We start from the raw sequence: 56,589 nt of genomic DNA on the forward strand, positions 1-56,589 counted from the left end.
ACCTTCTCGGGCAGGTCGGCTGAGTCAATCCGGGCCCGGTAATCGGCATCCCCTTCCTGGCCGTCCGGACCCAACTCGCCCAGTTCCTTGCGGATCGCCGCCAATTGCTGACGCAGCAGGAACTCCTTCTGCGTCTTCTCCATGCCGCTGCGGACGTCGTCGGCGATCTTGTCGTTGACCTCGACCTCGGCCAGGTGTTCAGCGGTCCAGTCGATGAGGACCCGCAGCCGCTGAGCCACGTCCTCGGTCTCCAACAGCTGCCGCTTCTGCACGTCGGGCAGGTAGGACGCGTAGCCTGCGGTGTCGGCCAGCGCGGACGGGTCGGTGATCTTGTTGACCACGTCGACGATCTGCCACGCTTCGCGGCGCTGCAGCATCGCCAGCAGCAGCTTCTTGTACTCGGCGGCAAGCGCCTTGGTCTCGTCGGTCACCTCGGCGTCGGCCGCTTCGGTCACCTCGACCCACAGCGCCGCACCGGGCCCGGTGGTTCCTGAGCCGATGTGCGCACGCTTCTCGCCACGGACGACGGCGGCGGCTCCGCCACCGGGGATGCGTCCCACCTGCACGATCGAGGCGATCACGCCGTAAGTGGGGTAGCGGTCCTCCAGGCGCGGCGCGATGAGCAGCTTTCCGCTCTCGCTCGCCTGCGCGGCGTCGACCGCGGTCCTGGCGGCGTCGTCGAGTTCGACCGGAACGACCATCCCGGGCAGGACGATCGGCTCGCTCACGAAAAGAACGGGAACTGCAATGGCTTCAGTCATCAATCCTCCAAAGTTAAGCCTGACGCGCTCAACCCTGGGGGAGGGGCATTTGTTCCCGCCGCCTACGCCGCGGCCGTGGCGGCTTCGGCCGACGCCGCGGCCCGGCGGCCGACGACGATGGTCGCCAGCACCAGCAGTCCGATGACCGGAAGGGTGATTGCCGAGTTCACGGCGTTGGCGGCATCGACGGACAGGTTCGCGATCACCACCAGACGAATGACCACCTCGACGAGAAGGCCGATACCCCACATCGCCGAGAGCTGAACGTGCACCCGGCGCATGCGTCGGGCCTCGTCGCCGGTGGGCGTGCCGTCCGCGGGGGAGCGGAAGCGCTCGCCGACGACCTGTGTCAACGGCGTGCCGACCACGCAGCTGCCGAGGAAGAGCAGCCCGCCGATGCCGTTGACGAAGGTGTTGCCGACGAGGATCGACTTGGGGTCCGTGGTGGCCAGCCCGACGGCCAGACTCAAGCCGAACGTCAGCAGCAGGTAGATGGCGAACGGGTCGAGTCTGCGGCTCCTCACCACGCCGTAGATCACCCGTATGCCGGACACGACCGTTGCCGAGATGAGCGCCGCATACTCGGAGGCGCCCGCGGCCCGTAGCCCGTAGTACGCGACGAGAGGGGGCGCGACGTCGAGCAGGATGGTCTGGAACAGCGGGCGCATGGAGCGACGCTGCGCCAGGGCACGGTCGCTCACGACGGTTCATCCATGACCGTGACTGTATGAGCGCCGCCTGGTCACTCGCTGTGAGGGAATAGTCGTTTCGTCGATGCAGTCGTAGCTGACATGGCTTCCACTTCCAGGGCAGTGCAGTTCGACACCTACGGCGAGATCGACGTTCTGGAGGTGCGCGACGTACCACGTCCAGTGCCCCCGGCCGGCGAGGTGGTCGTCGCAGTCAAGGCCGCAGGCATCAATCCGGGTGAGTCGATGATCAGGCGCGGCCTGTTGCACGATCGTTGGCCCGCCACCTTTCCTGAGGGCGAGGGCAGTGACTTGGCGGGCGTCGTCGTCGAACTGGGTGACGGCGTCGGGACCTTCGCCGTCGGTGACGAGGTGCTCGGCTTCTCGCTGAGGCGCTCCAGCCACGCCGAGTTCACGGCGGTCCCGACGGAGCAGCTGGCGCCCAAACCCGCGGGCGTGTCGTGGGAGGTCGCAGGCGGGCTGTACACCGCAGGCGCCGCCGCGTACGGTGCGGTGCGATCGGTGACGCTGACGGCGGGAGACGTCGTCGCGGTGTCCGGCGCCTCCGGTGGCGTGGGTACCATCGCCGTCCAGCTCGCAAAGCGGTCCGGGGCAACGGTTCTCGGCATCGCAGGCCCCTCCAACGACGACTGGCTGTCCGCCAACGGCGTGATCCCCGTCAACTACGGCGACGACCTTGCCGCCCGCCTTCGTGCCGCGTCACCGAGTGGTCGCATCGATGCCTTCCTCGACCTGTTCGGCGGGGGCTACGTGCAACTCGCGGTGGAGGAACTGGGTGTCGCGCCGGAACGCGTCGACACGATCATCGACTTCGCGGCCGTCGAGACCTTCGGCGTCAAGGCCGAAGGTACTGCCGCGGCGTCGAGCATCGCGGTCGTCGCCGAACTCGCGGACTTGGTGGCATCTGGAGACCTGGACGTCCCGATCGCCAAGGTGTTCCCCCTCGACCGCGTGCGGGACGCCTATCGCGAGCTGGAGCAGCGACACACCAGGGGCAAGGTGATCCTCAGCCCCGCCTGACGGCGACCAAGTCCAGGTACCCCCCGAATGGCAAGCGCCGCAACGGAAAAGGAGCCTGCCGTCCGGGGGGTGACGGCAGGCTCCCTGGCCCATTTTCCTTGCGGGTCGTGCTACGAGCTCCGGGTCAGGCGACTGCCTGGGCTCCCAGCGTCCGCTGGACGTCGGGGATCATCTGCTGCAACTGCTGACCCCAGTAGCCCCAACTGTGGGTACCGGTGGCCGGGAAGTTGAACACACCGTTGGTGCCGCCTGCCGCGATGTAGTTGTCGCGGAAGGTCTGGTTGGTGCGCAACGTGAAACCCTCAAGGAACTGCGCGGACATCAGGTTGCCACCCGAGGCGCCCGTGTCGAGATCCGACGGGGTGCCGGTGCCGCAGTAGATCCAGATGCGGGTGTTGTTGGCGACCAGCTGGTTGATGTTGACCGTCGGGTCGTTGCGCTTCCACGCCGGGTCGCTCGACGGGCCCCACATGCTCTCGGCGTTGTAGCCACCGGCGTCGTTCATCGCCAGGCCGATGAGCATCGGCCACCAGCCCTCGGACGGGTTCAGGAAGCCGGACAGCGAGGCCGCGTAGATGAACTTCTGCGGGTAGTAGATCGAGTAGGTCAGCGCCGAGCCGCCCGCCATGGAGAGGCCGACGACGGCGTTGCCGTTCGGCGAGACACCGTAATTGGTCTCGAGGAAGGCGGGGAGTTCCTGAGTCAGGAAGGTCTCCCACTTGTAGGTGTAGTCCTGTCCGTTGCCCTGCGAGGGCTGGTACCAGTCGGTGTAGAAGCTCGACTGTCCACCGACTGGCATCACCGTCGACAGGCCGGAGCCGTAGGTCCACTCGAACGCCGGGGTGTTGATGTCCCAGCCGTTGTAGTCGTCCTGGGCCCGCAGACCGTCGAGGAGATAGACGGCATGGGGGCCGCCGCCCTGGAACTGCACCCGGATGTTGCGGTTCATCGATGGGGAGAACACGTCGAGGTACTCGACGGGCAGCCCCTCTCGGGAAAACGCTCCAGCAGTCGCCGAACCCCCGACGAAGCCGATCAACCCGGGCAGGGTGAGCGCTGCCATGGCGCTGACCGCCAGCCTGCGCAACCACGCACCACGAATCTTTCTGACGAACTTCATAACGGCAACCGACCGCCTTTCGTTTTGCATCTCTATGCCTTCAAGCAATCGCCATTGCTTTGCGAGCGTTAGTGAATCACGTCGATGTGGTTCGTTTCGGCTGTCAGCGCCGGGCAGCGACGTCGCGGTTGGCTAACGATTCCGACTCGGCGCAGAGACCTTGCCGCCGCCGAACCAGACTTTCAGGGGTGTGACCTGTGTGAATGGAGTGATTGAAGTGACCCCGAGCACGGCTCGACGCCGGCGGACCGGAAACCCCGCCAAACCGTCGACCGTAGCCTCCCAGCCGCGCCCTAACCCCTAGCGGAGCCGCGCTGACCTGCGTGAATTGACCGACCGGGGGGCACAGGCCACGGAGTGCTCTCATCGAGGTCACGATGCGGACTCGACGCGCCGGATGGCCTACTCGGCGATGGATCGTCGATTCCGCGACGCCACGACTGCGGCCGGTACCTCCGATTTCAGCAAATCAGGCACAGGGTGCCGAGGGTGCTTCGGCGGGTGGTGTCATGCGGACGCGTTGCCGACCTACACACGTTGCCGACCTACACACGTTGCCGACCTACTCACGTTGCCGACCCACTCAGGATGCCGACTAGTCGCGCGCGCTGGCCAGCGCCCGGGTCACGTCCTCTTGCCGCTCTTCGATGGTGCGACCGATCTCCTGCAGCAGCAACGGCTTTCGCAGGACCAGATCCTCGATGTCCGCGCGCTCGATCTGCACGACCGTGACCTCGTCGAGTGCGTAGGCACCGCCGGTGACGGGCTCGCGGGTCAGCGTCGTCGAGCCAAGGAAGTCGCCCGCCTCGAGCGTGCGCACCGGGATCATGGCGCCGTCCTCACCGACGGCGATCAGCCGGACCCGGCCGTTGACGATGAAGGTCATGCGCTTGGGCACCTGGCCGGGGATCTGAATCGCCTCGTCGACGCCGTAGCGGGCGAGCCGGATTCGAGGCATGAGGGCCTGCTGATCGGTGTCGGTCAAGCGGAGGGTCGGCCCGACGATGCGCATCGAACGCTCCAGTCGCTCCTCGGTAGCGAAGTCGTCGTCCACGTCGTCGAGGCGTAGCCCCGCGCGGCGGGCGGCATACCAGATCCAGCGCAGGAACACGGCCCGCGCGGCGGCGTCGTCGGCGGGCGAACGCAGCGGAATCGACGTCTCGAACTGGCCCGAGCCCACGGTGACCGTCGACGGCAACGCCTCGGTCCTGAGGCGGGGAAGCGCGGCGGCCACCCGCGTCAGCAGCGCGCAGACGTCGTCGGGGGGATCGTTGGGGTTGAACGCGGTGGTCACCGTGATCGCGTGCTCACCAGGTGGCCTGCTCAGGTTGGTGAACGATTCGGCGGCCAGCACCGAGTTCGGGATGATCTGAAGTCCGCTGCCGGTGTCGATGTGGGTTGCACGCCAATTGACCTCGACGACCCGTCCGCGGGCCGACGTGACGTTGACCCAGTCGCCCAGCCGAAACGGCTGCTCGAACAGCAACAGCAGCCCGGAGATGATCTGGCCCACCGAGTTCTGCAGGATGAGACCCAGCACGATCGACGAGACGCCCAGCGCCGTGAACAACCCGCCGACCTTCGCGTCCCAGATGTAGGAGAAGATCAGCGCGAGACCGACTGCGATCACGACGAACCGTGCCACGTCGAGGAAGATCGACGGAAGACGCTTGCGCCACGACCCCTCGGGGGCGCCCTGGAACAGCGTCGCGTTCAGTCCCGAGAGCACCAGGACCAGCAGCACGAACCCAAACACGGTGGCGACGATCCGTACCGGCGTGGCCTCGGCGGATACCTCGTTGGCCTTCGTCAGCAGCAGGAGCAGCGCGCCGAGGGGCAGGATGTAGTTGCGCAGCACGCCGACTGGCCGCACGAAGACGCTGTGGCGCCGAGCCAACGCCGAGCGAAGTTCGGTGAGGACCACCAGGCTCACCGGCAATCCGATCGCGACGCCGAGCGCCCAGAAGAACCACGGCGAGTCCAGAACGCTTCTCACGGCTGCCGTTCCTCGAGCCGCCACACCGGTTCTTCGGCACCGTCGACCGTGATGTCTCCTGCCGCGGTGAAGTGTCTGGTGTCGCGCATGGCGTCGTAGACGCGGGACGTCACGTACACGCCGGGCTGCGAGGAACCGCTCTGCACTTGATAGGCGAGATTCACTGCGGATCCCCACATGTCGTACGCCAGACTCGACCGGCCGACCAGACCGCTGCTGACGGTGCCGGTGTCGATGCCCGCCCGCAGCCGCAACTGGCTGCCCGCCTGACCGTTGTAACGGTCGACGATGCGGTGCATCTCGATCGCGAAGTCGACCGTGCGCCGCACGTTGTCGATTCGGGGGACGTTGAGGCCACAGCTGGCCAGATAGCCGTTGCGCAGGGTGCGCACCCGGTCGACGCCCAGATTCTCTGCCGCCGCGTCGAACTGACGCACCAGTTTGTTCACGATCGCCAAGGACTCGTCAGACGAGAGGTCCGCAGACAGCTCGTCGAGGCCGACGATGTCGGCGAAGATCACCGTCACGTCCTGGTGGTCCTGAGCGATGGTCTCCTCGCCGTCGCGATAGCGCTGCACGACGGTTTCTGGCATCAATGACAACAGCAGGCGGTCGTTCTCGCGGCGCTGCTCGTTGAGAAGGTCCTCCTTGACGGCGAGGTTTCGGCTCATGTCGTTGAATGCCACTGTCAGATCGCCGAATTCGTCCCGTGAGGTCACCGGCAGCGTGATGCCGTAGTCTCCCGAGCTGATCTGGAGCGCGCCGGTCTCCAGCCGGCGGATGGGTCGGACGAACAACCGTGCCAACAACATCGCGGCGATGCACACGACGAAGATGATCGCGGCGGTCGACAGCACCAGCGTCCTGGTGAACGCGGACACGGGGGCGAATGCCTCCGCCGTGTCGATCTTCGCGACCACCGCCCACCGAAGCCCAGGGATGTCCGCAGGCGCATAGGCCTGCAGCGTCTCGTGTCCCAGGTAGTCGTCGGCGACCAAGGTGCCCTTCTGGCCCTGTTGGGCCAACTTCGTCGCCTCCGTCGCGACGGGCTGCACCAGGGTGGTGCCGTGCTGTCGGATCGCATCCTCGGCGACGTCGGGCGGCGTGCCCCCTTCCACGGCGTCACGCTTGTAGGCTTCGGGGTCCTCGATGAAGAGCCGCGAGTCCGACCGCATCAGATCGTCGGGACCGACGATGAAGGTCTCACCCGTTTCTCCCATCCCCGATTCCTGCCACCGCCGGTCCATCGTCATGAGCCGATTGATCTTGGAGATCGGGAATTGCAGGGCGAGTACACCATCGACGCGGCCCTGCGGGCCGACCGGCGAGACGAACCATGCGGTCGGCTCGTCGGCAGGCTCGTAGGCACCGAAGTCGGTCAGCCCGACGTAGTCGATCGCGTTGGAGTCCAGCGCCTTTTGGTAGGCGTCGGTGAGATGGCTTCCCTTGTACGGTCCGGTGAGGATGTTCGTGCCGAGGTCGGCGCCCTTGTAGGCGGAGTAGACGACGTTCCCTCGGGTGTCGAGGAGCAGGGCGTCCTCGAACTCGAAGCGCGTGACGATCTCTCGGAAGAAGTCGTTGTACTGCGCATTGGCCGCCGACCACGCACTGCCGTCCCTGGCGTCGTCGAACGCGATCGCCGCATCCCAATCCGCGGAAGGCTGGGAGTAGTCGCCGAAGGGCACCGTGTAGTTGGCCTGCAGATACCGCTCCGCCGCCGAAGTCGGGAGCAGGGCGGCGATGTCGACGTTCTCGCCCGTCTGTTCGCCTTCATCCTTCGCGAACCGGTTGGCGTAGTAGTCGACGAGCGACTGTTGTTGGGCCGGGCTGATCGTCGACGTCGTCAACTCGTCGAACCCCGAGGTGAATGCGGCGATCGCCTGGGTTGCCGTCGAGCCGCGCGAGTAGACCACCAACGAGTTCATCAGATCAGCGACCTGGGCCTGCAGCTGCCTGCTCTGGGATTGCCGGATTTCGGTGAGTCGGTCGAACACCGAGGTCCGCAGAGAATTGCGGCCGGACTGATAGCCGATGAACCCGACCACCGCCGCCGAGAGGATGCTCGTCAGCAGGAGCATGACGAGCAGCTTGGACTGAATGCTCACCCGCGACAGCACCTGTCGCCTGCGTCTCGGCGCGGGCTGGGGCACGGAGCCCGCATCGGCCGTGAGCTCGCTGTCCGTGGTTGTCGTCATCGGTTGCAAAGACTAACCCGCGAACCGCGCGTTACGGCCTCAGACGGGTGAATGGCCAACGGCCGTCGACAAGTCGGGGGCAGGTCGGGCACCGTGGAGTCATGGCCGACCCGTTCCACCTTCAGCGATTCGTCGACGCCCAGAACCGGGGCGGAACCTACGAGGCCGCGGCGGCGGAATTGCGGGCCGGACGCAAGCGGTCGCACTGGATGTGGTTCGTCTTCCCACAGCTGCGCGGACTGGGCCGGACCGCGATGGCGCACCAGTACGGCATCGGTTCGCGCGAGGAGGCCATCGCCTACCTGGCGCACGACGTGCTGGGACCGCGTCTGCACCAGTGCGCGCAGCTCGTCACGCAGTCAGGTGCCGCCACCGCGGAGACGCTGCTCGGCGGCGTCGATGCGCTCAAGCTGCGGTCGTCGATGACGTTGTTCGCCGAAGTCGCCGACGGGGCGAGCGAAGCGAAGGGGGGCCGTCTCGACGGCCGCGACTTCGTCGCCGTGCTCGATGCGTACTACGCGGGCGAGCGGGACCCGCTGACCTTGCAATTGCTCGGGCCGTCCTGACCGGTTACGAGAGGGTCAGGACCGCCCAGCCGTGGGGCTCGACGTCGAGGCGTTCGATTTCGTCCTCGGCGGGCACCCCGGAACCGGCCACGACACGACCGCCGCCGATACCCAGCTCCGACAACGACATTCGCAGCGGCTCGTCGTCGACGTTGAGCGCCACCACCAAGGCGCCTTCGTCGGAACCGGTGCGGTAGACGTACTGACTGTTGGCCAGGTGCAGCGGCGTCGTGGTGGCCGCGTGCAGCCACGGATGGCGGCGCCGGACCCCGATCAGGTGCTGATGCAGTCGAAACGCGTCATGGCCGAGGTGTTCGGATTCCTCGGGGCGCGAGGGGAATTCCGGCCGGACTGCGTCGTCGCCGCCGAAACGCTCCTCCTTGACGCCGCGATATGCCCACTCGTCGCCCGCGTACACGCTCGGGACGCCCCCGATGGTCAGCATGACCACTAGCGCGTGCGCGGCGTGTCGGGGATCGTCCACCTGGCTGGCGATGCGGGTCACGTCGTGGTTGCCGACGAAGGTCATCGGCACGAATGCCTTCAGGAATTCGTCGTGCCTACCCAGAGCATGGTTGAGCTCGTGGAAGTTGGCGTCGTTCAGGCTGCTCCAGATGGCCTTCCACAATTCGTATTGCGTCACCGAGTCGAACGTCGACTCGGCCACGATGGCGGCGTAGTCGCCGTGGATGACCTCGCCGACGAACCACGCGTCGGGGAACTCGTCGCGCACCCGGGGCAGCACCTGGGCCCAGAACTGGTCGGGGACCGCGTAGGCGGCGTCGAGACGCCAGCCGTCGGCCCCGCGGCGCAGCCAGTGCAACATGACCTCGACGACGTAGTCGACGACCGCGGGGTTGCGGTGATTCAGGGTGATCAGGCCGTCGTGACCCTCAAAGGTGGCGAAACCGTTGCGCCCCTTGCGGAACCATGAGTCGTCGCCTCCGGCGGTGGCCTCCTGATACCTCGCGAAGTCGGTGCCGACGTGGTTGAACACCCCGTCGAGCAAGATCCGCAGCCCACGCTGCCGTGCCTCGGCGACGAGGTGGTCGAAGTCGGCGTCCGTACCGAGTCGGGGGTCGATGCGCAGATGATCGGTGGTGTCGTATCCGTGTGTGCGGGAAGCGAAGATGGGCCCCAGCGCGATACCCGACGCACCGAGTTCCAGCGCATGATCGAACCACGACGGGATGCGTTGCAGTCGGTGCTCGTCGGCTGTCGGAGGGTCGTCGGAGGGATGTGCGCCGACGAAGCCAAGGGGGTAGATCTGCCACCAGATCACGTGCTCGACCCACGCCGGTTCAGCCATTGCGAAACGCCGCCTCGTACATCGACTGCATCTCGTCGGCGAGCTCGGGAGCGGGGCCGTCGGTGTGCACGCCCGGCGCGACCGTCGGAATCGGCAGCGGGGCAACGGGGGAGGGCCCAACCCCCCACGCCTGCAGCCAGCTGCCCAACTGAGCCGTCGACGTGGCGTACACGATGCGCCCCAATCCGACCCAGGCATGGGCCGCCGAGCACATGGGGCAGTGCTCGCCCGAGGTGTACACCGTCGCGGTGGCGCGGTCTTCCTCGGCGAGGTTCGCCGCCGCCCAGCGGGCGATCTCGAATTCGGGGTGTCTCGTCGCGTCGCCACCGAAGGGGCCGCCCTTGGTGCGGTTGCGGTCCTCGAACCGGACGACGCCTGCGGCGTCGACCAGAATCGAACCGAACGGCTGGTCGCCCGCGGTGAGTGCCTCCCTGGCCAGCTCCACGCAGCGGCGCAGATGCCTCAAATCCTCATCGCTGATCGTCACAGCCGGAGTGTACGCAGGCGGCTTGGCGCGCCGACCGCGTGTCAGCGGATGGCACGCCAGGCCCAGCAGCAGGGCGCACAGATGGCCCAGCGACGTGAAGTTGGTCCGCAGCAACGGTGCGCTGCCGCCCGCTGGGTCCCGCAGGCCTCAGTGGCAGCAGTCGTCCCCGCTGGTATCCAGCCTGCACGCGCACGACGCCAGGATCGGCACGTCGGCCCGCGCCACGGCGAGCTCAAGCTGGTGACCGATGATGACCGCTTCGTCGTCGCGGCCCAACCGCCTCAGGCATTCGTGGTAACCGTGCAGGCTCCACACGTTTCCGGGGTGCTGGCACGGCCTGCTCAACGTCGGATCGAGGCCGAGGTCGGCGGCATAGACGGCGGCGGCGTCCTCGACGCGACCCTGCTCGAGCAGCAACGCGCCCAAGGCATGCCGGGTCGGCTGCATCCAGCCCCACGGCTCGTCGTAGGGCAGGGCGTCGTCGAGGGCGACAGCCGCCCGGAGCCGGGCGAAGGCATCGTCGAATCGCCCTTCGCGATAATCGATTTCGCCGTCGAGCATCGCCGCAGCGACCGCGAGGATGTCGCGGCTGGTGTTGTTGAACAGGTAGCGAGTCTCGGGGATCCGGTCATAGGCGGCCGAGAAGGCCTCCCGTTCGGCGCGCGCCTGATCCAGGTGGCCCTTGGCGGCATGGGCAACACCCCTGCCGTAGTGGATGGTGGCCGTCGTCGTGCTGTACAGCTCGGCGTCGTCGGGCACCGACAGCGCGATCAGGTCGTCCCACCGGCCGAACCGAATCAAGACGTGAACCTTCAAGGGCGCGAACGCCTCCAACCAGTCGGCCATCGGGGGCGATTCGATCGCCAGCAGTTCGGGGGTCAGCTGTGCCGCCAACTCCTCGGCGGCCTGCATCGCGTCGCCGTACCGGCCCTCGAACATCGCCGAGTAGACGACGAAGTGGAGGTCGTGCGCCCGGTAGAGCGAGTAGAAGTTCAGCGGACCGGCCCGTTCGACGAACTTGCGATCCGCCTGCACCGCAGCCACGTTCGCGACGATCGAACTGCGGTAATCGCCGCACAGCACGTCGATGTGACTCGGCATGTGCTGGAGGTGCCCGGCATCGGGAACCAACCCCCTCAGCAGATCCGCGGCGGGCAGGGCTTGCTCTGGATGAGCCGACATCTCCATCGCGTGCAGGTAGAGATGCAAGACGCCGGGATGCCGGCGACCCACCTCGGTGGCCAGCGCCTCGTCGAGGATTCGCTTCGCCTCGAGCACGCGCGAACCGGGCGCGGGCTCGCCCGTCGCGGTGTCCCACAGCGCCCATGCGGTGACGTTGACCAGGGCATCGGCGGTCAACGCCTGCACGTCGACGTCCAAGGGATGCGCCGCGCCCAGCGCCGCCATCGCGTCGGCGTAGGCCTGGTGCCCGGCCGTCAACGCCTCGGAGTCCTGCGGATCGTCGGTCGGGAAGCGGGCGGCCAGCGCGTCGATCAAGCCCCGCTCGACGGTCGACGCCCGCCCCGTGGCGGCCAGGCCGAGTTCCATCCTCGCCCTGGCCAGCGATGCGGCGAGGTCGACGGGGTCGAACGCCTCCCAGGCCTTGTTGTAGTTCGGGCCGATGGCGTACGCGACGCCCCACCGGGCGATGGCGAGCGCGGGGTCCAGCGCCAGCGCACGCTCGAAGCACCGAATGGCCTCTTCGTGGTTGAACGCGTAGGCCCACACCATGCCGCGGTCGAACCAGACCTGCGCCTGATCCGACGGGCTGTCAATCGACCGGTGATAGGACCCGAGGTCGTAGTACGGCTCGGTCTCGCTCGGTGCCTCGTTCGGCCCCGTGGACGCGGTACTGGTCATGACTGGCACGATAATTCGTCCAAGCCTTGGGAGCGAGCACTGCGATCACCGCGAGCGCGAGTCCCGTCGCGCCCCAAATGGCCAGAGTGACAATCGGTGTCACGGCGCCGTTGCCGCCGAAGTACTCGATGCCGCGCAGCAGCGCCACGCCCGAGCCCTGCGGGACGATCGCGTTGAACGTCGTATAGAAGCCGGTCAGGAGGGGCAGGCCGACGGGGCCTGCCGCTGCCGCGTTGCCGACGATGATCAGGAACAGCGTCAGCAGTCCCGAGGCGACCATGCCGAAGGCGGCCGCGACGCCGGTCACGGCGCCTGCGACGGCCATGGCGTAGAGCCACAGCGCCCCGAAGACCTGCCAGGCGTGGCCCGTCAACGCGCCAAGCACGGCGTCGGCGTAGATCGTCACGCCGCCAGCCAGCAGCGCGGCGTAGGCCGCCAGGCTGAGGGTGCGTAGCGCCAGCGTCGAGAGCCTGCGGACGCTGCCCATCATGAAGCCGAACACCGAGGCGCCCAGCGTCGCGCCGATCGACAGGAAGATGACGGCGTAGAACTCGACGGTGCCCTGGGGGTCGCCGGGCGAGGTCGGGGCGACGTCTTCGACGCTGGCCGTCAGGCCCGCCTTCGCGGCGACGGCGCGTCCGACGGTCTCCGAGGCGGCGGCGACGCTGTGCCCGCCGCCGCCCGCGACGTAGATCTTCAGCTGACCGGGCTGCCCGACGACGAAGGCCGCATCGGTCTTGCGCTCGTAGACCTGGGCGCGGGCGGCATCGGCATCGGCGACCTGGGTCACCGACAGGGTGTCCTGGGCCCGCATGCCGTCGACGAGCTGCTGCGGTCCCGCGACCGCGACGTTCAGGTGGTGCAGCGTCGGCTTGGCGAACGCACCCGAGTAGCTGGCGATCATGGCGACGACGAAGACCGTGAGGGCCGCCATCGCCAGGACCATCTTGCGGACGTCGGATCGCGAGACCCGCCGGTTGGCAATCGCAAGTTTCGGGTGGGCCAGTTTCGGGCCGTGGTGCTCGTGCGGAGCTTCGTGCTTACCCATCGTGGGTGTCCCTTCCTAACGGGGTTGGTGAGTGGCGGCGGTGAGGCCAAGGAGCGCATCGACGGTGTCGAGCGCGGCGGTCACCCGGCGGTGGAGGTCGGCGGCGGGATCGTCCTGGGAGGTGTCTTCCATCCAGGACCGGAGGACCTCCTGAAATCCACCGACGAGGAATCGGCTGACGGATTCGGGGGCGACGTCCGCGATCGGGCCGACGACCCGCATGCCCTGGGCGGCGATCTCCTCACAGGCAGGCAGGAGTTCGTCCCGGAACGCGGCGACGACGCGTTGGGTGACCGCGCTCGGGACGACGTTGCGGTACATCTCGCGATGCTCGGCGGCGAAGTCGAAGAGTGCGGTGATGCGCGTGCGGGCGTCGCCGTCGATGGCGGCCGCGGCCGCGGCGAAGGCCACCGCGAACGCCGTCGCGATCGCGTCGTCGCGGTCGGTGAAGTGGCGGTAGAAGACCTGGCGGCTGACGCCTGCCCGCGTGACGAGGTCCCCGACCGTGATCTCGTCGACGGGCCGTTCGTGCGCCAGCGCGAAGGCGGCCCCGCGCAGCAGTGCGCGGACCCGCTCGGCGCGGGGGTCGACGCTGTGCGTCCGTGCTGGCATGCCAAGAGTCTATGCCGCTTCGTGGACACATGACTACGAAATGTTAGGTTAACTAAGACACGTGCCCGCGGCGATGTGACGAGCGCCTCGCGGGCGTACTAGCGTGATCGCCATGATTCGCTGCGTCCGCCTATGGACGGGTCAAGAAGGCGGTTCGCACGTCGAGATCGGGCGGCTCGACATGCGATCCGGACGCAACGACGACCTGGTGTCGCCCGCGATGGCGTCGACCAGGGTGACGGTCGAGGAGACGGCGGGCGGCGGCACGCTGGCCTGGCATACCGCCCCCGTGCGTCAACTCGTCGTCACCCTCGCGGGAACGCTGCTGTTCTCCACCCGCGACGGCGAGGAGTTCACGCTGAATCCCGGCGACGTGCTGCTGGCCGAGGACACCGTCGGCTCCGGCCACCAGTGGCGGCTCGAAGGGGCCGATCCGTGGCGGCGGATGTACGTGGTGCTGGCCGACGCCACCGAGGTCCCGTTCGTCCGCGACTGAGCACCGGGGTCGCCCAGCCACGGCCCGCTGACGTGCTAGTGGCCTGCGACGACGTCGCTTTCGTCGATCTCGACCGGATCCTTCGCCCCGGGCAGGAACCAGTACAGCAGGCAAACCAGCCCGAAGAACAGATAGCCAAGTGCGACGGCGGGACTCGCCGCCCAGGCCACTTCGGGGGCGTGAATCAGCCCGATGAACGACAGCACCGCACCCACGGCCGACGCAATCGCGGCGTAGAGGAACTTCTTCTCCAGGATGTAGGTGACCATCGTGCCGAGGATGAGTCCGACCAGAACGGCACCCTCGCCGAGCGTCTTGAGGCCCTCGTACACGACGCCCGCCCCGTTGAGCGCGTCCATGCCCACCTCGGTGGCCGACGTCCCAGCGGCGTTGAGCGCGTTGTCGATCAACCCGTGCGCCCACTGCGCGAGGTTGGGCAGGATGGCGGCCACCACGGCGACGGCGTGCAGCCGCGGCACCGCCTGGAACGCCTGCGCGCCGATGAGCAACCCGATGTACAGCAGGATCGGCACGATCGCGGGGACGGGTAGCAGCGCGTCCAGGACACCGAACAGTCCGAGGAAGCACAGGATTCCGATGACGACGCCGCTGGCCAGCGAGTACCCGGCCCGGCCGCCGGCGTCCTTCCAGCCCGGGTGCCCGATGTAGACGGCGGGCGGGAACGGCGAACCGAAGGCCGAGCCGACGACGGCGCCCGCACCATCGGCGAGCAGCACGCTGCGCAGGTTGTAGTTGTCGCCGGCGGCCGCGGCACTCTCGACGTTGCTCATCGCCTCGGTGAAGTTGTAGACGCCCAACGGGATTGCGGTGCCGAGCAGCGGAGCCAGGTCGGACAACCCGTTGAACAACAGGTCGAGGCGCAGATCCGGAATGCCGACCGCGATGTCGGACACGGCCTGGCCGACGTCGGGGGCCGACATGTAGCCGCCGATCCAGCCGATCGCAGTGCCGACCAACAGCGCGGCCAGACCCACCGGGATGCCGAACGGCAGTTTCACGTCGGTGAAGAAGCCGATCAGGATGATCGCCAGGACGGGCAGTCCGATCCAGGCGACCTCCCACATCTGCGCGGCGGGACGCATGGAGATGAAGGTGATCGAGATGCCCGCAAGCGTGCCGAGCATCGCGGCGCGCGGGGTCAGCTTGCGAATGTACGGGCCGACGAACGCGCCGATCATCACGATGATGCCGATCATGAACGCCCACGCCAGACCGGCCTGCCACGCCTGAATCGGATCCTTCGTGTTCAGGTAGACGGGCAGCATGACGACGAACACCACGATGAACATGTGCGGAACGCTCGGTCCGTACGGCAATGCCGTGACGTCCGTGCGGCTTTCCCGACGGGCCAGCCGTCGGGCGAGGAACGTGTAGTACAGGTTGCCGAGGATCAGCGCGACGCCGAGAGCGGGCAGGACGGTGCCGAGCACGTCGCCGGCGGGCACGGCGACGACGCCGATCATCAAACCGGTCAGCGTCAGGACGTTGACCAGGATGTTGAAGCCCAACCCGAAGAAGGCGTTGGTGTCGCCACGGGTCCACCACGGAATCGACGGGGCCGTCTTCTTGGTTCGCTGATCGTCGGAGGATGGGTCGTTGGGGGTTTCGGTGACTTCGGTGCTCATGGTCGTGGTCCTCTCAGGCGGCGGTGGTGGCGAGTTGCTGCATTGCGGGGATGACTGCGGCGCTGTCGGCAACCCAGCCGAAGATGCCGCCCTGGGCCTTGATCATCTCGAGGCCGACTCGTTGGAACTCCGGGAAATACGAACCGACGCAGTCGGATACGACGAGGCACTCGTAGCCCCGGTCGTTGGCCTCCCTGGTCGTGGTGTGCACGCAGACCTCGGTGGTGACGCCGGTGACGAGCAGTTGAGTGATGCCCCCCGCGGTGAGGACGTCCTGCAACTCGGTGGCGTAGAAGGCGCCCTTGCCCGGCTTGTCGATGACCACCTCGCCGTCGACGGGTGCGAGCTCGTCGACGATGTCGTGGCCGTACTCGCCGCGGATCAAGATCCGTCCGTACTTGCCTGGGTCACCGATGCGCTTGCTCGGCGCTCCGCGATTCAGCTTGGCGGGTGGGCAGTCGGACAGATCGGCCCGATGGCCCTCGCGGGTGTGGATCACCATGATGCCCGCGTCCCTGGCAGCGGAGATCAGGGCGGCCAGCGGGGGCACCACCTTCAGTAGCTGGTCCACGTCGTTGCCGAGGCTCTCACCGAAGCCGCCAGGCAGGATGAAGTCCCGCTGCATGTCGATGACGATCAGGGCGGTCTTGTCGGCCGCTAGTGGGAACGGCGTCGGCTCGGCGGGGACGTCGACGAACTCGGTCATGTCTGCTCCTTGGTGGGGGATGGGGCGGTGGATGCGGTCGCGAACGTGGGGGACCAGGTGGTGCGCGGTTCGTCGAGAATCTGCGACGCCAGCTGCAGCACGGTGTCGTCACTGAGGGCGGCCCCGAGAAGCATTGCGCTGTAGGGTCTTCCGTCGGCGGTGACGCCAAGGGGGATGGCGATGCCGAGCAGGTCGAGCAGATTGCCGAAGTGGGTGTAGTGGCCGAGCATCGTGTTGCAGTCGATCGGCCTGGCCAGTACCTCGTCGACGGTGAAGGTGGTGCCGATGGTGGGCAGCACGATCACGTCGACTCCACTCCAGACCCGGCCGACCTCGGCCTTGAGCTCCTGGAGTCGCTGCAGTGCCGCGAACGCGTCGACGGCGGTGTACCTCTCCCCGCCGCGGAAGATCTCGCGGACGACGGGATGGATGGAGTCGGGGTGTTCGGCGAGGAAGTCACCGAACTCGACCAGCCGCTCGGCGACCCACGGGCCTTGGTACAGAAGGGCTCCCGCGGCGAGGAACGGCTCGAGGGAGACGTCGACGATCGTGGCGTGGCGGGCGAGGTGCTCGCGGAACCCGACGTGCGCGGTCTTCATCGCGTCGTCGCCGAAGAACTCCAGCTCGGCCACCGGCGGCAGCCCGACCCGGATGGTGCCTCCGGCATGGCGCGGGCCGCGATCGCGGGACCACGGGTCGGCGTCGTCGCGTCCGATCATCACGTCGATGACGCGGTCGACGTCGTCGACGGATCCCGCCATCACGCTGAGGCAATCCAGCGACTTGCACGCGGGTACCAGTCCGACGGTGCTGATCAGCCCGCGTGACGGCTTGAACCCGACGACGCCGTTGAGCGCCGCGGGCACCCGGCCGGAACCTGCCGTGTCGGTGGCGACGGCGAAGGGGACCTGGCCGAGGGCAACGGCAAGCGCGGAGCCAGAACTGGAGCCGCCCGAGATCATCTCGCCGCCGTACACGCTGCGCGGCACGGTGTACGGCGTGCGCGTGCCGTTGAGTCCGGTGGCGAACTGGTCGAGGTTGGTCTTGCCGACGTAGAGCGCGCCAGCGTCGAGTAGCCGCTGCACGGCAGGGGCGGTGGTCGATGCGACGTAGGCGTAGTCGGGGCAGGACAGCGTGGTGGGCACGCCCTGGACGTCGATGCTGTCCTTCACCCCGAACGGCACGCCGTAGAGCGGCAGTGTCCTGCCGCCGGGCCTGCTCTCGATTTCGGCGGCGGCGGCGAGCAGTTCGTCCCTCGGCACCGTCGAGAGCCAGGTCCCGTCGTCCCCCCGCGCGGCGATCGCGTCCGCGACGCGGGTGGCGGTCTTGGTGGGTGAACCGGTGCCACCGGCGTGGGAGTCGAGGATCTCCGCTACCGACGGTCCGATCGACGGGCCGTGAACTTCGTATGCCATAGATGTCGATTGTCGACAGAATGATGGCGATCTCGGTACGGCTGTGTGTCGATTGTGTTAGCGATGCGGCTCAAGGCCGAGATATTGCAGATGCCCGTGATCCCAGAGCGCCACGACCACGGCCCCCGGGTCATTGGTCTCCAAGGCCTCCAGGATCGCCTGATGACGTTTCAGCCCGTCGTCGGCATGGTGTTGACGGGCCTCTTCGCGCAGGTTCGTCGCCATCGGCAGCTGCAACTTGAGCAGAATCGGCGCCAGGGTGAAGTTCAACTGCCGGTTGTCGGCGAGTTCGACGACCGAGGCATGGAACCGGCGGTGCGCGTCGTCGCGAGCGAGGTCATCGGCGGCGATGCCCATGAGGTCCAGCGCCTCGCGCACGGGTGCCAGGGCCGTGTCCGGGTCGGGCAGGGGCAGAGCGCTCTCGATGGCGTGCCGCTCCAGGACGTGACGCAGCGCGAACAGCTGCAGGATGTCGGTGGGGGACCACTCGGTGACGCGGGACCCGCGGCGCGGGAGATGCTCGACGAGACCCTGCTGCGCGAGCTCTCGCAACGCCTCGCGCACCGGCGCGCGGCTGACGCCGAAGTCAGCGCACAGCTGCTCCTCGATGATCTTCTCGCCGGGCTTGAGCCCACCGCTCAGAATGGCGTCGCGAATGCGGCGCGCGGCCAGTTCGACCAGGCTCGTCGGTAGCTCGTATCCGTCGGATGCCATTGCTCGCCCGGATGCCATTGCTCGCCGCCTCCCTGGGTCCGTCCCCGTGCACCATGCCCGATTGTCGACAATCGTAGGAACCTTTCGGCCGATGCGCTTGGCCGTGGTCGGGTGGCGACCCTACCGACCCCCTTCGAGCAGGCCCGACGGCTGGAGGAACTGGCTGTGCTCAGGCGTGTCCCGGCACGCCGCGGCACCTCATCGCGGCGCCCGGGCATCGCGCCGGGATGGGGCCGATGCGCTGGACGGCCTCCCGTCGGCAGCGGAACCGGTCAGGTCGTCGGCACCAGCCAGCGAGTGAGCCACGCGCGCAACCGGTCCGCGTCGTTCGCGTGGCCTGCGGCGGCAAGGTAGCCGTCGGGCCTGACCAACAGCCACGCCGAACCCGACAACAGCTCATTGGGCGACACGACGCCACGGATCTGAATGACGTCGGCCCATGGGCCGGCCGCCTCGACGACCCGTTTCGCCCCACCGAGGATGGAGCCGGACACCAGCAGGGTCAACGTCGAGGTGTCGAGGAGGTCGTAGAGTCGGCCGTTCCCGTCGCCGGCCAGCGTGAGGTCGGGCACCCGGTCCCCGGCCCGCAGCTCGCCGATCCGGCCGCCGCCCTTGGCGATTGGGCACCCGCGGTACGTCGCGGCGATCTGCCCCAGCCGCGGCGCCGCCTTGCCCTGCACCTTGGCGCGGGACAGGGCGATCGGCGCCACCCTGGTGAGCGCTGCGTGCACCAGCGGACTGGTGGAGTTGAACACCTTGGTGGCGCGTTCGGTCATGCCCACCAACTGGCGGATGACGGGCAGTCGGTCGGACTCGTAGGTGTCGAGGAGTTCGGGCTTGGCGGTGCCGTCGAGCACCATCGCGAGCTTCCATGACAGGTTCACCATGTCCTGAATGCCCGCGTTCATGCCTTGCCCTCCCGCGGGGCTGTGCACGTGCGCGGTGTCTCCGCCGAAGAACACCCGACCGTGGCGGAGCGTCTCCATGTGCCTGCTGTTGATCCTGAAACGCGAGCTCCAGTCGAGGTCGTACAACCGCCCGGGAATGTGCACGGTGCGGTCGTAGAGGACTTGAATGTCGGCGAGCGTGGGTTCGTCGGCATCTCCCGTGAACCCGTCGGGATCGGTGGCCATGAAGCGAAAGCGCCCATCGCCCATGGGGAACACGGCCAGAAACCCGTTGGTGGCCAGGAAGATCGAGAGCTGGTCCTCGGCGAGGTCGCCCGCAACGTGGACGTCACCGAGCACGTAGTTCGTCGGCAGTGCCCGGCCAACGAATGGCAGGCCGAGACTCTTGCGCACGGGGCTGTGGGATCCGTCGGCGGCGATGACGTAACTCGCCTGGACCGCTTCGGACATACCGTCGGGTCCGGTCAGCATCACCTCGACATAGTCCGAACAATCTGTGAGATAGGAGAATTCGACGCTCCGCTCAACCTTGACGCCCTGGCGGGCCAGCTGCTCGGTCAGCAGTCGTTCGGTCTCGGACTGCGCGAGCATGAGGATGAAGTTGTATTCGCTCTTCATGGCGCCGAATTCGATGCCTGCGATCCGACGGCCGCCCGCATGCAGCGCGGTGCGGTGCGCTCGGTTGCCCAGTCGTAGCATCTCGTCGCCGACGCCGCGCGGGCGGAGGAGTTCCAGCGTGCGAGCCTGCACTCCGAGCGCGCGTGACGTCGTCGAGGGTTCGGCGGCCTTGTCGACGATCCGAACGTCGATCCCCATCCGCGACAGTTCGAGAGCGGCGGTCAGGCCGGTCGGGCCCGCGCCGATGACGAGGACGGGTAGGTGATGCGTGCCGTTCGACATGTCCGCTCCGATGCTCGGCCGTAAGTCAACAATTGGTGACTTAACCGTAAGCGTGCTCTCGCGTCATGTCAACGATTGGTGACTTACGGCTCGGCCATTAGACACCACCGCTAGAACGTGTTCTAGTTCAGAAGTGCTCGACTTTCCCGTGGAGAACCTCAGTGCTGAGGACGTCGAACGGCTGCGCGGCATCTACGAGCCCCTCACGCAGTCGGTTCGCGACTTGATCGACGCCACGATCCGCACCGAGGTCGACGGCGCTGCCGTGGCTGCCGCGAAGGCCGAGATCGACGCGGCAACGGCCCGGCTGCGGCGCAGGCAACTCGGAGGCCCCTTCGGCGTCCGATTCGGCGCGGAAGGGAGTCAGATGCCGTGGGGCAACGCCGTCATCGGCCTACGCAACCCGGTGGCGCCGCCTCTGGAGATCAAGCGCGGACCCGACGGCGGCCTCTTCGCCGACTTCCACCTCGGCGCGGCGTACGAGGGACCACCGGGCCACCTGCACGGAGGGGTCGCCGCCCTCATCCTCGATCACGTCCTTGGCGAGGTCGCGAGCTCCAGCGCCTCGGAGAAACCACGACTGACCGGCACCATCACGGTGCGCTACCGCCGGATCACCCCGCTGGGGGACTTGCGCGTCGACGCCGCGATCGTGCGCACCGAGGGCGTCAAGGCCTTCGCTGTCGGCCACCTGTCCGACGCCCAAGGGATCACCGTCGAGGCCGAGGGCGTGTTCATCCAGCCGAAGTGGGCACGCTGAGCACTCCTCAATCCGGGATGCTCACCAGGCTGCGGGTGATGTCGGCGATCTCGGCCACCAGCACGCGGCTGGCCGTCTCGTCGGGACCGAGGCGTCGGGCCGCATCCCGGATCCGCTGTTCGGCCGCAGCCAGGCGGTCGCTGTCGATGCGCCACGGCGCGCCGGGGGAGGCGGGACCGCCACCGAGGGCGTCGGCGTACTCGTCGACCGCAACGACGAAGTCACCGCTCAACGTCGCCGACGGGTGCGCGGGGAGGCTGGACTCCAGCGTTGCGCACGACGTGGTGATGGCGTTGAGCGCCGTCCGGTAGGACTTGAGCCAACGCCGGAGGTCGGCCGAGTCCGACGTGGTGGCGCCCGTCGCCGCCTCGAATGCGGCCCTGGCGCGGAACGCCCGCTCCCACGCGGCGGCCAGCGCCTCGCCCGGATGGTCCAGGCCGTGCACGAACGCCTTGATGACCGTTGCGGCATAGTCGATCTCGGTCTTCAACAACTCACCTGCGCGCTGCCGAAGCCGGATCATCGAGTGATCGGGCAGTGCCACGTGGACCAGGACGGCCAGCGCACCACCGATCAACGTCGCGATGATCCTGTCGGCCACGCTTCCCGCACCCGCGGTACCCGTCACGTCGATGAGGAACACGACGGCGGCGGCGACGGCGGCGGTCGACGCCAGGTAACCGAAGTGCGATACGGCGTAGGCGACGCCGAGGGCGAGCACTGCGAACGCCGCCGCGATCAGCCCGACGGGATGCCACATGGCCGCGAAGACCGACGCCACCAGAATGCCAACGGCATTGCCTGCGATCCGCCCGACGCACCGGGTGTAGGTATGCGCGGTCTCCGGCCGCAGCACCATGAGAACCGTGAGCGGAATCCAGTATCCGTGCGGGACGTCGGCGAAGCGCGCGACGGCGATCCCCGCGCCCGCCGCCGCCGCCAGCCGCAGCGCGTGCCGCAGGATCGGTGAACCCCACGCCATGTGCACGCCGACCGCGGCAACCGTCGCGGGCATGGCCGACCAGCCACCGCGCCGTCGACGCTCGACGACGTCGTCCGCGCCGGGGGACAGCTCGCCGAAGCGCACCGCGACCGCCTCGGCGAGTTGTCGCCCAAGCCGTTGGGCCAGTGCGAGATTCGTGGGAGCCACCGAACCAACCTTGCTCGCCATCTGGTGCAGCGCCTCGGTCGCGTCGCGTCTCGCCGAGCGGTGGTGCTCGGGCACCAGACCCAGCACTCGCCCGGCACCCCGCAGCACCTCGGCGATCGCGGGGTCGCCTGCCGATCTGCCCGCGAGCGCCTGCAACGTCACCGAAATGCGCTGCGGCAGCCCGTACCAGGCGCGGTAGGCCAGTGGACGCCGACGGGCCCGCCGGTCGGTCAGGGTGAACGTGTCGCGCAGCCGAACCAACGGCTGGGGATCCACGCCGGCCTCGGGATCGGCGGCGAGCTTGCCGGCGTCGACACCGAGCGAGCGGTACGCCCTCGTCAGTGCGTCCCGCTGCATCCGCCACCGGCGCCGCGGCCACAACGCGATCAGCACGGCCTGAAACGCGCCACCGCCGACGGTCAGCGCGGTCGCCGTCAAGACCGAGGACACGGTCGGCGGAATCGGAGGCGAGGTGACGAGCAGCGCACCAGCGGCCGCGGCGATGAGCCCGGCATTCGTGCTCACGGCCCACTGCATGCCCGCCAAGAAGCACCACCCCGCGACGACCGCGACGAAGAGCACCCCGTACGACGACGTGGCCGTCCCGAGCAGCACCGCCGCTCCCATCTGCAGCGAGACCGCGCCGACGAGTGGCAGCGGTCCGCGCGGACTGTCCTGCAACGCCGTGGCTCCGGCGATCGCCGCCGCGCCTGCGGCGGCCGTGGCCGCCCCTGCCGAGCCCCAGTGCAGGCCCGCGCCCGCCGCGGCCAGAACGCCGAGCAGGCTGCGCAGCACCGCACCGACGTCGGGCGCGGACAGCCAAGAGGGAAGCCGCTTGCTCACTGGGTCATCACGCACCCCATCCAACAGTCCACCGCGACCTGGCTCGCATCAGAACCATTGTGGGTGCGCCGTCCGTGCCCGGCGGTAGGTTCGTGCCGTGGAGAAGGTCGTCATCACGCTCAGGGGCGCAGTGGGGGACGAGGCGTGGTGCGAGAATCTGCGCACGACGGTCGCGGAGGACCTGCTCGCGCTTGGGCCACCGGGTCTGGTGCTCAACGTCCGCGACGCCGTGGTGGCCGATTCGCTGATGACCCTGACGACGCTGGAACCGCCGGTGACGGCACTGGTCAGCGTGTGGACCGAGGCGTCGTACGGGCCCGACGTCCGCGGCGCAGTGGCCCGGTTGGACCGTGAGTGCGACCGTGTGGACGCCTATCTGGTCACCGAATCGGTACCGCTGACGCCGCCGCGAACCGCCGACGGCGCCCGCACGGAGGGGTTCGCAAACGTCGCGCTGCTCCGTAGGCCCGCCGAACTCGACGCGGCCACCTGGTTCGCGCGCTGGCACTTCGACCACACCCCGGTGGCGATCGCGACGCAGGCGACCTTCGGATACGTCCAGAACGCCGTGGTGCGCCCACTGACCGCGGGCGCCGAGCCGATCGACGCGATCGTCGAAGAGCTCTTCCCCCTCGCGGCGACCAGGGACCTGCATGCGTTCTTCGGCGCCGCCGACGACACCGAACTGAAGGACAGGATGAACCGAATGATCGCTAGCACGACCGCGTTCGGCGCGAACCGGGACGTGGACACCGTACCGACCAGTCGCTACGCGTTCCGGTCTCCCTTCGCGGCGGCGTCCGAGACCGCAGGGGTGCGCGCGTGACCACGCTCGACGATGCGGTGAGTCTGGCCGCCGGGGAGAGCGGGCTCGCCGTGATCTCCACCGTCCGCGCCGACGGCACCGTGCAGGCGTCGCTGGTCAACGTCGGTGCCCTCGACCATCCGGAGTCGGGGGACCGCGTGCTCGGGTTCGTCACCTACGGCAAGGTCAAGCTCGCCAACCTACGGGTTCGGCCTCAGCTCGCCGTGACGTTCCGCAATGGGTGGCAATGGGCGACCGTCGAGGGCACCGCGTCACTCGTCGGGCCGGACGACGCCGCACCCTGGTTGACCGACGGCGAGCTGCGGCTTCTGCTGCGTGAGGTGTTCACCGCGGCGGGGGGCACGCACGACGATTGGGACGAGTACGACCGGGTGATGGCCGAGCAGCGCAGGACGGTCGTCTTCGTCGCACCCACGCGCGTGTACTCCAACGGCTGACGCATACGCTGCTGGCGTGCCAGCGCAGAGCGACCTAGTGCAGACCGACGACGCCAACGGCGTGCGAACCCTCACCCTGAACCGGCCCGAGGCGCTCAACGCGTTCAACGAGGCGCTGTACGACTCCACGACGATCGCGCTGCGCGGCGCGGACGCCGACCCGTCGGTGGCGGTCATCCTGATGACGGGAACGGGCCGGGCGTTCAGCGCGGGCAACGACCTGGTGGAGATGCAGGCACGCATCACCGATCCCGAGTTCACGCCGGGCGAGCATGGCTTCCCCGGCATGATCGAGACGCTGACAGCGCTGCGGAAACCGTTGGTGCTGGCCGTCAATGGTCTCGGCGTTGGGATCGGCGCGACGATCCTTGGCTATGCCGACTTGGTGTTCATGTCGTCGACGGCGCGGTTGAAGTGTCCGTTCACCAGCCTCGGCGTGGCACCGGAGGCGGCGTCGTCGTATCTGCTGCCGCAGCTGATCGGGCGGCAGAACGCCGCGTGGATGCTGTTGTCCTCGGAGTGGATCAGCGCCGACGAGGCTCAGCGGATGGGGATCGCCTGGCGGGTGTGCGAGCCAGACGAACTGCTGTCCGAGGCGCGGCGACACGCGGAAGTGCTTGCGTCCCGGCCGATTCCGAGCCTGATCGCCGTCAAGCAGACGATGGTGGAGCCGACCAGGGCGGAGATCGCCGCTGCCGCAGCTCGGGAGTACGCCCAGTTCGAGCAGTTGCTTGGGGCGGCGGCCAACGCCGATGCGCTGGCAGCGTTCACCGACCGGCGCGAGTCGTCGGCGTAGGAATGCTCAGACCCCCGCGTGCACGGGACAGCCCTTCTTGGACGCCGCCTCGATGATGGCCCTGAGCGTGCGGGCGCACCGTCCGCAGTCGGTCCCGGCCCCACAGGCGTCGGCGATCTGCTTCGACGTCGACTTGCCGGACGCGACGAGCTCACTGACGGCCTGACTGGTGACACCGGTGCAGAGACACACGAACATCAGCTCACCCGTCCCGTCGTGCGTGCCGAGCGGCTCGAAATCCCGCACCGCGGCCTTTTCGCCGGTGACGGGAAATGGCGGTACGGAATGGTCCGCTGAAAATGGCCATTACGAAGAGCGGTCGATTCGGTCGCATTTTCGCGGCGAGGAGAAAAGGCGTCGAGAATGAGGGAGTGCGTGCCGTACTCGCTCATTGGTTCCGCCTCGCATTCACGTGCGCCAGCGGAGGGGCCACCGCTGCGTCCTTCGGGTTAGTGGAGTCTAACCTTACTTAGGGCAGCCAGTCCATCATCGGTGGCCGTGAGCCTGGTTTGCCTACCCTCACCTGCACCGTCGATGGATGCTCAGGATTCGAAACCGGTCCGAAACCGCCGCCGAACCAACGTTGCGGCAGGCTCACTCCTCTAGATTGGGAGTACGTGCCAGCCCGCACGACGCACGGACACTCGACCAGCCCCGACGGGGTTACAGGAGCGACGAATGCAAGGCGATCCCGAAGTTCTGAAATTGCTCAACGAACAATTGACCAGTGAACTCACGGCCATCAATCAGTACTTTCTGCATTCCAAGATGCAGGACAGTTGGGGCTTCAGCGAATTGGCCGGGCACACCCGCAAAGAGGCATTCGAGGAAATGACCCACGCGGAGATCATCACCGACAGAATTCTCCTGCTGAACGGCCTGCCGAACTACCAGCGTCTCTTCTCGGTCAAGGTCGGCCAGACGCTGCGCGAACAGTTCGAGTCGGATCTCACGATCGAGTACGACGTCGTCACCCGACTGAAGCCCGGCGTCGTGATGTGCCGCGAGAAGGGCGACGCGACCAGCGCCAACCTGCTCGAGGGCATCCTCGCCGACGAGGAGGAACACATCGACTACCTGGAGACACAGCTGGAGTTGATGGACAAGCTCGGCGAGCAGCTCTACGCGGCCCAGTGCGTCTCGCGGCCTCCCCAGGGCGGCACCGCGTAACTCTCTAGCCTGTCTAAACGATACGGTGTAGGGCGGCACCCACGCCTCGAACACCATCGGAGGCAGGCATGACGAGTCCCACGGGGACCACACCCGCGGATCCCGAATCCGCCAGCGCACTGATCAGCCCGCGACGACGAAACTTCATCTTCGTCGGCGTACTCCTCGGCATGCTGCTGGCCGCCCTCGACCAGACGATCGTGGCGACGGCGCTGCCCACGGTCGTCGCCGACCTCGGCGGCGCGGGCCACCAAGCCTGGGTCGTGACGAGCTACCTGCTGGCGTCGACGATCGTCACGGCGATCGTCGGCAAGCTCGGCGACCTCTTCGGCCGCAAGAAGGTGTTCCAGGCCGCCGTGCTGTTCTTCCTGGTCGGCTCGATCCTGTGCGGCCTCGCCGGTTCGATGACGATGCTGGTTGCCGCCCGCGCCCTTCAGGGCATCGGCGGCGGCGCGCTCATGGTCACCGCGATGGCCGTCATCGGCGAGGTCATCCCGCTGCGCGATCGAGGTCGGTACCAGGGCGCGCTCGGCGCGGTGTTCGGCGTGACGACCGTCATCGGACCCCTGCTCGGCGGCTTCTTCACCGACCACCTCAGCTGGCGGTGGGCATTCTGGATCAACGTCCCGGTTGGCATCGTCGTCCTGCTCGTCGGTGCCGCCGCCCTCCCGGCCCTGGCGAGTGCGGCCAAACCCGTCATCGACTACCTCGGCATCCTCTTCGTCGGCGTCGCGGCGTCGGGGTTGACCCTTGCCACCAGCTGGGGCGGCGGCGAGTACGCGTGGACGTCGCCGATGATCATCGGACTGTTCGTCGTCTCGGCCGTCGCGCTGGCCGCCTTCATCTGGGCGGAGACCAGAGCTGCCGAACCCATCCTCCCGATGCGGCTGTTCGCCAGTCCGGTATTCACGGTGTGCTGCATTCTCGGCTTCATCGTCGGCTTCGCGATGCTCGGCGCGCTGACGTTCATGCCGACCTTCATGCAGTTCGTCGACGGCGTGTCCGCCACGGAGTCTGGGCTTCGCACGCTGCCGATGGTGGCCGGTCTGCTGATCACGTCGATGAGCAGCGGTTCGATCGTCGGACGCACGGGCCGCTACAAGATCTTCCCCGTCGCGGGCACCGCCATCATGGCCGTCGGGTTCCTTCTGCTGTCCACCATGGACCAGGCGACGCCGACCTGGCAGCAGTCCGTGTACCTGTTCGTCCTCGGCACCGGCATCGGGTTGTGCATGCAGGTGCTGGTGCTCGTCGTGCAGAACACGTCCACCTACTCCGATCTCGGCGTCGCCACCTCAGGTGTCACGTTCTTCCGGACCATCGGGAGTTCCTTCGGCGCAGCCATCTTCGGCTCGTTGTTCGCCAACTTCCTGGCGGCCCAGATCGGACCCGCGCTCGCTGCAGGCGGCGCGCCGCCCGCCGCAGCCGAATCCCCGCAGGCGCTGCACCAACTCGCGCCCGAGATGGCCGCGCCGATCATCGGCGCCTATGCCGATTCGTTGGGCACCGTATTCCTGTGCGCGGTGCCGGTCGCCGTGGTCGGCTTCGTCGTCGCGCTGTTCCTCAAGGAGGTGCCGTTGCGCGAGATCGATGCCGCGTCGGCCACCGACCTCGGGGAGGGCTTCGGCATGCCGAGTACCGAATCGCCCGAGAAGATCCTCGAAGTCGCGGTGGGGCGGATGTTCAGGGACTCCCCGGAACTCCGTCTGCGCAAGCTTGCCGGCGGCCCCGGGTGTGAGCTGCCGGTCGCGCAACTGTGGGCTTTGCTGCAGATCTACCGTCAGAACCAGGCGTTCGGATCGGCCACGCTCGCGCAGATCGGCGAACGTCTGCGCATGCCGTTCGAGGTGCTGCAACCGACGTTCGACGACGTGGTGCGCACCGGATACGCGCTGAGCGGCGAGACGGGCGACGAACACCGGGCCGACGGCACGGGCAAGCTGTTCCTCACGCAGTCCGGCATTCGTCAGGTGGACACGTTGTCCGCGGCGATCGTCGGCCGCATCGTCGACAAGTTGGCGCAATCGCCGACCTACGAGGGCAGCCCCGACCGCGCGGCGGTCGATGCGGCCCTGGAACGGATCGCGCACCGGATGCTGGTGCAACGCGACTGGACCGACGACCCCAAGGCGTTGACCGCCGCGCAGTGACGGCCCGAGAAACTAGAACGTGTTCCAGAAGTCGGCGTACCATTCGCCCATGAGTCGCATTGGATCCTTCGCCGACGACGACGCCGCGGGGTGGATAGTCAAATCGCCCGACATCGGCACCGCCATGGCCGGTTTCACCCACGCGGTGTACACCAAGAACCGACTGCCGATGCGCGTCCGCGAACTGGCCCGCATGGTGATCGCGCTGGACAACGAGTGCGTGGTGTGCCAGAACACCCGAGATTCCGACGGCATCGCCGCGGGGGTCGACGAAGACCTCTACGACCACGCCGCGCAGTGGCAGACCTGGCCCGGCTACAGCAGCCAGGAACGCGTCGCCGCCGAGTTCGCGGCCCGGTTCGCCGCCGATCACACGGCACTCCGCGACGACGAGGACTTCTGGGACCGCTGCAACCGGGAGTTCGACCACGAGCTCCTCACCGACCTGGCGCTGTCGTGTGCCATGTGGCTCGGCATGGGCCGGATGCTCCGCACGCTGGACATCGGCCAAAGCTGCCAGCTCACCCTGTGACCCGCCGCGCGACGGTCGCGGCGCAGCGGTACAGAATGAATGCCATGCCAGCCAAACCCCTCGCCGCGGCAGCCATCGCACAGCTCGAGTCCGACGGCGTCGCCACCGTCATCGGCAGCGTCGTCAATCCCGCGGGATTGGTGCACGCCAAGACGGTGCCCGTCCGCAGAATCGGGGCGTTCGCCGACCCGGGGCTCGGCGCCAGCCCCGTCTGGCACGTCTTCGCCATCGACCAGGCGGGAATCGTCGTCGGCGAACGCATCAGCGCCGTCGGCGATCAGCGCATCCGCATCGATCTCGACGAGCTGCGCACCCTCGGCGACGGGTTGGCATGGGCCCCTGGCTCATTCTTCGACCAGGACGGAGCACCGGATCCCTACTGCGGCAGAGGGACGTTGGCCCGCATCGGGGAACGCCTCGCGGCGGCCGGTCTGGACGCGCTCGTCGGCCACGAGATGGAGTTCGTCCTCGTCGGACCCGACGGGGCCCGACTGCCTTCGGACCTGTGGGCGCAGTACGGCTTGGCAGGCGTCCTCGAATTCGAGGGCTTCGTCAAGGACGTCACCGAGGCCGCGACGACGGCGGGCGTCGGCATCGAGCAGTTTCACCCCGAGTACGGCGCCAACCAGTTCGAGATCTCGCTGGCACCCAAGTCGCCCGTCTCGGCTGCCGACCAATTGATGCTGATGCGGCTGATCGTCGGACGCGTCGCCCGGCGTCACGGTGTTCGGGCCAGCCTGTCTCCGGTGCCGTTCGCCGGAAGCGTCGGATCCGGTGCGCACCAACACTTCTCACTACAGCACGACGGAGTGTCGCTGTTCTCCGGTGGGCAGGGCGCCCGCGGGATGAGGCCATCGGGTGAAGCGGCCGTGGCGGGCCTTCTGGCCGGACTGCCCCAGGCGCAGGCCGTGCTGTGCGGATCGATCCTGTCGGGCATTCGCATGCAGCCGGGCAGCTGGTCGGGTGCCACCGTGTGCTGGGGCACCGAGAACCGGGAAGCCGCAATCCGATTCCTCGCAGGCGGGCCCGGCAACCCGTACGGCGCCAACGTCGAGGTCAAGGTCGTCGACCCCTCGGCGAACCCGTACTTCGCCTCCGCGGCCATCCTGGGGCTCGCCTTGGACGGCATCGATCGGGAACTGGCGCTGCCACCCGAGACCACCGTCGACCCCGGCACCCTGACCGACGCGCAGCGGGCCGACGCAGGAATCGTCGTCCTCGCGGACGCCCAACCGGAGATCGTCGCCGCCTTGGCCGGATCCTCGCTGCTGCGAGGCATTCTCGGCGACGCCGCGGTCGACGCCATCGTGGCGGTCCGCGGCTACGAACACGAGAACTACGGCGACCTCACCCCGGAGGAACTAGCCCAGAAGTTCCGGCTGGCCTGGAGTGTGTAGACGCCGGGTCAGATCAGACCCGTCGCGTCGAAGATCCACGACGTGTCCGCCGAGGCAAGCTCTTCCATCCAGGTCGGTGGGGCCGTGGCGGTCAGCCCGCTCATGTCCCAGTAGTCCTTCCAGATGGTGACCTTGCCGTTCTCGACCCGGTGCACGGAGACGAAACGCAGCACGGCCTTTTCGCCGGTAGTCCAGCCCCACGTCTCGGAGTGCTCGTACATCACGGCCGGTCCGTCGCTGACCAGCAGGCCGTCGTGATTCTCATAGGAAGCAAGGGGTCCAAGGCCCACCTTCAGTCGCTTGACGATGTCGTCGGGTCCACGAGCCGCGAGGGTGGGGCCGACCGGCATGTCGGCGTAGATGCAGTCGTCGGAAACCGACGACTTCACCGCCTCCCAGTCCCGGGCCGACAAGGCCTTCCACAGACCGAGAACCGTATCCTCAACCGACACTTGACAACTCACCCTTCTCAGTAGGTATTGCAGGTGCGCGATGCGCAGCGCGCAGGAACCGCCCGGTGCGGTGTCGCCCCACCAGGTCGGTGGCCACGCCGTCGAGGAACACGGCCCGGCCACCGACGAGCACCGCGGTGACCGTGCCCTCGTTGCGGTTCACCATCCTGGACAGCCCGCCGTACTGCTCGACCGACTCCTCGGCGTAGGCGTCGAGCCTCTCGTCGAGGCACTCGGGATCGACGATCACGACGTCGGCGCGGTCGCCGATGCGCAGGTGGCCCGCGTCGAGCCGGTACCAGTCGGCGAGCTCGCCGGTCAGACGATGCACCGCCCGTTCGACGGACATGAACGGCAGGCCCGCCTTCTCGGCATCGCGGACGTGGCGCAGCAGCCGCAACCCCATGTTGTAGAAGGCCATGTTGCGCAGGTGCGCGCCGGCATCGGAGAAGCCCATCTGAATGCCGTCGTCCGTGGCGAGCTTCCTGAGCACGTCGGGCCGGTGGTTGGAGATCGTCGTGCGCCACCGCAACGCCGTGCCATGCTCCAGCACCAGATCGAGGAACGCGTCGACGGGATGCAGGCCACCACGATCCACGCCGACCCGCCCGAAGGACTTGCCGACCACGGTGGCATCTGGACATTCGACGATGTCGGCGTCGAAGAAGTCGCGGTGCCATACCCGCACTCCGAACTTGCTCTCGTAGTCCTTGCGGAACTGGCGCCGGTAGGACTCGTCGCGCATCAACGCGTTGCGCTCGACCTCGTCGCGCAGATGCAAAGCGGCTGCGCCGGAACCGAACTCCTCGAAGATCACCAGGTCGATGCCGTCGGCGTACACCTCGAACGGCACCGGCAGGTGCTGCCAACGGAAGTCCCCGCCGAGCCTGGTGATCAGCCGCGCGGCCGGTCCAAGGACGCGGACGGCATACGGGTTGGACTTCACGTCGGCCGCCGAGAGCAGGCTGGTCTTGAGCGGGTTGCGAAACAGGCCGAGCGACTGCGCGATCTGCGAGACGAGATTGCCCGGATTCTGGATGTCGGGACCCGACTGCAGAACTCGACCAGCATTGCGCAGCAAGGACTTCAGTCTGCGCAGTTCGCGTGCCCTGGCGTACGTCGACGGCAGCGTGCGGGAACGGCAGACGTCGCCGTCGAGCTTGTCGAACAGCAGCTGCATCGACGACATGCCGACGAAGCCCGCGTCGAGAGCCTCGCCGAGCATGCGTTCCATCTCGCGCTGCTCGGGTTTGGTGGGACGTTCGGATTTTCGGGTGGCCCGATCGAGACCCATCACCGCGGTCCGCATGTCGGAGTGCCCGATGAAGGCCGCCACGTTCGGTCCAAGCGGAAGGGACTCCAGGGCCGCCACGTATTCGTTGCAGGTCCGCCAGGTCTTGTGTCCGTCGATGGCGGCGATGACGTGCTCGCGAGGGATGGCCTCGACGCGCCCGAACAGGTCGCCTGCCTCAGTACCGTCGACGTGGATCGTCGACAGTGAGCAGGAGCCGAGCATCACCGTCGTCACCCCGTGGCGCAGGGACTCGCTCAGTGCGGGACCGCCGAGCACCTCGACGTCGTAGTGCGTGTGGATGTCGAGCAGACCCGGCAGCACCCACTTGCCGGTCGCGTCGATCACCTGCGGGCAATTGCCTTCTGACTCACGGCCTTCGCCCGACCGCTCATCCACGAGGTCGTCGGCCGACATCGCCACCACGTGCCCGTCGCGGATCCCGATCGTGCGGACCGCGGACGGGGCACCCGTGCCGTCGAACCAACGGCCGTTTCGAATGATCGTGTCGTACGTCACTCCGTCATAGAACCGCCGCGACGGACAGGTGTCAACGAAAAAGTGAACAGTTTTAGAAATTTGTCTAGTGTTCTGCCCAGGCGTCGGGTCGCCGTCCGTCGACGTCGGTGAACCCGTATTCGCGGGCCAACTGCACCGAACTCGCCGAGCGCTGGTTCCACCGCGCCCGATCCGGGTCGGCGGCGATCGCGGCCACCCCACGGCCGACGAATCGCGGTGTCTCTGACTCGGTGAAGGCCGCAGGCGCGGTGCTGTGGCCGTCGTTTCGGCCCGGCTCAAGGGCGGTCTCCCAGTCGGCCTCGGTCACGCCGTAGTTCTCCAGCATCATCTCCGACCGCAACCAGCCGGGCGTGACCGCGACGGCCGTACAGCCGAACGGCGCCAGGTCATGACCCTCGCTGAACGCGATTCGGTTCACCGACACCTTCGCCAGGTCGTAGAACACCGACAGTCGGTAGTTGTGGGCATTGAACTCCGCCGTGCCGTCCGTGACCTCGACCAGCAGTCCGCCGGGGCGTTCGACGAGCAGCGGCAGAAGGCAGTGCGACGTGATCAGGTGCGTGTCGACGCCGAGTCGCAGGATGCGCAGGCCATCCTCGAGGTCGTGCTCCCACAGGGGCCGGTTCCACGTCGACGGCGGACCCTTGAGCACCTCCGCACCCCAGATGTCGTTGACCAGGATGTCGATGGCGCCATAGTCGTCGCGGAGCCGGTCGGCCAGGGCACGCACCTGATCGACGTCGAGGTGGTCGGTGGGGATCGCGACGCCCTCGCCGCCGAGCTCGGTGACGAGTTGCGCTGTCTCCTCGATGGTTTCGGGACGATCGTAGTCCGAGCGCAAGTCGACCACGTCGCTGGTGCGCCCGGTGCACACCACGGTGGCGCCCGCTTCGCCGAGCGCGGCAGCGATCCCACGGCCCGCTCCGCGGGTGGCACCCGCGACTACCGCGACGCGACCTGACAGCGCCGCGCGGTCGCTTCCCGTTGACATGCCGATGAGTATTCGCCGTTCGGGGCATCCTCACAGGCAAGTTGGTGATCACGGGGCATACTCGAGTTCGTGACTCCGCTGCAGCGCTACATCGCCGAAGAGATCGCCACCGACCACGTCGACGGTCTGTTGTCGCGCCGCGAGGCGTTGCGCCGGTTGGCCCTCATCGGGGTGGGAGCCAGCGCGGCCACCGCGCTCTTCGCCGCCTGCAGCACCGACGACAAGCCCGCCGCCGACAAGCCCACCGCCGACGCGCCGGTGACGTCGAGCGGCGCGGCGACCGAGAAGGCCCCGCCGCCGGGCGTCGAGAACGAGATCACGACGGCACCCGTCACCTGGGCCGGTCCGCGCGGCGAACTCCAGGGCGCCTGGGCCGAGGCCGCGACCCCGAAGGGCGCGGTGCTCGTCATCCACGAGAACAAGGGCCTCACCGACTGGGCGCGCTCGGTCGCCGGCCGCTTCGCGGGCATCGGCTACTCGGCGCTCGCCATCGACCTGCTCTCGGCCGAGGGCGGCACGGCGAAGTTCACCGACCCCGCCGAGGCCACCGCAGCGCTGAGCAAGATCTCGCCGGAGGACTTCGTGGCCGACATGAAGTCGGGCGTGACCGAACTCCAGAGCCGAACCCCGGGAGCGAAAGTCGCCGCCGTGGGCTTCTGCATGGGCGGCGGGCTGGTGTGGCAGTTGCTGGCCTCCGGCGAACCGCAGCTCGCCGCCGCCGTGCCCTTCTACGGCCCGCTGCCCGACGGCGCCGACTTCGCAGGCTCCAAGGACGTCGCGGTACTGGCGTTCTACGGCTCCAAGGACGCCAGGGTCACCGGGACCAAGGACGCCGCCCAGCAGGCCTTGGACAAGGCCGGGGTGGTGAACGAACTCGTCGTGGAACAGGACGCCGACCACGCGTTCTTCAACGACACCGGGGAACGCTACGACCCGACCGCCGCCGCGGACGCCTGGCAGCGGGTGCAGGACTGGTTCACCAAGTACGTCGGTTGAGTCGAGCGGGCCGGCCGTTCACGACGCGTTCAGCCGCCCGTTCACCTCCGGTTCGCCACCGCACACGCGGCCCCGGTCAGATGAACCATGCGGGTTGTGCAGGTCGCCAACTTCTACGGCCCGCGTTCCGGAGGGCTTCGTACCGCGGTCGACCGGCTGGGTGCGGAGTACACCGCCGCCGGACACGAGGTGTACCTGGTGGTGCCGGGTCCGGCAGCGGCCCAGGAGAGGTTGCCGTCGGGCGTCACGCGAATTGCCATGCCCGCGAGGCAAATTCCATTCACCGGCGGATACCGCGCGGTTCATCCACGGCCCATCACCGCTCTTCTCGGTGAGTTGGCGCCCGACGCGCTTGAGGTGTCCGATCGACTGACCCTTCGTTCCCTCGGACCGTGGGGCCGACGACACGACGTTGCCACGGTGATGATCTCGCACGAACGCCTCGACCGCCTCGCCGGGCAACTTCTGCCGCAGCGCGCCGCCAGGGCCGTCGCCGACTTCGCCAACCGCAGGACCGCGGCGAACTACGACACCGTCGTGTGCACGACCGCGTTCGCCCGTGAGGAGTTCGATCGCATCCACGCACCCAACGTCGTCACGGTGCCGCTTGGCGTGGACCTCGAACAGTTTCACCCCCGGCGGCAGTCGGCGCTGGTGCGCCGTCGCTGGGCCACTCCCGAGCAGACACTGTTGGTGCACTGCGGCAGGCTGTCGGTCGAGAAGCGGGCCCATCGCAGCATCGATGCGATTGCGGCGCTTCGTGATTCGGGTGTCGACGCGCGCCTCGTCGTCGTGGGGGAGGGCCCGCTGAGGGCGAGACTCGAGCGTCACGCCGCCCGCCTGCCGGTCGACTTCACCGGTTTCATCGGGTGCCGCGACACCGTGGCTGCGATCCTCGCGTCCGCCGACGTCGCGCTGGCGCCCGGTCCCCACGAGACCTTCGGATTGGCCGCGCTGGAGGCCCTTGCGTGTGGCACTCCCGCCGTCGTCTCGAAGACGTCCGCCCTCGCCGAGATCCTCACCGGTGACAGCGGGGTGGCCGCCGACAACGACCCGGAGGCGATCGCTCGCGCCGTGTCATCGGTCATCAGCAGGCCGGCATCTGCGCGCCGGCTAGGGGCTCGCCGACGGGCCGAGCACTTCTCGTGGCCCCGGTCGGCTGCCGGAATGCTCAAGGTCCTCGGCGCAGCCGAGTCGCGAGGCTGAGCCGGACGCTACGTTGTCCAAATGGTCGATCCCCCGGCGGGTCCCGCTGACATGGACCGCGCGCGGACGCTGTGGTTCGCGCTGCTGCTCACACTGGCCAATGGGTTCATGGACGCCCACACCTATTACGTGCGCGGAGGCGTCTTCGCCAACGTGCAGACCGGCAACGTCATCTTCTTCGCGATCGACTCCTCTGAGCGCAGATGGGGCGAGGCGATGGCTCACGTCTGGCCGATCCTGGCCTTCATCGCAGGCGTCGGACTTGCTTCGCACATCAAGTCGGGGCGCGTCGAGCGCATCGTGCCGCACCCGCTGCGATGGACGATGGCCGTGCAGGTCGTGGTCCTCGTCGTCATCGGATTCGTGCCTGCGACCGTCGCGCACAGCTACGTCGTGGTACCCATCGCCTTCCTGGCCGCCATGCAGATCGGGCTGTTCCGCACCATCGGCGACCTGGCCTACATGCCGGTGGCCACGACCGGAAATCTGCTGCGCTTCGTCGAGATGGGCTACGAGGGGCTCACCGAGAAGAGCCCCGCGGCATGGCGCGCGTGCAGCGTCTACGGCACCCTCATCGTCGCCTTCGCAGGCGGTGCTCTGCTCGGCGCGTTCAGCAGTCGCGCATGGGGCGTCCACGCCGTCTGGCTGGCGGCTGCCATCATCGCCGTCACGCTCGTCGTCTTCCTCGTCGACGAGCGCGTGCTTCGCCTGGGTCGACGGCGAAGCTAAACCGAACGACGCCGCGGTGGGACGGGCACGGTCGTCATCGGGTGGCCCGCGGGTTTGAACCACGGCCATCCTGGGCATCCGCGGCATTAAGCGCGTACGTCAATTCACGACGTACCACCAGCCGGAGGTGCTCGAGATGGATAGCAATACCGTCGTGTGGGTCGTCGTGGGCGTCGCGGTGGTCCTGCTCGTGATTCTGCTGCTCGCGTTCGTCGCCCGCAGTGCACGGGATCGCAAGCGCACTGCCGAGTCCGACCGCATCCGTGAGGAGATGCGTGAAGAGAACGCCCGCGTTGAGAAGCGCGAGGCGATCGCTGCCGAGACCGACGCCAGGGCACGCGCCGCTGCGGCGGAGGCGGAGGCCAAGGCCGCCGAGGCGGCCCGCCTGGCCGACCGCGCGGCATCCCACCGCACCGAGGCGGCCAGCTCGCGTGAGCATCTCGACGCTCAGCTCGAGCACGCCGACAGCATCGACCCGCGCCTCAAGCGCAACGACAAGCAGGACGACACGCGGGACGAGGACTACGACGGGGTCGACGATCGGGCCAAGCGCGACGAGCTTCCCCGCGACGATCTTGCCCGCGATGACCAGTACCGCAACCCGGACTACGCCGATCCGCAATATGCCGACCCGAAGCTGCAGGACCCCCAGTATCAGGATCCCCAGTACCGCCCGCAGCACGACCCGCAGCACCGCGTCGTCAACTAGGCCCCCCAAGATCTGCCGTGTCCCGACCATCCCGGTCGGGGCACGGCAGATCCCTTTGGGGCCAACGTTTTTGGGGGCTAGCGTCGTTCAGGCCTCCAGCAGCTGCGCGACCAGCAGCCGAGCCAGCCACTCCTCGAAGGACTTGACCGACCAACCCCTGACCCGGACGAACCGATCGAACAGGCACGGATCGGTGGCGAACCACGCAACGTCGACCGCCCGGGCGCGAGATAGCCCCCCGGTCAACGCGCCGAGGTGGCCGAGCCGCTGAACCACCGCCCGCGCCCCGGCCAGCCGGTCCCGTTGCGATTCGTCCAAGAGTTGGCGCGCGTCCGCGTCGGCGTCGGCGGCGACCTCGAGAACGCCGAACAGATCGGCCAGCCGCACGTCGATCTCGACCAGGACGTGGGCCCATGCCGTGAGCAGCGCGACGGGATCGTCGTCGGCGAGCAGATCGCGGACCGCGGGCCGGTCCGCAACGGCGACGGGCGCGTCGTCGCCTGCCACGGCCCAGTCCAGTGCCAGCTTGAGCAGCTCGAGCTTGCCGCCGACGGCGCTGAACACGGTCTTGCGGCTGACCCCCGCGGCGGCTGCGATCGAATCGATGGTGGTTGCGCCGTAGCCGATCTCGACGAACGAGCGCGCCGCGGCCCCGACGATGGACCGCCGGGTGTCCGCGGCCTGCGCCGACCGCAGACCGGAGCGGTAGACCCGCTTGACATCGTCACTCATTGGAGTCACTCTCGTTGTATTCAATACACTCCAAGTTACCTTAAATGAGGAACGAATGCGTACCATCGTCGTGGGCGCAGGCCCGACCGGGCTGTACACCGCCCTCGCACTCGCCCGTCGCGGACGACGGGTGACCGTCGTCGACCGCGACCCCGGGCCGCCTGCGGCAGGCGCGTGGCACCGCAGGGGCGTCATGCAGTTCCACCATGCCCACACGTTCCGCGCGCCAGTCGTCGATGCGCTGCGCGCCGAGATGCCCGACGTCATGGGCCATCTCGACGCCGCAGGCGCCACGGTCGTTGCCGCGCCCGACGGACGGCCCGCCGCGCTGTGGTGCCGCCGCGCCACGTTCGATGCGGCCCTGCGACGCGCGGCCTGCAACGAACCCTCGATCACCCTGCACACCGGGCACGTCGACGGGCTCGTCACCGAACGTGGCCGGACGGCGGGGGTTCGACTGCGCGACGGCACCATCGCCGCCGACCTCGTCATCGACGCGTCGGGACGGTCCAGCCGGTTCACCAACGGCCTTCGGATGTCTGCGGAGGGCGGCGACTGCGGAGCGGTGTACGTCGATCGACGGTATCGGCTTCGCCAGGGCGTGACGCTCCCGCCGACCAACTCGCCCGTCGGTCTGTCGTTGAACTTCGCAGGCTACTTCGCGATCGCGTTCGGCCACGACGCCGGGACGTTCTCGATCACCTTCGCCCACGACGGCGGCGACCACCGGCTGCGCGATCTGCGTTTCCCCGAGGTCTTCGAGGCCGCCACCAGGTCCATTCCCGGTCTTGCGGAGTGGACGGACCCCGACGTCGCCGTGCCGATCGCCCGGGTACTGCCCGGCGGCAGGCTGTTCAACGGCTATCGCGGCCAATTCGACGCCACGGGTCGGCCCTCCGCGCCCGGCCTGATCTCGGTGGGCGACGCGGTCTGCACCACCACGCCGCTCGCGGGTCGCGGCGTGACGTTGGCGTTGGCGCAGGCCCGTGCCCTCGTCGCGGCGCTCGACTGCCACGGTGCTGACACCGATTCGGCTGCAAGGCAATTCGATGACTGGTGCACCGCGAATGTGCGGCCATGGTTCGATGACCACGTCAGCACCGACGCCGACCGCGTCCGGCGATGGCGCGGCGGTCGGGTCGACACCAGCCGTCGACTGCCGTCCGACCTGGTGGTCGCAGCGGGCGCCGTCGACCACACCGTGCGGGCAGGCGCCGAGCCCTACGCCACGATGACCGCCCTACCCGCCAGCCTGGACGCCGTCGAACCGCGAGCGAGGGAGATCTTCGCAGCGGGGTGGCGGCCCGCAGAACCGGACGGGCCGAGCCGCGACGAACTCGCCGAGCTGTGCGCCGCTCACGCGCGTCGGGTCGCCTAGGTCGGCGGGGTCCACGCGACGGGAAGCCGCTTGATCCCGTGGATGAACGCCGACTGCAGGCGGTCCGGCTCCTCGGTGGCCGCCAGGTCAGGGACGACGCGATGCAGCTCCTCGAACGCCACGGTGATCTCGCGGCGGGCCAGGTTGGCGCCGAGGCAGAAATGCGCGCCGCCACCGCCGAAGCCGACGTGCGGATTCGGCTGGCGTCGGACGTCGAAGGTCCACGGATCGTCGAACTTCGCGGCGTCGCGGTTGGCCGAGCCGTACCAGAGCGTCACCTTGTCTCCCGGCACCAGCGGCACACCGCTGAGCTCGGTGTCGCGGGTGACCGTGCGGCGCATGTACGCCACCGGCGACGCCCACCGAACCACCTCCTCGACGGCCGTCGGGGCGACGGTCGGGTAGTCATTCCACCAGACGTCACGCTGCTCGGGGTGCTTGCTCAGCGCGAGGACACCGTGGCTGATCGCGTTGCGGGTGGTCTCGTTGCCTGCCACCACCAGCAGGATGAAGAACGACGCGACCTCGCTGGAGGTGAGGCGCTCGCCGTCGAGTTCGGCCTGCACCAGGCTGGTGGTCAGATCGTCACCGGGACGGGCGCGCCGGTCGTCGGCCAGCGCCGCGGCGTATGCGCCGATGTCCATCGCGACCTTGACGAACTCGTCGAAGTCGGTCGCGATGTCGGGGTCGCCGAAGCCGAGAATCACGTTGGTCCAGTGGAAGACCCGTTGATGATCATCCTCGGGAATGCCCATCATGTCGCAGATGATCTGGAGCGGAAGGGGGCCGGCCAGGGAGGTCACCAAATCGGCTGACCCGTCGGGATTGTCGGTGACCATGGCCTGCACCAGCCGCCGCGCCCGGTCGCGCACCGAATCCTCGATGCGGGCCAGCACCCGCGGCGTGAACGCGCTCCTGACGATGTTGCGAAGCCTGCTGTGCCGGGGGTCGTCGAGCGCGATCATCGAACCGAAGTACTCGGCGAGCTCGGGCGCCTGGTCGCCAATGACGATGCCCTGCGCAGAACTGAAGATCTCGGGGTGACGGCTGGCGTGGAAGACGTCGGCGTAGCGGGTGACCGCCCAGTGGCCCCGGCCCGGGTCGAAACCGTCCTGGACGAACTCCGGGTGATGGGAGACGGGAGCTTCGCGGCGCAGGGTGGCGAAGGCGCCGTCGCGCACCTCGTCGTCGAATGCCCAGAAATCCCAAGAGCCGAGGTTGATCTCCGACAGCGGAACCTCTGGCGGGGCGGCCCCGTTGACGCGCGTCGCAAAACCCATTCACATCACCTCACCGTCGGATGAGGCCGAGCGTAACTTCACGGTGCGGGTTCGTGCCCCGATCGGCCGCTGGTCCGTCGTTCGGACTTCATCTCCGCCTCGAACACGTGCCGCTCGCCGCCCTGGAGCTCGTCGCGGACTCGGCGGTCGTGCTCCCGGAACCGCGTCCAGTAGCCGTCGTCGAATTCCTCGACGACCTGAAACGTCCAGCGGCCGTACAGCACGTTGCGCCCGACGAGATCGGTCTCCAGACGATCGGCGACGGCCGCGTGGCCAGCGGTCCGCAGTTCGTCGCAAGCGTCCCCGAGCGTCAGATCGGCGTGCCCCATCAGCTGGTGGAAGGAGTACAGATGGCCGCGGGCCCGCTCGACGAACTCCAGCGCCTCCGAGACCTTGCCGACCGCCCGTACCGTGCCGTCGTCGACGCCTGGCGGACGTCGGTCGAGGCCATCGCCGGGACCTTCGCCGGGACCTTCGCCGGGACCGTCGCCGGGACCTTCGCGGGGACCACCGCCGGGACCGTCGCTGACCATCCGGTGGTGATACCCCGACCGCGACCGCCCCACACCGACCGCGACTGACGTCGACTCCGACCCGCTACCCGCCGAGAACGTATACGTGGTCCGGCGTGACGATCTTGGTGATGGCCGTCGCCAGCGCCGTGCTCGGCTCACCGCCGTTGGCAGGGATGTCGGTGTTCGTCATCAACACCAGCGTCATCTGCCTCTCCGCCAGGTGCACCACGACCGTCTGGTAGCCGGGCAGGCTGCCGTTGTGTCCCACCCAACCGCCAAGGTCGAACAGTCCGACCCCGTACCCGTCCTGCGGCGGAAGCCCCGGCGCGCCGACCGTCTCAAGCCGCTGCTTCTGCGTCTCGGGCGAAAGCAACCGGCCCCCGGCCAGTGCCTCGGCCCAGGTGCGCATGTCCTCCAGGTTCGAGGTCATCGCGCCTGCCGCCCACCCCCAGCTGGGATTCCAGTCCGTGGCGACCACCTCCCTGCCGTCCTCACCCTGGGTGTAACCCTGAGCGTGCGGCTCGGGGAATGCGTTGTCGTCGGGAAAGGCGGTGTTGGTCAACTTGAGTGGGGCCAGGATGTGGTCGCTGACGTAGGCCGACAGCGGCTGGCCGCTGAGCTTCTCCACCACCAACCCCAATAGGACGGTGTTCGAGTTGCAGTACTGGAAGCCCTCGCCAGGGGCGAATACGGCAGGCTCGGCGAATGCGATGTCGAGCACCTCGCGGGGAGTGAAGGCACGGTGCGGGTCGGCGTACAGCTCCCTCGCGAAGGATTCGGTGTCGCTGTAGTTGGGCAGCCCGCTCTGCATCCTGGCGAGTTGCCGCAGGGTGATCTCTTGCCCGTTGGGGACGCCGTCGACGTAGGTGGCGATCGGATCGTCCAACTTGGCCTTGCCCTGGTCGACGAGCTGCAGCACCGCGGTGACGGTGAACGTCTTTGTGACGCTGCCGATCCGGTGGTAGAAGTCGACTTGCATCGGAGCGCCCGTCGCCTTGTCGGCGACACCGAACGCGCGGACGTACTGCCCGTCGGGGCCCCACAGTCCGACGATCGCGCCGGGCACCTTGACCGCCGTCATGGTCTCGGTGATCGCCGCGTCCAGTCGCTCTGCGACGGCGGCGTCGAGATCTCGTGCGGGCGCGGTGGTCGTCGTGGCGGGGGCGGCGGTGCCCGGCGAGGCGGACGTTGACGCGGAGGAGGCGGCCCGTTCGTCGCTGCAGCCGACGATCGACAGGGTCACCGCGGATACGAACGCCAACGCCCGCCATGGCAGTCGAGCCGTCATGGTGATCCCATCGGGAGAGTTTGGTGAATTGGTCCACAGATTAGCGGGGTGCCGTGCCGCCAGAGCCGAATTGGCGTTAACTGTCACGGGTGACCGACTGGAGCGGGCGCGACTACGCCGAAGTCAGTGGGCTACAGCGCGCCATGATCACCGAAGCCGTCTCGGCGCTGCAGTTCGCGCCCTCGGAGTGGGTCCTCGACATAGGTTGCGGTGACGGCTTTCTCACCCACGAGATCGCCGATCTGGTGCCCGGCGGCGGCGCCGTCGGAGCCGATGCCTCACCGCGGATGATCTCGGCGGCAGGCACCTCGCCGGGCGTTACCGGCCCGAGGTTCGTCGTCGCCGATGCTCGCGCCTTGCCCTTCACCGGGTGCTTCGACGCGGCGGTGTCGTTCAATGCCTTGCACTGGGTTCCCGAGCAGGGCCAGGCCCTCGCGCAGATCGCAGAAGTGCTCAAGCCCGGTGGGCGCGCGCTACTCCAGATGGTGTGCGCTGGCCCGCGGGAGAGCCTGGAGTCCGTCGCCATGCGCGTGTGCCGAAGCCCAACCTGGGCAACGTGGTTCGAGGGTTTCGCGGCGCCGTTCACCCACCCCGACCCGGACGCCTACCGACAATCGGCGGCCTCGGCGGGGCTAAGGTGCACCCATTCGACCGTCACCGACCGCGAGTGGGACTTCGGTTCGCGCGAGGCGTTCCAACGGTGGTGCGGCGTCGGCTCGACCGCCTGGACGGACCGGTTGCCCACCGACCTGCGCGAGAAGTTCGTCGCCGACGAGGTCGACGCCTACCAGCCGATTGCGGGTCGCCCGGGCCTGTTCCGGTTCACCCAGATGAGAGTGGAGTTGATCCGGTGAAGATCCGATTCGGCGTTGGCCTCGGCGCGGGGCCGGAGAGCAGCCCGATGGCTCTGCCGGTGCTGGTCGACCGGCTCGAGTCCGCGGGCATCGATTCGCTGTGGTTCTCCGAGTTGGTCTACACCGATGCCGTTGACCCGTTCGTCGGCATGGCCTACGCCCTGTCCAGGACCACGAACCTCAAGGTTGGGACGTCGGTGGTGATCCTGCCGGGTCGCCACCCCGTCTTGGTCGCCAAGCAACTGGCGTCGCTGGCGGCGCTGGCGCCCAAGCGCGTGCTGCCCGTCTTCGGCCTGCGCTCCGCGATCCCCGCCGAACGCGATCTGTTCACCGTGCCCGATGGCAAGCGGGCCGCCGTGTTCGACGAAGCACTGCGCCTGCTGAGGGTGGCGCTGAGCTCCGAAGACGCTGACTTCTCCGGCGATTACTTCGCCGCGACGTCCATCGCCGTCGGACCGCGCCTCGCCAAGCCGCTCGACATCTGGCTGGGGGGCTCGGCGCCCGCGGCCTTCCGTCGGATCGGCCGACTCGCCGACGGTTGGTTGGGCAGCTTCCTGACCGCTGACGAGGCCCGCCGCGGACGCGAGGCCATCGAGGCCGCGGCCGCCGAAGCGGGTCGCGCCGTCGAACCCGACCACTACGGCATCAACATCGCGGTCGGCGAGGACGGAGTCGCCGACGACGTGCTGGCCGCCATCCGCGCCCGCAGGCCCGACGTCGACCCGACCGAGCTCGTCGCCGACGGATGGCCGCGGCTGCACCAGCTGATCGACGGTTATTTGGCCGCCGGGTTGACCAAGTTCGTCATTCGCCCCGCAGGCACCGACGACGTTGACCGGTTCATCGACCGCTTCGCCGCAGAACTGCTGCCCCGCGAGAATTGACCCGATGGAATCCGGGCGCCACCCGAGTCCATCCCGGGGAGGACGTTCGACCCGAAACGGGAGGTTTCTGATGGCTGGTTCCGATGACTGGTTCCGATGAATGAGGTGATCGTGGCGGGCCACCTCGTCGTAGCACCCGCCGAGCGCGACGACTACTTGGCTGGGTGCGTCGCCGTCGTGAGGCAGGCCCGCGCCGCAGCGGGCTGCCTCGACTTCACCATCTCGGCGGATCTTCTTGACGACGGTCGGATCAACGTGTTCGAGCGCTGGGAGTCTCAGCTGGCCGTCGAGACGTTCCGCGGCGACGGCCCGAGTGACGATCAGGGCGCGGCCATGTTGTCGGCGGCGATGGCCGAGTACGACGTCGGCGCAGTGCGGTCCTTGACCGGCTGAGCAGCCGAACGACTCGGCGCGCCCCCCGCTCAGCAAACGGACTTAGAGCACCGGACGGCGCCTCTACGGCGTCCGCTGGGGAAGCATCGGGCGGTTGCGGCATCGCGCGGGGGAGGATCGGGGACACGCCGAATCGGGCTGGCAACCGATTGGCTCACGGCTTCACGCGTCGGGTAGTCTGCTAAAAATTGCGCGAAGGTACGGGGGAGGCTCCCCAGCAGAGCGGAGCCTCGAGACGCAACGACACCGGATACCAAAGGCTGTGACTTGCCAGAGACAACGAGCGACAACGGGGGCCTCAACACGGGGCTGAAGCCGCACTTCGAGGACGTGCAGGCACACTACGACCTGTCAGACGACTTCTTCCGTCTGTTCCTGGATCCCACCCAGACCTACAGTTGCGCCTACTTCGAGCGCGACGACATGACTCTGGAAGAGGCGCAGATCGCCAAGATCGACCTCTCCCTCGGCAAGCTGGACCTCGAGCCGGGAATGACCCTCCTCGACATCGGCTGCGGGTGGGGCGCCACCGTGAACCGTGCGCTCGAGCGTTACGACGTCAACGTCACCGGGCTCACTCTCAGCAAGAACCAGCAGGCGTACGTCCAGCAGTTGCTCGCGAAGTCGGACAGCCCGCGCAGCAAGCAGGTGCTCCTCGAGGGTTGGGAGCAGTTCGGCGAGCCCGTCGACCGCATCGTGTCGATCGGCGCGTTCGAGCACTTCGGTAGCGACCGGTACGACGACTTCTTCAAGATGGCCTACACCGCGCTGCCCGATGACGGAGTGATGCTGCTGCACACCATCATCAAACCCAGCGACGCCGAATTCGCCGAACGCGGGCTGCCGCTGACCATGACGAAGCTGAAGTTCTTCAAGTTCATCATGGACGAGATCTTCCCCGGCGGCATGCTGCCGAAGGTGGAGGACGTCGAGAAGCACGCCACCAAGGCGGGATTCGAGATCACCCGCATCCAGCCGCTTCGCCTGCACTACGCGCGCACCCTGGAGATCTGGGCCACTGCCCTTGAGGCACGCAGGGACGAAGCCATCGCCATCCAGTCGCAAGAGGTCTACGACCGCTACATGCGGTACCTGACGGGGTGCGCGGAGCTGTTCACCGAGGGCTACACCGACATCTGCCAGTTCACCCTCAAGAAGGGCTGAACGCCCGTCAGGCAGGGGGTCGCCGCCCCGGCGGACCCATGGTCGCACCCGCGGCGTCGCGTCGACGCGCCGCCATCCCCGCCAGCGCTTCGAACACCACACGGTGCGCCGCGTTCACGGTGAGCTCGGCGTGGTCGTAGGCGGGTGACACCTCCACCACGTCGACGCCTGCCACCTCGTGCTCGTAGCAGAGTTGACGCACCATCCTGAGAAGGTCGACGCTGGTGATGCCGCCCGGCTCGGGAGTACCGGTACCCGGTGCGTGCGCTGGGTCCAGCACGTCGATGTCGACGGACAAATAGAGCTTGTCGGCCTTGGCCAGCGCCTCGCCGACCGCGTCGGCCATGACGGCCTTGAAGCCGCGTTCCCAGATCTCCTGCATGGTGTGCCACACCATGCCCTGCTCCTGCATCCACTCGAACGTGTCCTGCGGCGGCCAGTAGCCACGCAATCCGACCTGGACGAAGTGGGTGCCGGGCACGGCGCCCGACTCGATGAGGCGCCGCATCGGCGTGCCGTGGCTGGCGAGATTGCCGTCGATGATGTCGGCCGTGTCGGCGTGCGCGTCGAAGTGCACGATGCCGACGTTGCCGTAGCCGTGCACGTCGGCCACCGCGGTCGCCGCAGGCCAGGTGATGGAGTGGTCACCGCCGAGGACGACGGGGACGATGCCACGGGAGGCGACGGCCGCGACCCGCTCCTTGATGTTCTGGTGCGCCACCTCGGTCTGTCCGTGCGGGCACCAGGCGTCGCCGAAGTCCACGACCTCGAGCCACTCGAAGATCTCCAGACCCAAGTCCATGTGATAGGTGCCTGGCTCGTAGGCGGTGGCACGGATCGCCCTCGGGCCGAACCGCGCGCCCGGCCTGTTGGTCGTCCCGACGTCGAACGGAGCGCCGACGATCGCAACGTCGGGGCGCCACGACTCGAGTTGCTCGGTCTCGGTGAGGAACGGACGGTGCCCAAACGTCGCCAGCCCGGAGTGCGGCAGATCCAACTGCTCGGCCATCCCCGGTGGAAGTTCGCGACGCGGTGCCTGGTCCCCAGCCGATTGGACGTGGTCGTGACTCATGGGCTGACAGTACCTTTCTCGATACCGCCACCTACGGCGCTTCGGCCTTGACCCGCAACAGAAGTCAGCGCCTCGCGGAGTCGGTCCGGAATGGCGCGCTTCGCCCAATCTTCGGTCGACACCACCACGTAGACGTTGTGGCCACGCACCGCCACGACGCCGTCGTCACCGGCTCCGCGGATCACCTCGAACCGCAGGGCGAAGCTCGTCGTGCCTGTCGACTCACACCACGTGGCGATGCGGACCGTGTCACGCCAGCGCACTGGCGCGAGATAGTCGAGTTCGGCATGAACCACCTGCACGTCCACGCCCCACGCCGTGAACTCGGTGAACGGTAGGCCGAGATGGTCGAGGTAGGCGGTGCACGCCTCGTCGAGCCACGTCAGGAAGTGGGCGTTGAAGATCACGCCCTGCTGGTCGACTTCGGCGTAGCGCGGCACGATCGGCAGCGAGAACGGTTCGGTCACACCGCACACCTTGCAGCGTCCCCACCGTCGGGGCAATGCGGCAATGGAAGAATCGACGGCCGGGGGCAACTACTCACGGCAAGGCGCAGGTAATGCAATTGATCACCATCGACGACGTCCGCGCGGCCGCCGCCCGGATCCGCGGTTCCGTCGTACGGACCCCGCTGATCCCCGCGCCGTGGGGCGATCCCGATCGACCACTGTTCCTCAAACCCGAGAATCTGCAGGCGATCGGCGCGTTCAAGGTACGCGGCGCGTTCAACGCCATCGGGCGACTCGACGACGCGACCCGCGCCAGGGGCGTCGTCGCGTACTCGAGCGGTAACCACGCCCAGGCGGTCGCCTACGCGGCGGCGAAGTTCGGCGTGCCATCGCACATCGTCATGCCGGAGGAGACGCCGAGGGTCAAGATCGACGCGACCCGCCATCTTGGTGCCGAGGTGGTGCTGTGCGGAGCGGGTCAACGCGAGAAGGTCGCCGACGAAGTCGTGGCCAGCACCGGCGGGGTGCTGATCCCGCCGTTCGACCATCCTGACGTCATCGCCGGACAGGGCACCGTCGGACTGGAGATCGTCGAGGATCTGCCCGACGTCGCCAACGTGATCGTCCCGGTGAGCGGGGGAGGGCTGGCGTCGGGCATCGGCACCGCGGTCAAGGCGCTCGCCCCCGGGGCCGCCGTCATCGGCGTCGAGCCGGAGCTCGCCGCGGACACGGCCGAGAGTCTCAATGCGGGGCACCGCGTCGACTGGTCGATCGACGACCGCAACCGCACCATCGCCGACGGGCTGCGCTCGCAGCCGTCAGAGCTCACCTTCGCGCACCTGCAACACGTCCTGGACGGTCTGATTACGGTGTCGGAGAACGATATTCGCGTAGCGGTTCGCGAGACTGCGCTGCGCGCCCACCTCGTCGTCGAGCCAAGCGGCGCCGTGGCACTGGCGGCCTACCGAAGCCGCCAGACGCCCGCGGGCCCCACCGTGCTGATTCTGTCCGGCGGCAACGTCGAGCCAAGGCTCCTCGCCGAGATTCTCTCGGCCTGACCGTTTCTGCCCCCGGCTCACCAGGGGTGAATCAGAGGGGAGGACGCGACGCAGCGGCCCTCCGCCGAATGCGACCACGCGTCGAGCATGGCCGACGCCCTGAGCAGTCGGCGGCGTCCGACCCACCCACGCGTGCGTGGGTCCTCCTTCGACTGCGCCGCCGCATCTGTCCGGAGCCGCCCCGGCGCGCCCGACGACGGACGAACGGGTAGTGTCGCCCCGGAATGGTCGACCACGTTGGTGCTGCCCGTGTGAGGCCGCTTCGTGGGACAGGAGCTCGTGAGGCCGCACGGCCCGCGGGTCTGAAAGGGTATTTGTGGACGCCGTCCTCGGCTTGTCGATGACTCCGACATCCGTCGGCTTGGTCCTCGTCGAAGGACAGGACGCCGATGGCGCGACGATGGATCGCGACTCCTTCGCGGTTTCCGCCGGGTCGATCAAGACGTCCGCGCAGGCCACTGCGGCCGTCCTGCGCACCGAGGCGATGGCCGCCACCCGCGGGCTTCGACTGCACTCGATCGGCGTGACGTGGAGTGAGGACGCCGACGCCGAGGCCTCCATGCTGATGCGCTCGCTGTCGGAATCCGGCTTCGACAACGTGGTGGCGATCCGCATGCCGGAGGCCACCGAGGCCCTGGCCCGCGGGATCGCCGAGGTCCTCGGCTACGCGACGACCGCGGTGTGCGTCATCGAGCCGGATGCGGCGATCTCGTTGATCGTCAACACGAGCGACGGCGCAGTACAGACCGCGTTCAATCACACCGTCGACTCCGACGCCGCCCTCATCGCCTGGCTGAGCACCATCTTCACCAAGGCCGACTGGGAACCCGAGGCGCTGGTTCTCGTCGGCTCGGCCGGTGACTTCGAGCCGCTCATCCCCGCACTGGAGGATGCGCTGTCGGTGCCGGTGTTCGCGCCGGAGGAGGCCACCCTCGCGCTGGCCCGTGGGGCGGCGCTGGCGTCGGCGCAGAACGCCGACACGCCGCTCGACACCTTCGACCCCTTCGACGGGGCGGGCGGCGCCGCGGCCTCGGGCTCCGGCCTGCACCGTTGGGAGGCCGGACCTGCGCCCCGTCAGAGCGCGCTGGTGCGCGTCGGCCCCGCGGCCATGCTGGCCACCGGCCTCGTAACCTTCGTCGTCTCGGTGTCCATTGCGATCAGCCTTCAGCTGGCGCCCAGTCGGGAGACCCCGAGCCCGGTACCCGCCGTCGGTGCCGAGACACCCGGAGCGGTCCGGCCAGCCAGGCCGGTCATGCCGCCGCCCGTCGCGATCCCGCCGATCGTGCAGGAGGCGCTGCCCGAGGCTCCGCCTGCCGAGGCCACTCCACCCGAGGCTCTGCCCCCGGTCTATGAAGAGGCGCCCGCGCCGATCGCCGACATCCCCGCCGAGGCACCGTCGGTGGGTGAGGTGCCCGCCGCGCCGGAGATCCCCGCTGCCGATCCCGCGCCGGTCGATCCCGCGCTCGCACCGCCCGTCGTCGATGCGCCCGTGGAGGGCGCCCCGCCGCCGTCCGTCTACACCCCGTCGCCGGTGTACCAATCACCCCCGCCAGTCGAGACGAAGAAGCCGGGCATCCTGACGCGGATCAAGGAAAAGCTGACGCCCGGGCCCGGCTAGCTTGGATATACGTGCCTTGAACCCAACCCCGTCCCCCGTGCGAACCGGACGCGCGACGCTACGCCTCGTCATCCGCGTCGCGATCGTCGCGTCCGTCGTAGTGGCGCTGCTAGTGGTGGAGTTCAGCTCGAGGTCGGGCGTGGCGTGGCGGTTGATCACCTTCACCTATCAGGCCAATATCCTGGCCGCCGCCTACTACGCATGGACCCTGGTATCGCCGCGGGCCGATCGGCGCACCGGACTGCGCGGGGCGGTCGTCCTGTACGTCGTCGTCGCGGGCGCGATCTGGAACCTACTGCTCACTGGCCGCAGCATGGGCTATACGCCCGCCAATTTCCTCCTTCACGTGGTGGTGCCGGTGCTCGCCATCGCCGACTGGCTGCTGATCCGGCGGGGTGCGGGCACCGCCAAGTGGTGGCCGTTCGCGTGGCTCGCCTACCCCGCCACCTATGCCGCCGTTGCGGTGGTCGTGTTGAACCGTGCGGGCCGTCGCGCCCCGTACTACTTCCTGGATCCCGGCAGTGTCGGAGGCGCCGCCGTCGCCATCAACGTCGGTTTGCTTGGCGCAGGATTCTTGGCTCTTGGGTACTTGCTGCTCGCAGTGGCGCGCCCGACCTCGGCTAACGTTTAGCTCGTCGCGACCGATCTAGCATGTAGCCAAGGTCGGACTTCGAAGGGTGGACTCTTGCGTAAGAACGTGCGACATGCATTGTCGGTGGCGGCAATCGCGACCCTTCTACTCACCGGCTCGGTGGCGCCCGGGCTCGCCGCCGCGCCTACGTCGATCCCCGTCGCGAACATCTCGCCGGCGCCCGGCCAGGTCGTCGGCGTCGCCATGCCGGTGACGGTGACCTTCGCTCAGCCCGTCACCGACCGCGCCGCGGCGGAGCAGTCGGTCCACTTCACGGCACCCGCCTCGCCGAAGGGCAGCTTCGAGTGGATCGGCAACGACGTACTGCGGTTCGACCCGAGTGACTACTGGCCCGCCCATTCGGTGATCGCGCTGTCGGTGGGGAGCTTCAAGGCCAACTTCCAGACCGGTTCGGCCGTGGTCGGCGTCGCGGATCTGGACGCCCACACCTTCACGGTGAGCATCGACGGCCAGGTGGTCCGCGACATGCCCGCCTCGATGGGCAAGCCACGGCACACCACCCCGATCGGTTCGTTCACCGCGCTGGAGAAGCAGTCGCCGGTGGTGATGGATTCACGCACCATCGGCATCCCGCTCAGTGATCCCGAGGGCTACAAGCTCACGGTTTACGACGCCGTCCGGGTGACTTGGGGCGGTGTCTACGTGCACGGGGCACCGTGGTCGGTGGGGTCGCAGGGCTATGCCAACGTCAGCCATGGCTGCATCAATCTGAGCCCGGACAACGCGGCCTGGTACTACGACCAGGTCAGCATCGGTGACCCGATCATCGTCCAGGCGTGACGGCGTGCAGGTTCTTCGCGGTCGGTGAGGCTGGCACGTCGGCGGCGTCCGGGTAGGTGCCGAGGATGCGGTCGGCGGTTCCCGTGCTTGTCACCGTGAACCAGTAGTGCTCGTTCTTGAAGTGATGCTGCCGGTGGTTGCGCCAGATCGCGCGGTAGACAGCCGTTTTCGGCTTGTAGTCGCTGTGGATCAGGTAGTGACACCATTCGTAGCAGAGGCCGAGCACGCCGAGGAACGCCAGATACGTCAGCCCGAGGCCGGGCCGCGGGAAGGCGAACACCGCGATCGAGACGGCGACCGGCAGCACCCACAGCAGTGCGCGCCATGGGATGAAGATCAGCGCAATCTGGCGCGGGTCGACGTGGTGCTCTCGGTGCTTGCGCGCCAGCAGCGGATCGACGGTGAGCGAACCCACCCGGCGGGGCCGCCAGTGCAGGATGAAGACGTGGACCAGCCACTCGAAGAAGGGGAACAGGGCCACCATCACGACGGGTACCAGCGCGTCGGTGAGCTGCCAGTCCCCGACGACGATCCTCGCAGTCAGCGCGGCGCCGAGCGTCGCGCCAATCATCCACGGGGACGGGTGTTTCGCGAACTCCCTCGCCGCGTCGGCGAGCGAGAAGTTGCGTCGGCCGGTGCGCGTGGTCAAGAGCCCACCTCCAGTTCGTCGAGTGCCGTGAGCAGTGCCACGGTCGCCGGCTCGAGGAGGTCGCGGGCGGCGCGTTCGGCGGCGTCGGGATCAGCGTCGCGGATCGCCTTGGCGATGCGTCGGTAGGCGTCGGGCCTGCCCACCTCGGCAGCCATCATGGCTGCCAGTGCGGGGAGAGCGGGCTCGTAGGTGGCGCGAAGTGTGTTGTACATCAACCGAAACGCGATCGAGTCTGCGCCGTCGACGACGTGATCCCAGAAGGTGAGTGCGTGGCGTTGCCGCTCGACGGGGTCGGCCTCGGCGGCGAGCGCAGCGATGGAGTCGTCGAGCAGCGTTGGCATGTCGGGTGGTCGGCGGATGGCAGCCAGCTGGGCGATCTTGGGACCGTTGTGCAGGCGCGTCTCGAGGATGCTGCGCACGACGGTGACGTCGACCTCGCCGGCCCGGATCAATAGGCGGGGGAGCAGATCGAGGCCGGCGTGGCGGCGGAAGTCGCGGACGGTGGTGGCGTCGCCTTGGCGGACCTCGACGAGACCGGTCTCGGTCAGGCGCTTGATGGCCTCGCGGACCGCGGGCCTTGACACGCCGAGCACCTCGGCGAGGCGCCGCTCGCTGGGCAGCGCCTCCCCGGGCCGCATCTCGCCGCTGAGTACTTCGGCGACGATCTGCTCGAAGACGTCTTCGGGTACGGACCGTCGATTGACGGGTTGCAGGGCCATCTGCCCACCTTGGCAGGCAGATGGCCAGAGGTCAAGTGGTAATACCAGTGGGTCTAGCTAGCTCGGGATACCGGTGTATTCGGGGTTCGGCGGCACCGACAGAGCGATGCCGATTCGATTGGTGGCCCCGATGAACGCGGCGATCGAGATGCCCTCCAGGATCTCGTGGTCGGTGAGTCCGAGCTCGCGCAACGCGTTGACGTCGGCATCCCGAATGGACTGCGGGTCGCTGTTCACGGCGATCGCGAGATCGGCAAGCGCGCGCTCCCGATCCGTGAGTTCGGCGACCTGATGGTGATCGATCGCTACGCGCTGCCCGAAGGACCAGTCGCCGGCGACCTTGCCCAGCTTGTTGGCGTGGTTGGTGTGGCAGTAGGAGCACCGGTTCTCGCCGGACACGACGGTGGCGATGACCTCGCGTTCACGGGCGGTCAGGCCCCCGCGACCGTCGGTGCCGAGAAGGGGCAGCAGGTAGGCGTTGAGGCGCTCCAGATCGCCCTCGTTCAGGGACAGCGCGCGAAACCAATTGGAGGTCAGGCCTTCTTCACGCTGCTGGCGGCTGAAGAAGCCCTTGACGCCCGGGTTGCTCAGTTCGTCGAGCTCGGGCACCTCCAGGCGTGAGATGCGGTTCGGGGTCAGGGGAGTGGCGCTGGGTGAGGGAGCATCGGCGGTCGTGGTCATGCTTCGACGATGCGACCTCCTGCGGCACTTGAGAAGGTTTGTGCCAGTGCAGATCGAAAGTCGTCGTGGCCTACCGCACGAACCGCAACGCCGCGGCCGTCGAGTCGTCGGCGGGCAGGAACGCCTCGATGCTCAGTTCGGCGGCGGTGAGGTCCAGTGCGGTGCCGAACGTCGTCACGGTGCTCAGGAACGTCAGCTCCGTGCCGTCGGGTCTGGCCAGCCGCAGCGGCACCACGACGCCGCCGAGATCGTGCCCTGGGTCGAATCCTCCTGGATAGGCTTCGATCTCGGCGAGCAGCTCGGTCAGCGGCTCGGAGGCGCTGACGGACACCTCCCGGCGAAGTCGACCGATGACGTGGTGCCTCCACTGCGCAAGGTTGCGGATTTGGGGCGCCAGCCCGTCGGGGTGCAACGAGATGCGAAGTGCGTTCGGCGATTCCAGGAGATGGGGGGCGACGCCCTGCATCAGCATCGCGGCCCCGGCGTTGGCGGCGACGATGGTCCAGCCCCTGTCGACGGCCAGACACGGATACGGCTCGTAGGCCTTCAACACCCGTTCGAGTCCGGCGCGGACCGCAGCCATGTCCGGGTCGGCGAGCGACCGCTCCGCGTACACCGGCGCGAGGCCCGCGGCCAGCAGGAGTTGATTCTGCTCGCGCAGCGGCACGTCGAGCACGGAGGCGAGCCGCAGCACCATCGCCCGGCTGGGCGCCGACCGTCCGGTCTCCATGAAGCTGACGTGGCGAGACGACACGTCGGCCTCGATCGCCAGATCCAGCTGACTGAGCCTGCGCCGCTGCCGCCACTGACGCATCAACGTGCCGAACGGCGGACCCTGTGCCGGAGCCGTGATCACGAACCCCAGTCTGACCGACGACGTCTCGGTGATCCACTACGTCGGAGGTAATTGTCAGCGTTACCCGGCCGGGCGCACCCTGGAGGCGAACGGTCCGCAGAGAGGAGCCGACATGCCATCCCGACGAGACGTCCACGTGCACCCGACGATTCCTCGTTGGCTGCGCTTCGTGATGGCATCCGACCGCGCAGGATCGTCCTGGTACGTCGGCCTCGGCTTCTTCTTCGCCCCAGCACTCGCCGTCGTGTCACCTTGGCAGCCCGTCACCACCGTGCTGTGGGTGGTGATTGCGCTGGCCGGGCTGTGGCTCGGCGTGCTCGGCATCGCCATGGCAGCCGGACTGTCGATCGTGCTGCGATCGGGCGCTGAGATTCCCGAGGATTACTGGCGGTCGATCATCGACTACGGAGAATCACCCAAAACCGTTGCGTCGCAAGCCATTTAGTTGCGCCGCAACCCATTTGGCTTCACTGCCTCTTGGTGGCCCCCGTGTAGTCGACCTGCCAGTGCTTGATGCCGTTGAGCCAGCCCGACCGCAACCGCTCGGGCTTGGCCACCGACACGAGATCAGGCATCGCGTCGGCGATCGCGTTGAACATCAGGTCGATGGTCATGCGAGCCAAGTTGGTGCCGATGCAGTAATGCGCCCCGGTACCGCCGAACCCGACGTGTGGATTGGGGTCGCGCAGGATGTTGAACGTGTACGGATCGTCGAACACGTCCTCGTCGAAGTTGGCGGAGCGGTACATCATCACCACCCGCTGACCCTTCTTGATGTGAACGCCTGCGAGTTCGGTGTCCTCCAGCGCCGTGCGCTGGAACGAGGTGACGGGGGTGGCCCACCGGACGATCTCGTCGGCGGCCGTGCCGGGCCGCTCCCTCTTGAACAGCTCCCATTGGTCGGGGAAGTCGGTGAAGGCCATCATGCCCTGCGTGATGGAGTTGCGGGTGGTCTCGTTGCCCGCCACCGCAAGGAGGATGACGAAGAAGCCGAGCTCGTCGTCGGAGAGCTTGGCGCCCTCGACGTCGGCCTGCACGAGCTTGGTGACGAGGTCCTCGCCAGGTGTGTTGGCCCGCTCGGCCGCCAACTGCATGCCATAGGTGATCAGGTCGACCGATGCACTGATCGCGTCGTTGCCTGCGAACTCGGGGTCCATGTCGCCGACCATCTGATTGGACCAGTGGAACAACTTCATCCGGTCCTCCTGTGGGACGCCCATCAACCCGGCGATCGCCTGCAGGGGGAGTTCGCAGGACACCTGCTCGACGAAGTCACCCGTCCCCTCGGCGGCGGCCGTCTTGGCGATCTGACGGGCGCGCTCGGCCAGGTCGTCTCGCAGGCGCTCCACCGCCCGCGGCGTGAACGCCCGCGACACGATCTTGCGTAGGTGGGTGTGGTGGGGCGCGTCCATGTTGAGGAGGACGAACTTGCCGGTGTCGAGCTGTGCCTGAACGGTGCCGTCCTGGTAGCGCGGGAGCGCGGTCTTCTCCAGGCTGGAGAAGACGTCGCTGCGCCGCGACACCTCCTTGACGTCCTTGTGCTTGGTCACCACCCAGAACCCGCCGTCGCCGAATCCTCCGACGCCCTCGGGCTGCTCGTTCCACCAGATCGGCGCCACCTTGCGCATCTCGGCGAGCTCGTCGACGGGCAGTCGTTCGGCGTAGATGTCCGGATCGGTGAAGTCGAACCCGGCGGGGAGATTCGGGGTCCGCGCGCTATCCAGCATAGATGAGCTCCTCGAAAAACGATGTGTTCTAGTGCGGTAAGGCATTGCTACACCACTGATCGGGGCGTCGCGGTGGGTTCCGCAAACTCGCAAGTAGAACGTGTTCCCGTGAATCATTAGACCTTCATTAATGCTCTTCGAGGGATTGCCTTGTAACGAAGTAGGCGCGATTCTGGACAGACCCACTAGCAACATCAGTCCCTAAGGCCACAGGGAAAGGGGTCAGCCTTGAAGTCGACGAAAACGGTGTCGGTGACCGCAGCGCTCGCGAGCGGTACGGCAGGGGTCTTCCTTGCCCTGATGGCTTCGGCCGGGCCTGCCGCAGCAGACCCGGGCGCTCCCATTCCGCCGCTGCCCGTGCCCGCTCCGGAAACCACGGTGCAGGCGTCGGGACCCGCCCCGGGCCCGCTGCCTGCC

At 68.0% G+C, this 56,589-nt stretch carries 57 protein-coding genes (1 of these 57 only partly in view); 26 read left to right on the forward strand and 31 right to left on the reverse strand.

The genetic code is table 11. The features are described 5' to 3' along the window. Both ABW137_RS36675 and ABW137_RS36680 read right to left on the reverse strand, forming a co-directional pair. The coding region (locus ABW137_RS36675) for an LON peptidase substrate-binding domain-containing protein (protein ID WP_526408031.1) at positions 1-761 on the reverse strand (761 nt) is incomplete at its 3' end. Between the two features lie 62 nt (positions 762-823). Then, positions 824-1,462 (reverse strand): VC0807 family protein, encoded by a 639-nt coding sequence (locus ABW137_RS36680; RefSeq protein WP_526408033.1) that lies wholly within the window; start codon positions 1,460-1,462, stop codon positions 824-826. A 90-nt stretch (positions 1,463-1,552) separates the two neighbouring features. On the opposite strand from ABW137_RS36680, the gene ABW137_RS36685 reads away from it, so the two are divergent. Next, on the forward strand, positions 1,553-2,491 hold the full coding sequence (locus tag ABW137_RS36685) for an NADP-dependent oxidoreductase (protein ID WP_526408035.1): 939 nt from the start codon (positions 1,553-1,555) through the stop codon (positions 2,489-2,491). Positions 2,492-2,615: 124 nt separating this feature from the next. Here the strand turns inward: ABW137_RS36685 and ABW137_RS36690 are convergent, their stop codons facing one another. From ABW137_RS36690 to ABW137_RS36700, 3 genes are all read right to left on the reverse strand, one after another. Next, entirely contained in the window at positions 2,616-3,611 is a 996-nt protein-coding gene (locus ABW137_RS36690) for an alpha/beta hydrolase (protein ID WP_526408037.1), read from the reverse strand. 595 nt (positions 3,612-4,206) lie between these two features. Further along, positions 4,207-5,607 carry a mechanosensitive ion channel domain-containing protein gene (locus tag ABW137_RS36695; RefSeq protein ID WP_526408039.1) on the reverse strand — a complete coding sequence of 467 codons (1,401 nt, stop codon included), beginning with the start codon at positions 5,605-5,607 and terminating at the stop codon, positions 4,207-4,209. Further along, positions 5,604-7,802, reverse strand: a complete 2,199-nt coding sequence (locus ABW137_RS36700; RefSeq protein WP_526408041.1) for an adenylate/guanylate cyclase domain-containing protein — start codon at positions 7,800-7,802, stop codon at positions 5,604-5,606. The genes ABW137_RS36695 and ABW137_RS36700 overlap by 4 nt, the downstream gene beginning before the upstream one ends. Positions 7,803-7,903: 101 nt before the next feature. Between ABW137_RS36700 and ABW137_RS36705 the strand changes: the two genes are divergently transcribed. Then, positions 7,904-8,368 carry a DUF1810 domain-containing protein gene (locus tag ABW137_RS36705; protein WP_526408043.1) on the forward strand — a complete coding sequence of 155 codons (465 nt, stop codon included), beginning with the start codon at positions 7,904-7,906 and terminating at the stop codon, positions 8,366-8,368. Positions 8,369-8,372: 4 nt separating this feature from the next. Here the strand turns inward: ABW137_RS36705 and ABW137_RS36710 are convergent, their stop codons facing one another. From ABW137_RS36710 to ABW137_RS36730, 5 genes are all read right to left on the reverse strand, one after another. Further along, positions 8,373-9,677, reverse strand: a complete 1,305-nt coding sequence (locus ABW137_RS36710) for an alpha-amylase family protein (protein WP_526408044.1) — start codon at positions 9,675-9,677, stop codon at positions 8,373-8,375. Further along, entirely contained in the window at positions 9,670-10,164 is a 495-nt protein-coding gene (locus ABW137_RS36715) for a nucleoside deaminase (RefSeq protein WP_526408046.1), read from the reverse strand. Before ABW137_RS36715 ends, ABW137_RS36710 begins: the two co-directional genes overlap by 8 nt. A 147-nt stretch (positions 10,165-10,311) precedes the next feature. After that, complete coding sequence (locus tag ABW137_RS36720; RefSeq protein WP_526408048.1) at positions 10,312-12,024, reverse strand: tetratricopeptide repeat protein; 1,713 nt, start codon at positions 12,022-12,024, stop codon at positions 10,312-10,314. Further along, complete coding sequence (locus ABW137_RS36725; RefSeq protein ID WP_526408050.1) at positions 11,936-13,072, reverse strand: hypothetical protein; 1,137 nt, start codon at positions 13,070-13,072, stop codon at positions 11,936-11,938. The genes ABW137_RS36720 and ABW137_RS36725 overlap by 89 nt, the downstream gene beginning before the upstream one ends. Before the next feature lie 15 nt (positions 13,073-13,087). After that, positions 13,088-13,684, reverse strand: a complete 597-nt coding sequence (locus ABW137_RS36730) for a TetR/AcrR family transcriptional regulator (protein ID WP_526408052.1) — start codon at positions 13,682-13,684, stop codon at positions 13,088-13,090. 112 nt (positions 13,685-13,796) lie between these two features. On the opposite strand from ABW137_RS36730, the gene ABW137_RS36735 reads away from it, so the two are divergent. Continuing rightward, on the forward strand, positions 13,797-14,180 hold the full coding sequence (locus tag ABW137_RS36735; RefSeq protein WP_526408054.1) for a cupin domain-containing protein: 384 nt from the start codon (positions 13,797-13,799) through the stop codon (positions 14,178-14,180). A gap of 35 nt (positions 14,181-14,215) precedes the next feature. On the opposite strand, the gene ABW137_RS36740 is transcribed toward ABW137_RS36735, so the two are convergent. The 5 genes from ABW137_RS36740 to ABW137_RS36760 all read right to left on the reverse strand — a co-directional run bounded on the left by ABW137_RS36740 (position 14,216) and on the right by ABW137_RS36760 (position 20,469). Beyond that, complete coding sequence (locus tag ABW137_RS36740; protein WP_526408056.1) at positions 14,216-15,826, reverse strand: regulator; 1,611 nt, start codon at positions 15,824-15,826, stop codon at positions 14,216-14,218. 13 nt (positions 15,827-15,839) lie between these two features. Next, positions 15,840-16,532, reverse strand: a complete 693-nt coding sequence (locus ABW137_RS36745; protein WP_526408058.1) for a cysteine hydrolase family protein — start codon at positions 16,530-16,532, stop codon at positions 15,840-15,842. After that, on the reverse strand, positions 16,529-17,947 hold the full coding sequence (locus ABW137_RS36750; protein WP_526408060.1) for an allophanate hydrolase: 1,419 nt from the start codon (positions 17,945-17,947) through the stop codon (positions 16,529-16,531). Before ABW137_RS36750 ends, ABW137_RS36745 begins: the two co-directional genes overlap by 4 nt. Positions 17,948-18,004: 57 nt before the next feature. After that, on the reverse strand, positions 18,005-18,679 hold the full coding sequence (locus ABW137_RS36755) for a GntR family transcriptional regulator (RefSeq protein WP_526408062.1): 675 nt from the start codon (positions 18,677-18,679) through the stop codon (positions 18,005-18,007). A gap of 254 nt (positions 18,680-18,933) precedes the next feature. Continuing rightward, the gene (locus ABW137_RS36760; RefSeq protein ID WP_526408064.1) at positions 18,934-20,469 is read right to left on the reverse strand and encodes an FAD-dependent oxidoreductase; all 1,536 of its coding nucleotides are present in this window, start codon (positions 20,467-20,469) and stop codon (positions 18,934-18,936) included. 133 nt (positions 20,470-20,602) lie between these two features. Here ABW137_RS36760 and ABW137_RS36765 point away from each other — a divergent pair, with 133 nt between their 5' ends. After that, on the forward strand, positions 20,603-21,229 hold the full coding sequence (locus ABW137_RS36765; RefSeq protein WP_526408066.1) for a PaaI family thioesterase: 627 nt from the start codon (positions 20,603-20,605) through the stop codon (positions 21,227-21,229). 7 nt (positions 21,230-21,236) lie between these two features. Here the strand turns inward: ABW137_RS36765 and ABW137_RS36770 are convergent, their stop codons facing one another. After that, positions 21,237-23,237, reverse strand: coding sequence for an FUSC family protein (locus ABW137_RS36770; RefSeq protein WP_526408068.1), 2,001 nt, complete (start codon positions 23,235-23,237; stop codon positions 21,237-21,239). An 82-nt stretch (positions 23,238-23,319) separates the two neighbouring features. On the opposite strand from ABW137_RS36770, the gene ABW137_RS36775 reads away from it, so the two are divergent. The 3 genes from ABW137_RS36775 to ABW137_RS36785 are packed head-to-tail and all read left to right on the forward strand — an operon-like array spanning position 23,320 to position 25,281. Next, positions 23,320-24,048, forward strand: a complete 729-nt coding sequence (locus ABW137_RS36775) for an EthD domain-containing protein (protein WP_526408070.1) — start codon at positions 23,320-23,322, stop codon at positions 24,046-24,048. Next, a complete protein-coding gene (locus ABW137_RS36780) occupies positions 24,045-24,485 on the forward strand; it encodes a TIGR03618 family F420-dependent PPOX class oxidoreductase (protein ID WP_526408072.1) in 441 nt (146 codons plus the stop codon). Before ABW137_RS36775 ends, ABW137_RS36780 begins: the two co-directional genes overlap by 4 nt. 16 nt (positions 24,486-24,501) lie before the next feature. Further along, positions 24,502-25,281 carry an enoyl-CoA hydratase/isomerase family protein gene (locus ABW137_RS36785; RefSeq protein ID WP_526408074.1) on the forward strand — a complete coding sequence of 260 codons (780 nt, stop codon included), beginning with the start codon at positions 24,502-24,504 and terminating at the stop codon, positions 25,279-25,281. Positions 25,282-25,287: 6 nt separating this feature from the next. On the opposite strand, the gene ABW137_RS36790 is transcribed toward ABW137_RS36785, so the two are convergent. Continuing rightward, on the reverse strand, positions 25,288-25,479 hold the full coding sequence (locus ABW137_RS36790; RefSeq protein WP_526408140.1) for a (2Fe-2S)-binding protein: 192 nt from the start codon (positions 25,477-25,479) through the stop codon (positions 25,288-25,290). 480 nt (positions 25,480-25,959) lie between these two features. Here ABW137_RS36790 and bfr point away from each other — a divergent pair, with 480 nt between their 5' ends. The 4 genes from bfr (at position 25,960) to ABW137_RS36810 (ending at position 30,530) form a co-directional block, all read left to right on the forward strand. Further along, a complete protein-coding gene (gene bfr, locus ABW137_RS36795; protein ID WP_526408076.1) occupies positions 25,960-26,451 on the forward strand; it encodes a bacterioferritin in 492 nt (163 codons plus the stop codon). Positions 26,452-26,519: 68 nt separating this feature from the next. Then, positions 26,520-28,601, forward strand: coding sequence for an MDR family MFS transporter (locus ABW137_RS36800; RefSeq protein ID WP_526408078.1), 2,082 nt, complete (start codon positions 26,520-26,522; stop codon positions 28,599-28,601). A 49-nt stretch (positions 28,602-28,650) separates the two neighbouring features. After that, the gene (locus tag ABW137_RS36805) at positions 28,651-29,133 is read left to right on the forward strand and encodes a carboxymuconolactone decarboxylase family protein (protein WP_526408080.1); all 483 of its coding nucleotides are present in this window, start codon (positions 28,651-28,653) and stop codon (positions 29,131-29,133) included. Positions 29,134-29,168: 35 nt separating this feature from the next. Next, positions 29,169-30,530, forward strand: a complete 1,362-nt coding sequence (locus ABW137_RS36810; protein ID WP_526408082.1) for a type I glutamate--ammonia ligase — start codon at positions 29,169-29,171, stop codon at positions 30,528-30,530. A gap of 8 nt (positions 30,531-30,538) precedes the next feature. Here the strand turns inward: ABW137_RS36810 and ABW137_RS36815 are convergent, their stop codons facing one another. From ABW137_RS36815 to ABW137_RS36825, 3 genes are all read right to left on the reverse strand, one after another. Continuing rightward, positions 30,539-30,982, reverse strand: coding sequence for a nuclear transport factor 2 family protein (locus ABW137_RS36815; protein ID WP_526408084.1), 444 nt, complete (start codon positions 30,980-30,982; stop codon positions 30,539-30,541). After that, the gene (locus tag ABW137_RS36820; RefSeq protein WP_526408086.1) at positions 30,972-32,792 is read right to left on the reverse strand and encodes an N-acyl-D-amino-acid deacylase family protein; all 1,821 of its coding nucleotides are present in this window, start codon (positions 32,790-32,792) and stop codon (positions 30,972-30,974) included. Before ABW137_RS36820 ends, ABW137_RS36815 begins: the two co-directional genes overlap by 11 nt. A 64-nt stretch (positions 32,793-32,856) precedes the next feature. Continuing rightward, positions 32,857-33,783, reverse strand: a complete 927-nt coding sequence (locus ABW137_RS36825) for an SDR family oxidoreductase (protein ID WP_526408088.1) — start codon at positions 33,781-33,783, stop codon at positions 32,857-32,859. A 69-nt stretch (positions 33,784-33,852) separates the two neighbouring features. Between ABW137_RS36825 and ABW137_RS36830 the strand changes: the two genes are divergently transcribed. The 4 genes from ABW137_RS36830 (at position 33,853) to ABW137_RS36845 (ending at position 37,423) form a co-directional block, all read left to right on the forward strand. Beyond that, positions 33,853-34,779 carry a dienelactone hydrolase family protein gene (locus ABW137_RS36830; RefSeq protein WP_526408090.1) on the forward strand — a complete coding sequence of 309 codons (927 nt, stop codon included), beginning with the start codon at positions 33,853-33,855 and terminating at the stop codon, positions 34,777-34,779. A gap of 87 nt (positions 34,780-34,866) precedes the next feature. Next, positions 34,867-35,985, forward strand: coding sequence for a glycosyltransferase (locus ABW137_RS36835; protein WP_526408092.1), 1,119 nt, complete (start codon positions 34,867-34,869; stop codon positions 35,983-35,985). Between the two features lie 21 nt (positions 35,986-36,006). Continuing rightward, positions 36,007-36,714, forward strand: a complete 708-nt coding sequence (locus ABW137_RS36840) for a YoaK family protein (protein ID WP_526408094.1) — start codon at positions 36,007-36,009, stop codon at positions 36,712-36,714. Positions 36,715-36,850: 136 nt separating this feature from the next. Then, positions 36,851-37,423 carry a hypothetical protein gene (locus ABW137_RS36845; RefSeq protein WP_526408095.1) on the forward strand — a complete coding sequence of 191 codons (573 nt, stop codon included), beginning with the start codon at positions 36,851-36,853 and terminating at the stop codon, positions 37,421-37,423. An 87-nt stretch (positions 37,424-37,510) separates the two neighbouring features. Here the strand turns inward: ABW137_RS36845 and ABW137_RS36850 are convergent, their stop codons facing one another. Continuing rightward, the gene (locus ABW137_RS36850) at positions 37,511-38,155 is read right to left on the reverse strand and encodes a TetR/AcrR family transcriptional regulator (RefSeq protein ID WP_526408097.1); all 645 of its coding nucleotides are present in this window, start codon (positions 38,153-38,155) and stop codon (positions 37,511-37,513) included. 55 nt (positions 38,156-38,210) lie between these two features. Between ABW137_RS36850 and ABW137_RS36855 the strand changes: the two genes are divergently transcribed. Continuing rightward, positions 38,211-39,533, forward strand: a complete 1,323-nt coding sequence (locus tag ABW137_RS36855) for an FAD-dependent oxidoreductase (RefSeq protein WP_526408099.1) — start codon at positions 38,211-38,213, stop codon at positions 39,531-39,533. Here the strand turns inward: ABW137_RS36855 and ABW137_RS36860 are convergent. The 3 genes from ABW137_RS36860 to ABW137_RS36870 form a co-directional block, all read right to left on the reverse strand. Beyond that, complete coding sequence (locus ABW137_RS36860; protein WP_526408101.1) at positions 39,530-40,813, reverse strand: cytochrome P450; 1,284 nt, start codon at positions 40,811-40,813, stop codon at positions 39,530-39,532. The two genes, ABW137_RS36855 and ABW137_RS36860, sit on opposite strands and share 4 nt — an antisense overlap. A gap of 38 nt (positions 40,814-40,851) precedes the next feature. Next, a complete protein-coding gene (locus ABW137_RS36865) occupies positions 40,852-41,346 on the reverse strand; it encodes a hypothetical protein (protein ID WP_526408103.1) in 495 nt (164 codons plus the stop codon). 64 nt (positions 41,347-41,410) lie between these two features. Further along, entirely contained in the window at positions 41,411-42,616 is a 1,206-nt protein-coding gene (locus ABW137_RS36870; RefSeq protein WP_526408105.1) for a serine hydrolase domain-containing protein, read from the reverse strand. Between the two features lie 89 nt (positions 42,617-42,705). Here ABW137_RS36870 and ABW137_RS36875 point away from each other — a divergent pair, with 89 nt between their 5' ends. The 4 genes from ABW137_RS36875 (at position 42,706) to ABW137_RS36890 (ending at position 45,911) form a co-directional block, all read left to right on the forward strand. Further along, positions 42,706-43,470, forward strand: a complete 765-nt coding sequence (locus ABW137_RS36875) for a class I SAM-dependent methyltransferase (RefSeq protein ID WP_526408107.1) — start codon at positions 42,706-42,708, stop codon at positions 43,468-43,470. After that, complete coding sequence (locus tag ABW137_RS36880) at positions 43,467-44,354, forward strand: TIGR03854 family LLM class F420-dependent oxidoreductase (RefSeq protein WP_526408109.1); 888 nt, start codon at positions 43,467-43,469, stop codon at positions 44,352-44,354. The genes ABW137_RS36875 and ABW137_RS36880 overlap by 4 nt, the downstream gene beginning before the upstream one ends. A 96-nt stretch (positions 44,355-44,450) precedes the next feature. Beyond that, positions 44,451-44,747, forward strand: a complete 297-nt coding sequence (locus ABW137_RS36885; RefSeq protein WP_526408111.1) for a putative quinol monooxygenase — start codon at positions 44,451-44,453, stop codon at positions 44,745-44,747. Between the two features lie 267 nt (positions 44,748-45,014). Next, complete coding sequence (locus tag ABW137_RS36890; RefSeq protein ID WP_526408113.1) at positions 45,015-45,911, forward strand: cyclopropane mycolic acid synthase family methyltransferase; 897 nt, start codon at positions 45,015-45,017, stop codon at positions 45,909-45,911. Between the two features lie 7 nt (positions 45,912-45,918). Here the strand turns inward: ABW137_RS36890 and speB are convergent, their stop codons facing one another. After that, a complete protein-coding gene (gene speB / locus ABW137_RS36895; protein ID WP_526408142.1) occupies positions 45,919-46,920 on the reverse strand; it encodes an agmatinase in 1,002 nt (333 codons plus the stop codon). A gap of 59 nt (positions 46,921-46,979) precedes the next feature. Further along, the gene (locus tag ABW137_RS36900) at positions 46,980-47,450 is read right to left on the reverse strand and encodes an acyl-CoA thioesterase (RefSeq protein ID WP_526408115.1); all 471 of its coding nucleotides are present in this window, start codon (positions 47,448-47,450) and stop codon (positions 46,980-46,982) included. 92 nt (positions 47,451-47,542) lie between these two features. Here ABW137_RS36900 and ABW137_RS36905 point away from each other — a divergent pair, with 92 nt between their 5' ends. The 4 genes from ABW137_RS36905 to ABW137_RS36920 all read left to right on the forward strand — a co-directional run bounded on the left by ABW137_RS36905 (position 47,543) and on the right by ABW137_RS36920 (position 51,540). Further along, complete coding sequence (locus tag ABW137_RS36905) at positions 47,543-48,490, forward strand: threonine ammonia-lyase (protein ID WP_526408117.1); 948 nt, start codon at positions 47,543-47,545, stop codon at positions 48,488-48,490. A gap of 316 nt (positions 48,491-48,806) precedes the next feature. Continuing rightward, positions 48,807-50,108, forward strand: coding sequence for a DUF7159 family protein (locus ABW137_RS36910; RefSeq protein ID WP_526408119.1), 1,302 nt, complete (start codon positions 48,807-48,809; stop codon positions 50,106-50,108). 37 nt (positions 50,109-50,145) lie between these two features. Further along, entirely contained in the window at positions 50,146-50,739 is a 594-nt protein-coding gene (locus ABW137_RS36915) for a Pr6Pr family membrane protein (protein ID WP_526408121.1), read from the forward strand. Positions 50,740-50,805: 66 nt separating this feature from the next. Next, positions 50,806-51,540: a L,D-transpeptidase gene (locus ABW137_RS36920; protein WP_526408123.1), complete on the forward strand. Its 735-nt coding sequence runs from the start codon at positions 50,806-50,808 to the stop codon at positions 51,538-51,540. On the opposite strand, the gene ABW137_RS36925 is transcribed toward ABW137_RS36920, so the two are convergent. The 4 genes from ABW137_RS36925 to ABW137_RS36940 form a co-directional block, all read right to left on the reverse strand. Continuing rightward, on the reverse strand, positions 51,524-52,189 hold the full coding sequence (locus ABW137_RS36925; protein WP_526408125.1) for a sterol desaturase family protein: 666 nt from the start codon (positions 52,187-52,189) through the stop codon (positions 51,524-51,526). The genes ABW137_RS36920 and ABW137_RS36925 overlap by 17 nt on opposite strands. After that, complete coding sequence (locus ABW137_RS36930; RefSeq protein WP_526408127.1) at positions 52,186-52,908, reverse strand: FadR/GntR family transcriptional regulator; 723 nt, start codon at positions 52,906-52,908, stop codon at positions 52,186-52,188. The genes ABW137_RS36925 and ABW137_RS36930 overlap by 4 nt, the downstream gene beginning before the upstream one ends. Before the next feature lie 57 nt (positions 52,909-52,965). After that, complete coding sequence (locus ABW137_RS36935; RefSeq protein WP_526408129.1) at positions 52,966-53,589, reverse strand: peroxidase-related enzyme; 624 nt, start codon at positions 53,587-53,589, stop codon at positions 52,966-52,968. 70 nt (positions 53,590-53,659) lie between these two features. Then, positions 53,660-54,403, reverse strand: coding sequence for a helix-turn-helix transcriptional regulator (locus ABW137_RS36940; protein ID WP_526408144.1), 744 nt, complete (start codon positions 54,401-54,403; stop codon positions 53,660-53,662). A 154-nt stretch (positions 54,404-54,557) separates the two neighbouring features. On the opposite strand from ABW137_RS36940, the gene ABW137_RS36945 reads away from it, so the two are divergent. Further along, entirely contained in the window at positions 54,558-54,890 is a 333-nt protein-coding gene (locus ABW137_RS36945; RefSeq protein WP_526408131.1) for a hypothetical protein, read from the forward strand. 22 nt (positions 54,891-54,912) lie between these two features. Here the strand turns inward: ABW137_RS36945 and ABW137_RS36950 are convergent, their stop codons facing one another. After that, on the reverse strand, positions 54,913-56,172 hold the full coding sequence (locus tag ABW137_RS36950; RefSeq protein WP_526408133.1) for a cytochrome P450: 1,260 nt from the start codon (positions 56,170-56,172) through the stop codon (positions 54,913-54,915). A gap of 228 nt (positions 56,173-56,400) precedes the next feature. On the opposite strand from ABW137_RS36950, the gene ABW137_RS36955 reads away from it, so the two are divergent. Then, on the forward strand, positions 56,401-56,589 hold the 5' portion of the coding sequence (locus ABW137_RS36955; RefSeq protein WP_526408135.1) for a hypothetical protein. 450 nt of this gene lie beyond the right edge of the window; only the first 189 of its 639 coding nucleotides appear in the window; the start codon lies at positions 56,401-56,403; its stop codon lies off the right edge, out of view.

The sequence above is a fragment of the Mycobacterium sp. genome (genome assembly GCF_040509115.1).
Classification (GTDB): domain Bacteria; phylum Actinomycetota; class Actinomycetes; order Mycobacteriales; family Mycobacteriaceae; genus Mycobacterium.

Excerpts from the sequence above, each read along its gene's own strand:
- ABW137_RS36685 (WP_526408035.1), top strand. The coding sequence starts at position 1,553 with ATGGCTTCCACTTCCAGGGCAGTGCAGTTCGACACCTACGGCGAGATC.
- ABW137_RS36690 (WP_526408037.1), bottom strand. The coding sequence starts at position 3,611 with ATGAAGTTCGTCAGAAAGATTCGTGGTGCGTGGTTGCGCAGGCTGGCG.
- ABW137_RS36700 (WP_526408041.1), bottom strand. The coding sequence starts at position 7,802 with ATGACGACAACCACGGACAGCGAGCTCACGGCCGATGCGGGCTCCGTG.
- ABW137_RS36705 (WP_526408043.1), top strand. The coding sequence starts at position 7,904 with ATGGCCGACCCGTTCCACCTTCAGCGATTCGTCGACGCCCAGAACCGG.
- ABW137_RS36710 (WP_526408044.1), bottom strand. The coding sequence starts at position 9,677 with ATGGCTGAACCGGCGTGGGTCGAGCACGTGATCTGGTGGCAGATCTAC.
- ABW137_RS36720 (WP_526408048.1), bottom strand. The coding sequence starts at position 12,024 with ATGACCAGTACCGCGTCCACGGGGCCGAACGAGGCACCGAGCGAGACC.
- ABW137_RS36725 (WP_526408050.1), bottom strand. The coding sequence starts at position 13,072 with ATGGGTAAGCACGAAGCTCCGCACGAGCACCACGGCCCGAAACTGGCC.
- ABW137_RS36730 (WP_526408052.1), bottom strand. The coding sequence starts at position 13,684 with ATGCCAGCACGGACGCACAGCGTCGACCCCCGCGCCGAGCGGGTCCGC.
- ABW137_RS36735 (WP_526408054.1), top strand. The coding sequence starts at position 13,797 with ATGATTCGCTGCGTCCGCCTATGGACGGGTCAAGAAGGCGGTTCGCAC.
- ABW137_RS36740 (WP_526408056.1), bottom strand. The coding sequence starts at position 15,826 with ATGAGCACCGAAGTCACCGAAACCCCCAACGACCCATCCTCCGACGAT.
- ABW137_RS36745 (WP_526408058.1), bottom strand. The coding sequence starts at position 16,532 with ATGACCGAGTTCGTCGACGTCCCCGCCGAGCCGACGCCGTTCCCACTA.
- ABW137_RS36750 (WP_526408060.1), bottom strand. The coding sequence starts at position 17,947 with ATGGCATACGAAGTTCACGGCCCGTCGATCGGACCGTCGGTAGCGGAG.
- ABW137_RS36755 (WP_526408062.1), bottom strand. The coding sequence starts at position 18,679 with ATGGCATCCGGGCGAGCAATGGCATCCGACGGATACGAGCTACCGACG.
- ABW137_RS36760 (WP_526408064.1), bottom strand. The coding sequence starts at position 20,469 with ATGTCGAACGGCACGCATCACCTACCCGTCCTCGTCATCGGCGCGGGC.
- ABW137_RS36790 (WP_526408140.1), bottom strand. The coding sequence starts at position 25,479 with ATGTTCGTGTGTCTCTGCACCGGTGTCACCAGTCAGGCCGTCAGTGAG.
- bfr (WP_526408076.1), top strand. The coding sequence starts at position 25,960 with ATGCAAGGCGATCCCGAAGTTCTGAAATTGCTCAACGAACAATTGACC.
- ABW137_RS36800 (WP_526408078.1), top strand. The coding sequence starts at position 26,520 with ATGACGAGTCCCACGGGGACCACACCCGCGGATCCCGAATCCGCCAGC.
- ABW137_RS36805 (WP_526408080.1), top strand. The coding sequence starts at position 28,651 with ATGAGTCGCATTGGATCCTTCGCCGACGACGACGCCGCGGGGTGGATA.
- ABW137_RS36810 (WP_526408082.1), top strand. The coding sequence starts at position 29,169 with ATGAATGCCATGCCAGCCAAACCCCTCGCCGCGGCAGCCATCGCACAG.
- ABW137_RS36825 (WP_526408088.1), bottom strand. The coding sequence starts at position 33,783 with ATGTCAACGGGAAGCGACCGCGCGGCGCTGTCAGGTCGCGTCGCGGTA.
- ABW137_RS36835 (WP_526408092.1), top strand. The coding sequence starts at position 34,867 with ATGCGGGTTGTGCAGGTCGCCAACTTCTACGGCCCGCGTTCCGGAGGG.
- ABW137_RS36840 (WP_526408094.1), top strand. The coding sequence starts at position 36,007 with ATGGTCGATCCCCCGGCGGGTCCCGCTGACATGGACCGCGCGCGGACG.
- ABW137_RS36845 (WP_526408095.1), top strand. The coding sequence starts at position 36,851 with ATGGATAGCAATACCGTCGTGTGGGTCGTCGTGGGCGTCGCGGTGGTC.
- ABW137_RS36850 (WP_526408097.1), bottom strand. The coding sequence starts at position 38,155 with ATGAGTGACGATGTCAAGCGGGTCTACCGCTCCGGTCTGCGGTCGGCG.
- ABW137_RS36855 (WP_526408099.1), top strand. The coding sequence starts at position 38,211 with ATGCGTACCATCGTCGTGGGCGCAGGCCCGACCGGGCTGTACACCGCC.
- ABW137_RS36860 (WP_526408101.1), bottom strand. The coding sequence starts at position 40,813 with ATGGGTTTTGCGACGCGCGTCAACGGGGCCGCCCCGCCAGAGGTTCCG.
- ABW137_RS36865 (WP_526408103.1), bottom strand. The coding sequence starts at position 41,346 with ATGGTCAGCGACGGTCCCGGCGGTGGTCCCCGCGAAGGTCCCGGCGAC.
- ABW137_RS36870 (WP_526408105.1), bottom strand. The coding sequence starts at position 42,616 with ATGACGGCTCGACTGCCATGGCGGGCGTTGGCGTTCGTATCCGCGGTG.
- ABW137_RS36885 (WP_526408111.1), top strand. The coding sequence starts at position 44,451 with ATGAATGAGGTGATCGTGGCGGGCCACCTCGTCGTAGCACCCGCCGAG.
- speB (WP_526408142.1), bottom strand. The coding sequence starts at position 46,920 with ATGGCCGAGCAGTTGGATCTGCCGCACTCCGGGCTGGCGACGTTTGGG.
- ABW137_RS36905 (WP_526408117.1), top strand. The coding sequence starts at position 47,543 with ATGCAATTGATCACCATCGACGACGTCCGCGCGGCCGCCGCCCGGATC.
- ABW137_RS36930 (WP_526408127.1), bottom strand. The coding sequence starts at position 52,908 with ATGGCCCTGCAACCCGTCAATCGACGGTCCGTACCCGAAGACGTCTTC.
- ABW137_RS36935 (WP_526408129.1), bottom strand. The coding sequence starts at position 53,589 with ATGACCACGACCGCCGATGCTCCCTCACCCAGCGCCACTCCCCTGACC.
- ABW137_RS36940 (WP_526408144.1), bottom strand. The coding sequence starts at position 54,403 with ATGCGTCAGTGGCGGCAGCGGCGCAGGCTCAGTCAGCTGGATCTGGCG.
- ABW137_RS36945 (WP_526408131.1), top strand. The coding sequence starts at position 54,558 with ATGCCATCCCGACGAGACGTCCACGTGCACCCGACGATTCCTCGTTGG.
- ABW137_RS36950 (WP_526408133.1), bottom strand. The coding sequence starts at position 56,172 with ATGCTGGATAGCGCGCGGACCCCGAATCTCCCCGCCGGGTTCGACTTC.